Source organism: Actinomadura sp. NBRC 104425 (assembly GCF_030269545.1).
GTDB classification, from domain to species: Bacteria; Actinomycetota; Actinomycetes; order Streptosporangiales; family Streptosporangiaceae; genus Spirillospora; species Spirillospora keratinilytica.
On record NZ_BSTN01000026.1, the window covers coordinates 1 to 57671 of the forward strand.

Consider the following 57671-nt stretch of genomic DNA (forward strand, 5'->3'; position numbering starts at 1 on the left):
ACCAACGCCCAGAAGGCTGCCGCCGAGGCAGAGCTGCGCAGGGCCGAGGCGCCCCAGCACCGCGTCCTGACCCCTGAGCAGATCGAGAAACTGATCAGCGCGTTGGGCGGGCTCGTCTCGGCCCTCAGCGCGGCCACACCGGAGGAGCGCCGGGAGGTCTACCGCCGCCTCGGCATCCGGCTCACGTACCACCCCGGAAAACACGAGATCCGGGTGGAGGCGAACCTCGACCCGGATCGGATCGCCGCGCCCCATGATCACTACCATGGGGTAACGGTTGGTGTCCGAGGGGGGACTTGAACCCCCATGCCCCGTGAAGGGCACTAGCACCTCAAGCTAGCGCGTCTGCCTATTCCGCCACCCGGACATGCGCGCGGTGCATCGCCGCGGCGCGTTCACGATACCAAAGGTCCCGACTCGCGGCGAAGTCGATCGCGCGGCACCATGGTCGGGTAACGGGACCCCAGGTGCGAAGGTGATCATTGTGGCTGTCCAGCCGACCGCGGAGGACGAGGTCGTCCGGCTCTGCCAGGAGCTGATCCGGATCGACACGAGCAATCCCGGGGACCACTCGGGGCCCGGAGAGCGGGCGGCGGCGGAGTACGTCGCGGAGTTGCTGGCCGAGGTGGGGCTGAAGCCGCGGCTGCTGGAGTCGCATCCGAAACGGACCAGTGTCGTCGTGCGGGTCGAGGGCGAGGAGCCCGGGCGGGACGCGCTGCTGCTGCACGGGCATCTCGACGTCGTGCCCGCGCAGAAGGACGACTGGACGCGCAACCCGTTCGGCGGGGAGATCGCGGACGGGTGCGTGTGGGGCCGCGGTGCCGTCGACATGAAGGACATGGACGCGATGATCCTGGCGGTCGTCCGGCAGCGGCTCCGGGAGGGGCGCCGGCCGAAGCGGGATCTGGTGCTGGCGTTCACCGCCGACGAGGAGGCGGGCGGCAAGTGGGGTGCCCAGTGGCTGGTCAAGGAGCATCCCGAGCTGTTCGAGGGGTGCACCGAGGCGGTCGGTGAGGTCGGCGGGTTCAGCCTGACCGTGCCGGGCGACCGGCGGATGTACCTGATCGAGACGGCCGAGAAGGGCATCGCCTGGATGCGGCTGACCGCCAAGGGGACGGCCGGGCACGGGTCGATGGTGCATCCCGACAACGCGGTGACGGCGCTGGCGCAAGCGGTCGGGCGGCTCGGGGCGCACGAGTTCCCGATCCGGCTGACCGACACCGTGCGGGCGTTCCTGGAGCGGGCGTGCCTGGCCTACGGGGTGGAGTTCGACCCGCAGCGGCCGGAGCGGAGCCTGGAGAAGATCGGCCCGCTGGCCCGGATGATCGGGGCGACGCTGCGCAACACGCTGAACCCGACGCGGCTGGACGCCGGCTACAAGACGAATGTGATTCCGCAGAAGGCGACGGCCGAGGTGGACGGGCGGTTTCTGCCCGGGTACGAGGACGAGTTCTTCACCACCGTGGACGAATTGCTCGGACCGGACGTCGAGCGCGATTTCGTGTACCACGACCAGGCGTTGGAGACGGTCTACGAGGGCGCCCTGGTGGCGGCCATGGAGAACGCCCTGACCTCGGAGGATCCCGGGGCGCTGCCCGTCCCGTACTGCCTGAGCGGCGGCACGGACGCCAAGGCGTTCGCCCGACTGGGCATGCGCTGCTTCGGATTCGCGCCGCTGCGCCTTCCCCCGGATCTGGACTTTTCCGGAATGTTCCACGGGGTGGACGAAAGGGTGCCGGTGGACGGGCTGCGCTTCGGCGTGCGCGTCCTTGACCATTTCCTTGATCACGCCTGAGATTTCTTGGCGGATGCTCCGAATTCCGGCGCGGGCGCGTTGCGTGGTGCTAGTGTCACTGGCCGTGAGCTGACGTGCTCGTGACCCCGGTTTGAGGAGGACCGCAGTGGCGTACGGCCCGGTGTGGCATCGGACGGTCGCCGTCCGGCTGCGCCGTGTCGTCCTCAGCCGGGGGATGCGCCGTCTGCTCATCGTGACGGGGTTGGTGGTCGCCGGGTGGCTGCTCGGCGGCCTGGCCCCGCACGCGGCGCACGCCGACACCGCCCCGGTGCTTTCCGGCGGTGAGGCACCGCGGCTGCGCGGCGTCGTCCGCGACATGGCCGCGGCGGTGTCCGAGCACGTCGGAAAGGTCGGCGCGGTCGCCAGGCCCCGGCCGCCGGCCGCCGACGAGCCGCCCGTCGAGATCCCGCCGGTCGGTGAGGCGACGTCCTCGCCAGAGGCCGACAAGACGGTCGGTGCCGAGCCGTCCCGTCGTCCGGTGTCCGCGCCGGAGCGGGCGAGGGAAGGACGCGCAGGAACGGCTGCTCGTTCGGCCGCGCCGAAAACGAAGCGGAAGGCTGACGCCGTGCGCGGCATCAGGGGCATGCCGCGGGACGGCGCGGCGCGGCCGGGCACCGAGATCCGGCGCGCCGTGATTCCTGCCGACCCGGCGCCGTCGGCTCCCCTTCCCGACTACGAAGGCGGGATGCTGTCCGGCACCGCCGTACCGGTACCGTCCGGCGGCGGGGCACTCGGCGGTCACCTCGGCCGCTGGTCCTGGCCGGCGCCGCCGTCGCATTGGGCGCCGTTGCGCGCGCCCCGCTCGATCCCCGTTGCCGTCCGCACGGCCGTGGACGAGTCGTTCTTCTCACCTGACTGAGTCAGTTCTCAGGCTCCGGTCCGCGTTCGGCCGTCTCGTGCCCCCGTGAGGCGACGAGGCCCGGGCCGGACGGACGGGCCGGGACGTGCCCCCCGGTTCATGACGCGGTGCGCGCACAAGCGCGCTGCCCGCGACCGGTAGGCGGAGGCACGTCAACCCCACCGAGATCCGACACTTCGGCGTCCGCGACGTCGTCCGGCGGGCCATACCCGGGAGGCCGCGACGCCGGACGGACGTCACGCGCAACCGGTGCGACGTCGGCGGATCTCGCCTCATCCATCAACCCGAGTCATCTCCCTGAACGGAGCATCATGCGAACGCTGTCCAAAGGCACCGCCGCCCGGGCCGTGCTGCTCACCGCGGGCTTCGTCGCGCTCGGCGCCGGGCCCGTGCTGCCCACCGCCGCCCTCGCCGACACCACCAGCGGCGCGTCCAGCGTCCTCGGCGGCAACCAGGTCAACGCCCCCGTCTCGGCGCCGATCGACGTGAGCGGCAACGCCGCCGCCGTGGCGGGCACCTCGGCCGCCTCGTCCAAGGGCGGCGCGCGCACCAGCGGCGGCACCGGCGGCACCGGCTCCCGACAGGCGACGTCCGGCAAGTCCAGTGTCGGCGGCGGCAACCAGGTGAACACCCCGATCTCCGTGCCGGTCAACGTCTGCGGCAACGCTGTGGCGATCCTCGGGAGCGCGCAGGCTTCCTGCAAGGGGGGTGCCACGGCCGCGGGCGGTACCTCCGGTTCGCGCCAGAAGACCTCCGGTAAGTCCAGCGTCCTGGGTGGAAACCAGGTGAACGCGCCCGTCTCGGCGCCGATCGACGTCTGCGGCAACGCGGTCGCCGTCCTGGGCGTGGCCCAGGCGGGCTGCAAGGGCGGCGCCACGGCGGCCAACGGGGGCGGCAGCACCGGGCAGAACACCTCCGGTGCGGGCGGCGTCGGGTCCGGCAACCAGGTCAACGCCCCGATCAGCGTCCCCGTCGACGTCTGCGGCAACGCGGTCGGGAACGCGCTGGCCGGCTGCAAGGGCGGCGCGTCGGTCCGCGACGGCGGTTCCGGGTACGGCGGGCAGGCGACGTCCGGCGCGGGGGCGGTGCTGTCGGGCAACCAGGCCAACGCGCCCGTGGCCGCCCCGGTGAGCATCTGCGGCAACGCCGCAGCGATCGTCGGGCACACGGGCGCGTTCTGCAGCGGCGGTGCGCACGCGCGCAACGGCGGCGGTGCCGGGCAGAACACCTCGGGCGCGGGCGGCGTCGGCGCCGGGAACCAGGCCAACGCGCCGGTCAGCATCCCGGCCAACGCGTGCGGCAACGCCGCCGCGCTCTTGGGGGTCGCGGCCGCTGCCTGCGACGGCACCGCCGCCGTCACCAACCCGCACGGCTCGGGCGGGAACACCTCCGGGAACGGCCCCGCCGGGGACGGCAACCAGGTCAACACGCCCGCGAAGGTCCCCGCCGAGGTGTGCGGCAACGCGGCCGCCGTCCTCGGCCACTCCGAACCGGTCTGCCAGGACGACCCGTACGGGTACGGCCCCCGCGGCGGCGACCGCCTGCCCGTCCAGGTGCCCGGCAACCTCCTCGACGGGTCGCCGGTCGCCGCCGGGAAGAAGGCGCTGACCACCGCCCCTGTCCGCACCCTGCCGGCCCCGGTCGGCACCGGTTTGCACACGGACAGCGGTTCGGCGGTTCCGGTGACACCGTCCACCCTGCCCCCGCTCTCCCTCCTCACGCCGGGGTACGGGACGGCCGGGTACGGGCCCACGGCGGCGCTGCCGGTGGACGTGCCCAAGCTGCCGACCGCCAAGCTCCCGATCGGGAAGGTGCCCGCCGCCAAGCTCCCGGCCGGGAAGGTGCCCGCCGCCAAGCTCCCGGCCGGGAAGGTGCCCGCCGCCAAGCTCCCGATCGGGAAGGTGCCCGCCGGTGAGCTGCCGGTTGGGAAGCTGCCCACCGGGAAGCTGCCGGCCGTACAGCGGCCGGACGCGCGGGTGGCGCCGGGCGGGGGCGTCCCGGCGCCGGTGTCGCTCGGGCCGGACACCCTGCCCGCGATCAGCAAGGGGATCGGCGGGCTGCCCGTCGACCCGAAGCGGGCGCCGCTCATCCACCGGCACGCCCCGTCCGGCACGAAGAAGCCGTCCAAGCCGGCGCGCCTGGCGGACCAGCCGAAGCTGCCCGAGGTGGGCTCGCTGGTGCCGGGACTGAAGCTGCCGCAGGCGGCCCCGGTGTCCCTGCCCGCCACATCGGTGGCGCCCGCGCAGTACCGGCTGCAGCCGCACGCTGACGAGCACACCGGACCGCAGGTTCCCGGGGCGGGCGCCGTCAAGCTGCCCAAGCCGCCGGCGACCGGTGTCATCGGCGCGCCCAAGGTGACCGACGTGGCCGGCAAGGTCGGCCGCGACGCGGCGGCCGCCGAGGGCGCGGTGCTCAAGACCGCGGCGATCAAGCCGGTGTCCGCCGAGACGGCCCTGTCGGACGGCTCCGCCAAGGGCTGGTGGACTGTCGGCGCGGTGGCCGCGCTCGCGGCGATGTCCGGCGTGCTGTCGCTGACCCGCCGCTTCCGCTCGCACCGCGGCTGACCGAGCCGCCAAGCCGACCGGGCCGGGGCGACCGCCGTCCACCCCACGGACCGGCGGACCACCCGGCCCGGTCCCCTTCGCGCCCACCCCCGCCCCTAGTAAGCCATGTCCGGTGGATCTCGGCATCCGGCTCTTGAGTGCGGGGTGGGGGCCGGGTCGTCCGCTGCGTGCTTGAGAGTCTGCGGTTTCGCCGCTGTCATGTGCGACCGGGCCGGTGCGGCGGGCGCCCTACCGACGGAGCAACGTGGTCGGGGTTGCCCTGGTCACCGCACTGCTGCGGGCCCATCATGATCCACCGGACACACTCAATGATCATGATGTGGTCGACCTGCCACGACATGCGAAGAGGGTGTCCGAGATCGCGTTGTGGACACTGACTCGGACACCCTCGTGATCGCACGGTACGTCAAGATCGAGGACGACGCGGCCGGGATCGTTCGGCTGCCCGGACGACCCCCCAATCTCAGCCACGCCGAACTGATCTGCCTGGCGGTGATGCAGGCCATGCTCGCATTCACCTCCCAGGCCCGCCGGCTGCGGCACGTCCGCGCCCACCTGGGCCACCTGTTCCCCTTCGTCCCGCAGCAACCCGGCTGCAACAAGCGGCTGCGGGCCGCTCTGCCGCAGATCAAACGCCTCATCCGCACCCTGGCGGCCGACACCGACTTCTGGCACGACACCGTCTGGATCGCCGACTCCACACCGGTGGAATGCGGCCGGTCCCGCTTCACCATCCAGCTCTCGCAGATGGCCGGCTGGGCCGACCACGGGTACTGCCGCTCGCACTCGCGGTGGTTTTGGGGGCTGCGGCTGTATCTGCTCTGCACCCCGGCTGGGATGCCGATCACCTGGGCACTTGCCAGTCCCCGAACTGGACGAGCGGGAGGTGGTGGCCGCGATGCTCGAGGCCGAGCCGGACCTGGCGGCCGACCGGCCGGGCCTGCTGCTCGCGGCCGAGCTGCAGGCCTTGTCGGCGGTCACCCGATCAGGGCGGCACCGCGGGCGGCCCGGTCCGGTCCGCGGCACGGCGACCTCCGTCAGGACGTGGGGGAAGGCGGTGTAGTCGTTGACGTTGCCGGGCGTGAGCACGACCGCCGGCGGCAGGCCCCGCAGCATCGACTGGACCGTCAGTGTCGACGATCGTGCGGGCGCACCGGCACGCCGCAGGGGCCCGCAAAAGGGGAGCCGGGCGAGACGAACCCGGCATCCGGCAGGCGCTCGGGCGGTCACGGGGCGGCCTGACCACCGGAATCCGTCTGGCGGTGGACGGACCCACCGAGTCGTCGTGGACCTGCACACGGGTCAAGATCGCGTCGAGGATGCCGTCGGCGGCCCACCGCCGGTACCGCTCGTACACTGTTTTCCAGTGCCGTACCGGTCGGGCAGGTCCCGCCACGGCGCACGGGTGGCCGACTTCCACAGGATCCTGTTCAGTACCGTGCGGTGATCGGCCCGCCGGCCGCCCCGGGCCGGTTGGGCGGGCAGAAGCGGCTCGAGCCGCCGCCGGGCCGCATCGGTCGACTCATGCCGTCGCACCACGACGCACCGTCAACCCACACCCCGAGATCGTCCTCGGCCAGCCACCAAGGTGGCCCGCTCGTCATCGTGTGCCGGGCGACCACTGGTCCCCGGGGCGGTACAAGTAGAGCGGTGGCCCGCACCAGTGTGGCACCGTGCGTTTCGTCGGCGGCGTCGAATGCGTCGGCATCGGCCCCGTCGCGCGGCGATGAACCCCCAAGGCCGCGGGCGTTCCGCATGGTGCGGTCCGGCCGAAGACCCTGATCGCCGGGTGCCGTGGGGTGCGGGACCGGTCGGCGGCTACAGGCTGGGGGTGGTGGAAGTGTGGCCGAAAGGCTAGGTCGGGCGGTTTTGGAGGGGTGAAAAGGTCAAGGAGAGGTCAAAAGGAGGCGTGTGGAAGGGGGTGCTGCGGGGTGATATGCAGGCGTGTGTCCGTCTCGGAGGTGCGTCGATGCCCCCCGCGGCCGAATGTGGTTACCGGACGTTAAGGTGCTCGCACGTCGTGCTACCCTCCGGCGGGACAGGGGGCGGAGGACGTCAGAACGTACGGGTCTGACGGATGATCTTGCGACGTAGTTGGATTCGGCGGCTTCCGTCTGGGTAGAGGCGCAAACGGTCGAGTTCCCAGCCGCCGTACTCCGCGTGCTCGGTCATGATCTGCCGGGCGACGTCACGTGTGGTGCCGCGCGGCAGCTGCAGAACGAGGTAGGTGTACTCCACCATTGCCACCATTATGACCCGGTGAACGGCGGGAGAACAGACGCCGCCGCGAACCGTCGCGAAGGGCGTGTGTCCCGGCTTGCGCCCCGACGTGTCATCCTGTCGGAGGTTTGCCACGGCGGGGACCCACGGGCATGAACCTCGGGTCGTGCAACGTTGTAGGTACCCGGGTTAACGAGACCAGACAGCGAGGTTGGAGCGACTGTGCCAGCCAAGAACGGCACTGCGAAGCGTGGTCAGGGCGGGGGGAACGGTACCCGTCTGGTGATCGTCGAGTCGCCGGCGAAGGCGAAGACGATCGCCGGGTACCTGGGCCGTGGCTACGTCGTGGAGTCCAGTATCGGCCACATCCGGGATCTTCCCGGAAGCGCCTCCGAGGTGCCGCCGGAGTACAAGGACAAGCCGTGGGCCAAGCTCGGTGTGGACGTCGAGAGCGACTTCCGCCCGCTGTACGTGGTCAACTCCGACAAGAAGCAGCAGGTCGCCAAGCTCAAGAAGCTGTTGAAGGAGGCCGACGAGCTCTTCCTGGCCACCGACGAGGACCGCGAGGGCGAGGCCATCGCCTGGCACCTGCAGGAGGTCCTCAAGCCCAAGGTGCCGGTGCACCGGATGGTCTTCAACGAGATCACCGCCGAGGCGATCCGCCGCGCCGCCGCCAACCCGCGCAGCCTCGACCTGCGGCTGGTGGACGCGCAGGAGACCCGGCGCATCCTGGACCGGCTGTACGGCTACGAGGTCAGCCCCGTGCTGTGGGTGAAGGTCAAGCAGGGCCTGTCGGCCGGGCGGGTGCAGTCCGTGGCGACCCGGCTGGTGGTCGAGCGGGAGCGGGAGCGCATCGCGTTCGTCCCCGCCCACTACTGGGACATCACCGGCGAGTTCGACACCGGCCGGGACGACGAGCCGCGCCGCTTCAAGGCCGGGATCATCTCCGTGGACGGCAAGCGCGTGGCGCAGGGCCGCGACTTCGCCGCCGACGGCACCCTGAAGACCAAGGGCGTGCTGCACCTGGGCGAGGAGGCGGCGCGCGGCCTGGCCGAGCGGCTGGCGGGCCGCCCCTACCAGGTCACGTCGGTCGAGCAGAAGCCGTACACGCGCAAGCCGTACCCGCCGTTCCGCACCACCACGCTGCAGCAGGAGGCCAGCCGCAAGCTGGGGTTCTCCGCCAAGTACACGATGTCGGTGGCGCAGAAGCTGTACGAGAACGGCTACATCACCTACATGCGGACCGACTCGATCACCCTGTCGGAGACCGCGATCACGGCGGCTCGGCGGCAGGCGGCCACGCTGTTCGGCAGCCAGTACGTGCCCGACAAGCCGCGCGTCTACAGCAGCAAGGTCAAGAACGCCCAGGAGGCGCACGAGGCGATCCGGCCGGCGGGGGACGTGTTCCGCACCCCGGCCGAGACGGGCCTGACCGGCGACCAGTTCCGGCTGTACGAGCTGATCTGGAAGCGCACGATCGCGTCCCAGATGAAGGACGCGCAGGGCCAGTCCGTGTCGGTGCGGGTCACGGGCGTGTCCTCGGCGGGCGAGACGGCCGAGTTCGGCGCGACCGGCAAGACGATCACGTTCCACGGGTTCCTGAAGGCGTATGTGGAGAGCGCCGACGACCCGTCCACCGACCGCGACGACCAGGAGCGGCGGCTGCCGACGCTGGAGCGGGGCGACGAGCTGTCGGCGCGGTCGGTCACCGCCGAGGGGCACTCGACGCGTCCGCCCGCCCGCTACACCGAGGCCAGCCTGGTCAAGGAGCTGGAGGACCGGGAGATCGGGCGGCCGTCCACCTACGCCTCGATCATCGGAACGATCCTGGACCGCGGCTACGTGTTCAAAAAGGGCACGGCGCTGGTGCCGTCGTTCCTGGCGTTCGCCGTGGTCAACCTGCTGGAGCGGCACTTCGGCAACCTGGTCGACTACGACTTCACCGCGCACATGGAGGACGGCCTCGACGAGATCGCCCGCGGCGAGGCCGAGCGGGTGCGCTGGCTGAGCCGCTTCTACAAGGGCGAGAACGGCGACGAGGGCCTCAAGGCGCTGGTCGAGCACATCGACGACATCGACGCCAAGGGCATCAGCTCGTTCCCGATCAAGGGCAGCGACATCGTGGTGCGGGTCGGCCGGTACGGGCCGTACCTGGACCGCGACGGCGAGCGCGTCAACATCCCCGAGGACATGGCGCCCGACGAGCTGACCGCCGAGAAGGCCGAAGAGCTGTTCGCCCAGCCCAGCAGCGACCGCGAGCTGGGGGTGGACCCGGAGACGGGGCACACGATCGTCGCCAAGAGCGGGCGGTACGGGCCGTACGTCACCGAGGTGCTGCCGGAGGAGCCGGCCCCGGCCGAGGGCGAGAAGAAGAAGCGCGCCAAGAAGTCCGACGCGCCCAAACCGCGCACCGCGTCGCTGTTCCGGTCCATGAGCCTGGACACGATCACGCTGGAGGACGCGCTGCGGCTGCTGTCGCTGCCGCGCGTGGTGGGCGAGCTGGACGGCGAGACGGTCACCGCACAGAACGGCCGGTACGGCCCGTACCTGCGCAAGGGCTCCGAGAGCCGGTCGCTCGGCTCGGAGGAGGAGCTGTTCACCGTCACGCTGGAGCAGGCCAAGGAGCTGTTCGCCCAGCCCAAGCAGCGCGGCAGGGGCCGGGCCGCGGCGTCCGCCGAGCCGCTGCGCGAGCTGGGCGAGGACCCGGGCAGCGGCAAGAAGGTCGTGGTGAAGAAGGGCCGGTACGGCCCGTACGTCACCGACGGCGAGACCAACGCGAGCCTGCGGCAGGGCGACGACCCGCAGTCGATCACGATCCAGCGGGCGGCGGAGCTGCTGGCCGAGCGCCGCGAGAAGGTCGCCGCGTCCGGCGGGGCGAAGAAGAAGACGGGCGCCAAGAAGGCGGCGAAGACGACCACCCGGCGCCGCGCGTCCGCCAAGTCCGGCTCCTGAGCGTGGCGGGGCGGGCGCGCACCGTGGTGTCCGCCGGTGGTCGGGGGAGGGGTGCGGAAGGCGCCTTCGAAACGCTGCCGAGTCGCTGCCGAGAGGTTCCCCCACCGTGATTGCGGCGCCGATACGCTGACCAACATGACCAGAACGGGCGCCCTCCCGCCGCATGCCGCCGAGCCCACCGGTGTGTGGTCGAGCAAGCCGTTCCGCCGGTTGTGGCTCGCTGTGTCGTTGTCCGGCCTCGGCCTGTGGCTGAGCGTTCCGGCGCTGGCCGCGTCGGCCGCCGCTGCGGCGGGCGGCGGGCCCGCCGCCCAGGCCCGGTCGGCCGGGCTGGTCCTGGCCGTGATGGCGCTGCCCGCGGTGCTCCTCGCGCCGCTGGCGGGGACGGTCGCGGCGCGGCTGGATGCGCGGGTGCTGCTCACGGCGGCGGACGCGCTGCGGTTCGCGCTGGTGCTGTCGGTGCCGCTGGTGGGGGCCGCGCCGTGGACGGTGGTCGCGGCGTTCCTGGTGGCGCTGCTGGCGCTGCCGTGGACGGCGGTGCCGGACGCGGCCGTCCCCGCGCTGGTCGGCGCCGACCGGCAGGGGGTCGACCGGCAGGGTGAAGAACTGCAGGGGCAGGCGCGCCGGGCCGTGCAGCGCGCCGCCTTCGGTGCGGCGCCGGTCGCGGCCGTGCTGTTCGCCGTGCTGGCGCTGATCGCCCGCGCCGCCGACCTGGCCGACCTTCCGCTGTACGCGAGCGCCGTGGTGTTCCTGGGCGCGGCGGCGTCCGTCGCCCTGCTGCGCGACCTGCGCGGAGGCGGGGCGCCGGGCACCGCGCCGTGGCCGCTGCTGCTGGTGGTGCGCGGTGTCGCCGCGCCGCGCGGGCTGTTCTTGGCGGCCGCGGCGGCCGTGCTGACGACCGCCGCGATCGTCGCGGTCGCCGCCGGGCACGCCCGCGAGATGGGCGGTGGCGCCGCCGGGTTCGGCTCGGTCCTCATCGGCCTGACGGTCGGGCTGGCGGCCGGGATCTTCCTGGGGCCGCGCGTGCTGGGCCCGTTCAGCCGCGCCCGGCTGCTGGGCCTGGCGGTGGTGGCCGCCGCGCTGCTGCTGATCGTGATCGCGCTGGTGCGGGACCTGGTCGTCGTGGTGTTCGTGACGTCGTTCATGAGCGTCGCCGCCGGGATGGCGTGGTCCACCGCCGCCGGCCTGGCCGGGGAGCCGGCCGACGAGCAGGCCGCCGCGCCGGCCCGGCTGCGGGCCGTGGCGCTGGTCACCGGGCTGGTGGCGGTCGCGGTGCTCCCGCCGCTGGCCGCGGCGCTGGGCGACAACGCGATCGGGTCGTACGAGCTGGCCGGGACGGGCGCGGCGCTGCTGATCGCCGCCGTCCCCGCCCTGCTGGCCGGGCTGCTGGCCTACCGGCGGCTGGACGACCGGCGCGGCATCCCGCTGCTGCCGGACCTGCTGGCCGCCTTGCGCGGCGAGGTCTACACGCCGCGCAGCCGCGCCGCCGAGCAGGCGGCCGCGCCGCGCAACCGGGGCGTGTTCATCGCCTTCGAGGGCGGCGAGGGCGCGGGCAAGACCACCCAGGCCCGGCTGGCGGCGATCTGGCTGCGCGACCACGGCTACGACGTGGTCACCACGCACGAGCCGGGCGCCACCAAGATCGGCATGCGGCTGCGGGCGATGCTGCTGGACAAGCAGAACACCGGGCTGTCGGCGCGGGCCGAGACGCTGCTGTACGCGGCCGACCGCGCCGACCACGTCGCCAACGTGATCCGGCCGGCGCTGGAGCGCGGCGCGATCGTGGTCAGCGACCGGTACGTCGACTCGTCTCTGGCCTACCAGGGGTACGGGCGCCGTCAGCCGGTCGACGAGATCGCCCGGGTCAACGCGTGGGCGACCGAGGGACTGGTGCCGGACCTGACCGTCCTGCTGGAGGTGCCGCCGGACACGGGCCTGGGGCGGCTGGCGTCCCCGGCCGACCGCATGGAGTCCGAGCCGCGCGAGTTCCACGAGCGGGTGCGCGAGGGGTTCCGTGCGCTCGCCGAGGCCCACCCCGACCGCTACCTGGTGGTGGACGCGAGCCTGCCGCAGAACGAGATCAGCCGCCTGGTGCAGGACCGCATCCGGGAGATCCTCCCCGACCCCGTTCCGGCGGGCACCGAGGACATCACCAGCACCTTCCCCGCGATCACCGACGTCTGACCGCCCGCGGGGCCGTAGCCTTGACGGGCGAGGACCGCGCCTTCTCGGCGCCCCGGAGGTGGGCGGGTTAGCAGGGTTGGGCGAGTCGGAGGGGCGCGGCGGTGCCTGGACTGACGAGCGAGGGACGAGCGAGGAGGGAAGGCGGCGCCTCCTTGGCGCCCCGGAGGCGAGCGGGCAAGCAGGGTTGAGCGAGCTGGAGGGGCGCGGCGATGCCTGGACTGACGGCCGAGGAGGGAAAGGGTGCCTCCTTGGGCGTCCCGAGGTGAGCGGGGGAGCAGGGCGTGAGCGTGTGGGATGACCTGGTGGGGCAGGACCCGGTCGTCGCGCAGCTGCGGTCGGCCGTCGAGGCGTCGGCGGCGGGCGACGCGGGCGGCGGCACGGGCAAGATGGCGCACGCCTGGCTGTTCACCGGGCCGCCGGGGGCGGGCCGTTCCACCGCGGCGCGGGCGTTCGCCGCGGCCCTGCAATGCTCGCAGACGCCGCGCGGCTGCGGGCACTGCGCGTCCTGCCACCAGGTGCTGCAGGGCACGCACGCCGACGTGGAGGTGGTGCGTCCGTCCGGGCTGTCGTACGGCGTGCGCGAGACGCGCGAGCTGGTGCTGCGCGCCTCGTCCTCGCCCAGCGGGGGACGCTGGCAGATCGTGCTGTTCGAGGACGCCGACCGGGCCACCGAGGCGGCCGCCAACGCCCTGCTGAAGGCGATCGAGGAGCCGCCGCCGCGGACGGTGTGGCTGCTGTGCGCGCCGTCCCCGGAGGACCTGGTGATGACGATCCGGTCGCGGTGCCGCCTGGTCACCCTGCGCACCCCGCCGGTCGCGGCCGTCGCCGAGATGCTGGTGCGGCGGGACGGCATCGACCCGGCGACGGCGGAGGCGGCGGCGCGGGCGGCCCAGGGGCACATCGAGCGGGCTCGGCGGCTGGCCACCGACGAGCAGGCCCGGCGGCGCCGGGAGCAGGTGCTGGCCGTGCCGCGCCGGCTGACGTCGGTGGGGCCCGCGGTGGCGGCGGCCGAGGCGCTGGTCAAGGCGGCCGAGGAGGAGGCGAAGGCCACCACCGAGCAGCTGAACGAGAGCGAGACGGCGGCGCTGCGGCAGGCGCTGGGCGAGAACGCCAAGGGGCGCATGCCGCGCGGCACCGCGGGGGTGCTCAAGGAGCTGGAGGACCGGCAGAAGTCCCGCGCCACCCGGGTCAAGCGCGACGCGCTCGACCGGGCGCTGCTGGATCTGGCGTACTACTACCGCGACGTGCTGGTCCTGCAGCTGGGCGCGGGCAGCGAGCTGGTCAACGCCGACATCGCCGCGGAGCTGCGCACGGCCGCGGCGGAGAGCAGGCCCGAGGACACCATCCGCCGACTGGACGCGATCATGGAGTGCCGGGGGCGGCTGGACGCCAACGTCAATCCGCAACTGGCCGTCGAGGCGCTGACCCTGGCCCTGCGCACCGGCTGACCGCCCGTTCCGGACGCGCTCGCGGGTCTCATGGACACGGCCGGGATAACAAGACATGTCCCGTTTCGTTACACAGTCGTACCGGACTCTCAATAGGCACACGCGTAGCTTCTCCTGGCCATCAACTGCCTACCGGGGCCAACAACCCCATACGCCAGGAGGTTGCCTTGCGGCGCGTCGCGATCACCGCCGCCTGCGCCGTCGTCGCATCGACGGCGCTCGCGCTGCCAGCGTCGGCGGTACCGGCCCAACCCGGGGCCCAGGGAAAGGCGTCGGAGTACGTCGTCCTCTACAAGGAGGGGGTCTCCCTCAGCAAGGCCCGCGCCGCCGTGCAGGCGGCCGGAGGCACGATCGTCAGTGAGAACGCCGACGTCGGCGTGGCCACCGTCCGCACGACCGACGCCGGTTTCGCCGCCGCGGCCGCCCGGCAAGGCGCGCTGGAGGGCACCGCATCCAACCGCGTGATCGGCCACGCCCCCAAGGTCGCGAAGGCCGCCAAGCGGTTCGCCGTGGAACAGGAGGGGCGCGGCCAGACCACCGGCAGGACCGCCGTCAAGCCCGCCAAGAAGGGCGAGCCGCTGGCCGACCTGCAGTGGGACATGAAGCAGATCCGCGCCACGGCCGACGGCTCCTATAAGACCGAGCCGGGGGACCGGGGCGTGCTCGTCGGCGTCATCGACACCGGCATCGACGGGAGCCACCCCGACATCAAGGCCAACTTCAACCGGGCGCTCAGCCGCAACTTCACCGTCGACATCCCCACCGACGCCAACGGCGTGGAGGTCGACGGGCCGTGCGAGGACGAGCCGGACAAGTCCTGCAACGACCCGGTCGACGTGGACGAGAACGAGCACGGCACGCACGTGGCGTCCACCATCGCCTCGCCGCGCAACGGCCTGGGCATGGCGGGCGTCGCGCCGAACGTGCAGCTGGTCAACCTGCGCGCGGGGCAGGACTCGGGCTACTTCTTCCTGCAGCCGACGGTCGACGCGCTGACCTACGCCGGCAAGAACGGCATCGACGTGGTCAACATGAGCTACTACATCGACCCGTGGCTGTTCAACTGCGCGTCGAACCCGGCCGACTCGCCCGAGGACCAGGCCGAGCAGCGCACCATCATCAAGGCGGTCAACCGGGCGCTGAACTTCGCGCACCGGCACGGCGTCACGTTGATCGCCGCCGCGGGCAACGAGGCGATCGACTACACCAAGACCAATGTCGACACCTCCAGCCCGGACTTCGCGTCCGAGCCCGGCGAGCAGCCCCACGAGCGGACGATCCCGCCGAGCTGCCTGTCGCTGCCGGGTGAGGGCGACCACGTCATCCCCGTCTCCTCGACCGGGATCAGCAAGCGCAAGGCGTACTACTCCAGCTTCGGCAACGGCTACGTCCAGGTGGCCGCGCCGGGCGGCGACAAGTACGACACGGCCGACGGCAAGCTCGACGACAAGGCGGGCATCTGGGCCGCCTACCCCGAGTCCATCGCGCGTGAGCGCGGCGAGCTCAACGCCGACGGCACGCCCAACACCCCGCGGGTGATCCGCGACTGCAAGGGCGGCACCTGCGCCTACTACCAGTCGATCCAGGGCACCTCGATGGCCTCGCCGCACGTGGCCGGGGTCGCCGCGCTGATCGTCAGCAAGTACGGCAAGCGGGACCGCGTCCACGGCGGCCTGACCCTGGCCCCGGACGTCGTGCGGTCCGTGCTGACGGGCACCGCGGCGAAGACCGCCTGCCCGGCGGGCGGGTCGTACACCTACACCCGGTACGTGCAGCAGGCCGACGGCTCCTACCAGAAGGTCGTCGCCACGCACACGTGCGAGGGCAGCAAGGGCCGCAACGGCTTCTACGGGTACGGCATCGTCGACGCTCAGCGCGCCGTCACGCGCTGACGCGGGCCAAGTGAACGCGGCCCCCGGCGGGCATTCCGCCGGGGGCCGCGCTGCCGGACGCTAGCTGCAATAGGCCAGCCAGGGGCTGCTGTCGATGTGGCGCTTGGCGCCCTGGTAGTAGATGTCCCCGGCCGCGTGCACGCATCGTCCCGCCGCCCGCACCGTGACGGGGCCGGCGTAGGAGGCGTAGACGCCGTCGTCGGCCTTCGGGGACCCGGCGGCGGGGGTGCACGTGGTGCCGCGCCGTTCACGGCACGCCGCGAGCCATACCGCCGTGCGCAGCCGCACGTTGCGGGTCGGGCCGACGTGGTTCATGCGCGCGCAGGCGGTCTTCCTGGTGCGGTCCCGGTAGAGCACCAGCTCGCCGATCTTGGTGTTGGCGAGGCGCAGCGGCCACCGGTGGATGAGGCGGCCGGTGCAGTTCGCGGCGATCCGGGCGGCCGGTGCGGCCGCGGCGGGCGCGGGCGCCGCGGCCGTCGTGCTCGTCGAGGTGGACGCCGTGGACGGCTGGGCGAGCCCCAGTCCCAGCGCCGTGACGATCGTCAGGCCGAGCGCCATCTTGGTCTTCTGCATGGTTACCTCCCGTGAGAGACCCTGCACGTCACCATAGGTCACTGTCCAGATGCGCAGGGTAATATTCGCGGGGTCGGGGGGCGTGGCGAGCGTGTGGAGGGGGAGGTGGGGCGGGTCGGGCAGGATGGTTGGCATGTCCTACCGCGTCACGTTCGTCTGCACGGGGAACATCTGCCGTTCGCCCATGGCCGAGTGGGTGTTCCGGCACCACGTCGAGGAGGAGGGCCTCGACGTCGAGGTCGACAGTTCGGGCACCGGCCCGTGGCATGTGGGAGAGGACGCCGACCCCCGCACGGTGCGCGCGCTGCGGCGGGCCGGGTACCGGTCGGCGCACGTCGCGCGGCAGTTCGAGCCGGAGTGGTTCGACAGGTACGACCTGATCCTCGCGCTGGACGAGGGGCATCTGCGGGAGCTGTGGGCCATGGCCCCCGACGACGCGGCGCGCGGGCGGGTCAGGCTGCTGCGCGAGTTCGATCCCGACGCCGGGGACGACCTGGACGTGCCCGACCCCTACTACGGCGGGCAGGACGACTTCGAGCGCGTGCTGAAGCTCGTCGAGGCCGCGATGCCCGGGCTGCTGGACCACGTGCGCGCCGAAATGTCCCTCGCCCGGGAGGCGTGACCGTGGCGGCGCCCCGCGAGCATGTCTCCGGCCTGCTCGGCGCGCGCGTCGAGCACGTCACCGACCTCGGCGCGAGCCACTCGTGGACGCTGCACCGCATGTCGCTGGCCGACGGCCGCGAGGTGTTCGTCAAGGCCGCGGCCGCGGACGGCGGGTTCTTCGCGGCCGAGGCGGCGGGGCTGCGCTGGCTGGCCGAGGCGGGCCCGCACGCGCCCGTCCCCAAGGTGCTGGCGGCCGACGGGGGCACGCTCGTCCTGCCGTGGCTGCCGGCCGAGCCGCCCACGCCGCGCGCCGCCGAGCGTTTCGGACGCGACCTGGCCGCCCTGCACACCGCGTCCGCGCCCAAGGCCTACGGGGCGCCCTGGGACGGCTACATCGCCGACCTGCCGCTGGACAACACCCTCGACGGCGGCGGCTGGCCGCGCTGGTACGCCGAGCGGCGCCTGGCGCCGTTCCTGCGCCGGGCCCGGCCGCATCTGTCGGCGTCCGACGTGCGGCTCGTGGAACGGGTCATCGACCGGATCGAGGAGCTGGCCGGGCCGCCGGAGCCGCCGAGCCGCATCCACGGCGACCTGTGGTCCGGCAACGTGCTGTGGACGGGCGGCCGCGCCATGCTGATCGACCCGGCCGCGCACGGCGGCCACCGCGAGACCGACCTGGCCATGCTCGCGCTGTTCGGCGCCCCGCACCTGGAGCGCGTCCTGGCGGCCTACGACGAGGCGGCGCCGCTCGCCGACGGGTGGCGGCGGCGGGTCGCCCTGCACCAGTTGCACCCGCTGCTCGTCCACGTCGCCCTGTTCGGCGCCTCCTACCGGGCGTCGATGGTCGAAGCCGCCCACGTCGCGTTGGCCGCGGCGTCCTGAACCGGTCGGCCTCGCGGGTGATCGCCCCGCCGGAAAGGCTTACGCTGCTGGGCGGTGCGGGCTGCGCGGCGGGACGCGGGGGGCCCGGCCGGAACGTGCCCGGCGGCACGGCCGGCAAGCCGGACTCGTTAGCGTCTGCCGAGTAACTCCGCAATCATGGGCTTCCGTATGCGGCGAATGAGATAGAAACGACGGGTCCGTTAATCCCCGGGAACGCGGAGAGGTGGCTGGGCTCCCCGATGGACGGCAAGCACAAGCAGGCGGGTGCCGGACCCCGGGTGCGCGGCGTCTGGCGGAGCATGGTGCCGGTCGGCGTCGCCACGATGATCGCCTTCGGCATCGCGGGCTTCGTCGACCTGGTGCATGCGCGCCAGAACGCCGACGACGACGAGCGCGCCGCCAAGCCGGCCGCCGAGAGCCAGAGCACCGAACCGCGCCGCTTCGTGGGGGTGCAGCGCGACGGCGCCGCGCTGGTGGTGCGGGACCTGCGCACCGGAGGTGATATCGGGGTGCCCGTGGCGGCGCCGCCCGGACGGCGGTTCCAGCGGATCGCGCCGAGCGGCCCCGGGAAGTACGTCGTCGCCTCCTACGCCTCGCACAGGATCACCTTCCAGCGGCTCGACCTGGACAAGGAAGGCCGTCCCAAGGGGCTCGCGGACATCCCGCGCGCGGTCGTGCCCGGCGTGTCGGCCGCGTGGTCGCAGATGGCGGTGCACCCGGACGGCGACCGCATCGCCTACGTCACCTACCAGGGCATGACGCCCCAGGTGCAGGTCGTGTCCGCCAAGACCGGGCAGCGCAAGATGTGGCGGACGTCCTCGCCCGCGCGCGTTTCGAGCCTGTCGTGGGCGGGCGACACCCTGAACTTCCTGTACACCCCGGTGCGCCCGGGCGCCGCGAAGACCGCCGCGCAGATGCGCGCGCTGGACACCACGGGCCGATCCGGGGACCTGCGTGCCAGCACGCCGGTGCTGAAGCTGCCCTCCGGTACGGGGGCCGCGCTGAGCAGCCGCGACGGGCGCACGGTCGTGGCGGGCCTCACCGCCCGAGGGCAGCTGTCGCTGCAGACGTACACGGTCCAGACCAGGCAGCCCGGCAAGGTGCTGTGGGAGCAGAGCGGGGCGACGTCCCGCCTCGTGCGGATCGTCCGCGACCACACCGGCAAGCACCTGCTGGCGTTCGGCGCCGACGGACGGCTCTACGCCGACGGCGCGCCGCCCCTGCGGGAGGCGGACCTCATCGACGTCGCCTGGTGACGCGGTGATGGTGCGGTGATGACGCGGTGATGCGGTCGTCCGGAACGCGTCCGGTGCGCTGACGCGGGCGGCGAGGCGGCCGCACGGTCGCCCCGCCAACCCATCCATACCGGTGAAAGCCCGGACCACGTAGTGTTGGTCCCACGGAACCGGGCGAACGGAGCAGACCGTGGGCATGGTGATGGCTGTCAGCTTCACCCGTTACGGACGGCTCTATTACCTCGACCCCGGCCCGCACTCCCCCAAGGTCGGCGACAAGGTGCTCGTCCCGACCGACGCGGGCCCCGAGGTCGCCGAGTGCGTGTGGGCGCCGCAGTGGGTGTCGGAGGACATCGAGGGGCTGCCGGTGTGCGCCGGTCTCGCCACCGACGAGCACCTGGCCCGCGACGAGGCCAACCGCCGCCGCCGCGCCGAGGGGCGCTCGATCGCCAAGCGGCTGATCCGCAAGCACGGGCTGCCCATGAAGGTCATCGGCGTCGACTACCTGGACGCCGACAACATCTTCAAGATCTACTTTTCGGCGCCGCACCGGGTGGACTTCCGCGCCCTGGTGCGCGACCTGGCCCGCAACATCCGCGCCCGGGTGGAGCTGCGGCAGGTTGGGCCCCGCGACGAGGCCCGGCTGCAGGGCGGCATCGGGCCGTGCGGCCGCGACCTGTGCTGCGCCACGTTCCTCAAGGACTTCGAGCCGGTGTCGGTCCGCATGGCCAAGGACCAGGACCTGCCCGTCAACCCGCTGCGCATCGCAGGGGCGTGCGGGCGCCTGATGTGCTGCCTGAAGTACGAGCACCCGCTGTACGTGCAGGCGCACCAGCGGATGCCCAGGCTCGGCGAACGCGTCGACACGCCCGAGGGCCCCGGCCAGGTGGTGGGGCGCAACGTGCCGTCCGACACCGTGACCGTCCGCCTCAACGGCGGCGGCCGCTGCTCGTGCCCGTCCGCCTCCGTCTGCTCCCCGCGCCGCCAGCACGACGCCGCCTACGGCACCCCGCCCGGCGGCGCGTCCGCGGACTGACGGCGCCGAGCGGATCCTTCAGAACCTGGTCTTCGGCCGCTCCTGCCGGACGCCGTCGACGAACACGTCCACCTTCTCGTCGTAGAAGCAGACAAGCCCGGCGATCTTCTGGCTCTCCGGCAGCGGGTGGCGGTACGACCAGGCCAGATCCATGTGCACCCGGTCGCCGACGCGTACCGACCAGTACTCGGCCTCCCCCTTGTACGGGCAGCCGGTGACGGTGTCGGACGGTTCGAGCAGGTCCATGCGCACGTGCGTCTTCGGCAGGTAGTAGCGGACGGGCAGCCCGGTCTCGAACAGCAGGCGCGGGCTGCTCGACTCGGCCACGGTCACCCCGTCCACCTCGATCCGCACGTGCCGCGAGCTGGCCAGCACGTCGACCCGGTGGTACGGGTCGCGCGGGTGGACGAAGACCTGCTCGTCCTCCTCGAACCAGGCGTCCATCGCGTTCCAGTCGAGCCGTACCAGGTCGCGCAGCTCCTCGATGGGCGACTGCTCGTAACGCAGCGCCGCCCCCGGGGCCTGCGCCCCGTCGGCCTTCACGGTGAACGCCGTCGCGTCCCCCCTGCTCGGCGAGTGCCTGCCGGAACCGTCGGGCACCAGCTCCGCCCGCACGTCCTCCAAGGGGATGTAGTAGGTCGGGTAGTGGGGGCCCTCCCAGACGAGCGTCGGCCGCACCGTGTCGGCGACGACCTGCCCCCCGAGGTAGGCCCTGACGCGCTTGGCCGACCGCTCGACGCGGATGCGGCTCCTGTTGCTGCTCATGTATCGCGGCAACAGGAGCCGTCCCACCGCTATTTCCGGGCGTGCGGCTTTTCAGGGACAACCTTTGCCTGAGGGGCGTCTTTCCTACGCGGAAGGACCGCGACCGGCACCAGCGCCACGGCCACGATGGCCGGCGCCCACCACAGAGTGTGCGTGAACGCGTCGGTGAGCAGCGCGGGCGCGTCCGGCAGGCGGGACGCCTGCGCGGCGACCTCCTCCAGCGTCCCGCTCGCCCCGGGGATCTCGTCCTGCAGGGACCTCTGCAGGATCACCGTCAGCGCGGCCGTGCCGAACGCGCTGCCGACGCGGATCAAAATGTTCGCGGCCGTCGTCGCCGCCGGGACGGACGTCCGCGGCAGCCCCTGGTAGGCGGCCGCCATCAGCGGCGGCGTGATGGCGCCGTGCCCCACGCCGGCCACCAGCACCGCGGCCATGATCAGCGGCTCGCCCGTGCCCGGCTCGACCGTGGTCAGGCCCAGCATCCCGCACAGCGCCACCAGCATCCCGCCCACCGCCGGCCACCGGGCGCCGTACCGGTCGGCCAGCCGTCCCGCGACCGGCATCGTGATCATCGCGCCCAGCCCGAGCGGGGCCAGCAGCAGGCCGGCCCGCACCGGCGTCTCCTGCCGCGCCACCTGCGCGAGCAGCGGGATCAGCACCATCAGCCCGAACGCCGCGCCGCTGTAGAGGAACAGACCGCCGGTCGCCGCGGTGAACGCGCGGGAACGCAGCGGCCGCAGGTCGACCAGCGCGCCGTCGCCCTTGCGCAGGGCGTGCACGGCGAACGCGGCGACCAGCACGGCGCCGCCTCCGGCGAAGGCCGACGACCTGGCCGGCCCCGCCCCGTCACCGGCCTCCGACAGCCCGTACACCAGCAGCGCCAGGCCGGGCGACAGCAGCGCCAGGCCCAGTGCGTCCAGCCGGGCGCCCGCGTCGCGTTCGGTGTCGCGGGGCAGCATCCGCAGCGCCGCCACCAGCGCCACCGCGCAGAACGGGATGTTGATGTAGAACATCCAGCGCCACGACAGGTGGTCGACGATGAGCCCGCCCACCACCGGCCCCAGCACGGGCGCGAGCATCGCGGGCACCGACATGATCGCCATCACCCGTCCCACGCGGTCCGGCCCCGCCTCCCGGGCGAGCATCATCTGGCCGACCGGCATCAGCATCCCGCCGCCGAAGCCCTGCACCACCCGGAAGGCGACCAGCGCGGGCACCGACCAGGCCAGCCCGGACAGCAGCGACCCGCCGATGAACAGCGCCAGTGACACCAGCCACATGGTGCGCTGGCCGAACCGGCGCACCGACCACCCGGTCAGCGGGATCGCCATGGACAGCGCCAGCGTGTACCCGGTGAGCACCCACTGGACGGCCGACAGCGAGGCGTCGAGGTCGGTGCCCAGGGTGGTGACGGCGACGTTGACGATCGTGGTGTCCAGCACCGTCATGATCACCCCGAGCGTCACGACGACCGCCGGCCGCCGCAGCCGGGCGTCAATGGTGGACATGCGCACATCCCCTCTCTCCGTACAGCGTATCGGCGGAGACGATACATCGTACGGCTTCTTCCGTACGCCGTATCGGTCTGCCGGTACGGCGTACCGGTAGGATCGGGGCGTGCCCGGAACCGCCAGAGACCGCAGTTCGCCCTCCGAACCCGTCTGGGCGCGGCAGCGCGGCGGGCGCCGTCCCCGGCTGACCCGGGAGGCGATCGTGGCCGCCGCGATCGAGATCGCCGACGCCGAGGGCCTGGAGGCGGTGTCCATCCGCCGCGTCGCCACCGCGCTCGGCGTGCGCCCGATGAGCCTCTACACGCACATCGAGCGCAAGGAGGACCTGTTCGACCTCATGGCCGACGAGGTCAACCGGGAACTGATCATCGAGGGCGAGTTGCCGTCCCACTGGCGCGAGGCGATCACGATGATCGCCCGGCGCGAGCACGAGGTCATCCTGCGCCACTCCTGGGTGATCGACCTGGTGGCCCGCCATCCCCGCGTCGGGCCCAACGGGCTGCGCCACGGCGAGCAGAACCTGTGCGCCCTGTCCGGCCTGGACGTCGACCTCGCCACCGCCGCCCGCATCGTCACGGCCGTCGACCACTACATGACCGGCTACGTCATCCGCGAACGGCTGCTGCGCGACCAGCGGGCCGACCACCTCGCCGAGCCCTACATCCAGCAGATGATCAACGAGGGGGACTTCCCGCACCTGCGCCGCGCCATGCGCGAGGGCGTCCCCCAGCAGGAGTCCTTCGAGGAGGGGCTGCGCTGGCTGCTGGACGGCATCGAACGCTCCCTCGGCCGCAGCTGACTCTGCCGCCGTCCGGTGCGCCTTGCCCGGATTCGGCGGCTTCCGCCGCGGCCGCGCCGGGCCGGATACCGCCCCGGCCGGTGCCGCCTGGGCCAAGCCCGCCGTCCGACCACGTAGCGTGGGTGGCGCACGCCGGGCCGCGACGACGAGATGAGGGACCCAGTGAGGCTCATCGCCACCGCCATCGTGCTCAGTCTGGCCATGGTCGCCGGATGCGACGCCCAACAGCAGACCTCCCGGCAGCGCCCGGCCGCCGGCGCCGCCGCGGGCATGGACGTCTACTACCAGCAGCGGCTCAAGTGGTCCGACTGCGGGGACGGCTTCCAGTGCGCAACCGCCGAGGTCCCCCTCGACTACGCCAGACCCGGCGGCGAACGGCTGCGGCTCTCCCTCACCCGGCTGCCCGCCGAGGACCGCTCCCGCCGCATCGGATCGCTGTTCACCAACCCCGGCGGCCCCGGCGGCTCGGGCATCCGGTTCGTCCGCCAGGCCGCCCGCAGCTTCGGCGCCGACGTGCGCAAACGCTTCGACATCATCGGCTTCGACCCGCGCGGCGTCGGCTCCAGCTCCGCGCTCCGCTGCCTGACGGGTCCGCAACTGGACGCCTTCTACGCCGCCGACACCACCCCCGACGATCAGAAGGAAGTGGACGCCCTCGCAGCCGAGGGCCGCAAGTACGCCGCCACCTGCCGCGCCAAGGCCGCCAAGCTCCTGCCGTACGTCGGCACCGCCAACGCCGCCCGCGACATGGACGTCCTGCGCGCCGCGGTGGGCGACGACAAGCTCACCTACTACGGCGCCTCCTACGGCACCTACCTCGGAGCGTCCTACGCCGACCAGTTCCCCGGAAAGGTCCGCGCCCTCGCCCTGGACGGCGCCGTCGACCCCAAGCTCTCGTCCACCGAAACCCTCATCGAGCAGGCCAAGGGTTTCGAAACCGCCCTGCGCGCGTTCGCCGCCGACTGCGCCGAGCGCCCCGGCTGCCCCCTCGGCACCGACCCCGACGCCGCTGTGGACCGGCTCACCGACCTGCAGAAGCGAGCCGACGCCAAACCCCTGACCAATACCCGCGACTCCCGTCCGGTCACCGAGTCCTGGGCGGCCATGGGCGTGGCGACCGCGCTGTACGCCAAGGAATACTGGCCCATCCTGCGCCAGGCCCTCGCCCAGGCCATCGAGAAGAACGACGGCACGCTGCTGATCGCGCTGGCCGACCAGATGGTCGAACGCGAGCGGAACGGCACCTACAGCAACCAGACCGACGCCAACATGGCCGTCAACTGCGTCGACAAGCCCAACCCGCCCGACCTCGCCGCCTACCGCAAGGCGGTGGACGAGGCCGAGAAGGTCGCCCCCCGCTTCGGCGAGTTCGTCGTCTGGGGCGGCCTGCCCTGCGTCTACTGGCCCGCCCAGACCAAGCAGCAGCCCCAGCCGCTGACCGCCAAGGGCGCCGCCCCCATCCTGGTCATCGGCACCCTTCGCGACCCCGCCACCCCCTACTCCTGGGCGAAGAACCTCGCGAGCGAGCTGACCTCCGGCGTCCTGCTGACCCTCGACGGCGACGGGCACACCGCCTACCTCCAGGGCAACTCCTGCATAACCGCCGCGACCGACCGCTACCTCCTCACCGCACAGCCTCCCAAGGACGGCACGCTCTGCCGCTGAAAAACCGATGCACGCATCGCCCCCAGAAACCGGTAGACTCCGGTACGGCACGCCGCCTTAGCTCAGTCGGCAGAGCGGCTCACTCGTAATGAGCAGGTCGTCGGTTCGATTCCGACAGGCGGCTCCCAGGTCAGGGGCCCCTTCCGAGCATGGAAGGGGCCCCTTGTGCTAACGCCCTCGCTAACAGGAGCGGATCACGTCGCGTTCTTCAGCGCGTCCGCGAAGATCTCCGCCGTCTGCTCCTCGACGGCCCCACGATGTGCGGTAGACCCGCGGCGTGATCGCCGGGTCGGCATGCCCCAGCCGAGCCGCGACGATGTGGACGGGGACGCCCGCCAGGAGAAGCGTGGTGGCACCCGGGCTCGCGACGCCCCGCCACGCGGTGGAGCCGGCTGCGGTCCTCGCCCACTACGCCCCCGACGACATCCCTCCGCAGCGTCCTCTGCGGCGGCAATGAAGAGGCCGACGAGGCGTTGGGGGGTGCCGGCCTTGCACGCATGGTGGGCCGAACCGACCGGACGGTGAGGATGCACCGCCTCACCCAAGCAGCCGTCCTAGCCCTACGGCACCAACCCGATAACGACACAGCACGCCGGACCGCACTCGCCTGGCTCTAGAACGCCATGCCCTCAGGTGACCCCATCACCGAGGTGAACGCCTGGCCCCTCTGGCGTTTTCTGGCCCCACATGTCGAAGCAGTCAGCCGCCACTACCGGACCGGCCAACGGCCCCGACAACTCGGAGCCACCTCCCAACAAGACCGCCATCTTCCTGATCTCGCAGGGCGAGTACCAGCGCGCCCACACCATGCTCACCACCGCAGTTGCCATCATCGAGGCGGCGTCGGGCCCCGACCACCCGGACGCCGCCATCATCCTGGGAAACCTGGCCGCCTCCTACCGTGCTCTAGGCCGAGCCGCCGAAGCGCTCGACGCGATCAAGCGGGCTGAACAGATCGCATCGGTTGCTCTCGGGACGGGGCACCCCACGATGCGGGCACTTCAGCAATACGCCGCCCACCTGAAAGCTCTGTTCGGAGACCCTGACTGAGAGACGGAACGCAAGCACAGTTGCAGTTCTCGTTGCATTTGGGCACGGCCCACGGAGCCCGCCTGATCCGCTGCACCGCGTCCTCCATCATCGGTGTGCCGACGTGCATGAGTCGCTGCATCCCAAAGGGGGGCCGGCTCACGTTGGGGGACAGGCGTGTTCGGTGGCCTGTGGCGGGTGGACCGGATACGCGTGTGAGGGCGCCGCCTCCGGGGTGCGGCCCAGCCAGTGCGTTGACGTCCTCCCCGCCCTGAAGGGTGGGGATTCCTGCCGTGCCGCTCATGCGGCACCTCGGTGGGTTCCTGCTTCCTCGCGCTGTGCCGGGGCATGCCCCGGTCTTACCTGCGCTCCACAGGCGTTTAGCCTCTCCGCCCGCCCGGCGGCGAGGATGTTGCGTGCGGCGTTGACGTCCCGGTCGTGCCGGGTGCCGCAGGCCGCGCACGTCCACGAGCGGACGCGCAGCGGCTTGGGGCCGTCGAGCACGCCGCAGGCAGAGCACACTTGGGAGGTGGGCTCGAACCGGCCGATCTTGATGAGCGTCCGGCCGTACCGGTTGGCCTTGTACTCCAGCATGCTCACCAACGCCGACCAGCCCGCGTCTTGAACCGACTTCGCCAGCCGGGTGCGGGCCAGGCCCTTCACGCACAGGTCCTCCACCATCACCGCTTGGTTCTCGCGGATGATGCTCGTGGAGAGCTTGTGCGCAAAGTCCCGTCGCGCGTCCGCGACACGAGCGTGCGCCTTCGCAACGCGGGCGCGGGCCTTGGCCCGGTTCGCGCTGCCCTTCTGCTTGCGTGACAGGGCCTGCTGCGCCTTGCGCAACCGTCGTTCGGCGCGGCGCAGGAACCGCGGGTTGGCGATCTTCCGGCCGTCCGACAGCACCGCGAAATGCGTCAGCCCCAGGTCGATACCGACCTGGGCGGCCGTTTCCGGCAGCGGCTGGCTGGGGGCCTGGACGACGAAGGAGGCGAAGTACCGGCCCGCCGCGTCCTTGACCACCGTCACACTGGACGGCTCGGACGGCAGACGGCGGGACCACTTCACCTTCAGGTCGCCGATCTTCGGCAGGCGCAGTTCGCCGCCCGGCGTGACCTGGAACCGGGCGTTGCGGGTGAAGCGGATCGCCTGCCGGTTGTCCTTGCGGGACTTGAACCGAGGCGCAGCGACCGTCGGTCCTTTCCGTTTGCCGGTGATCGAGGCGAAGAAGTTCCGGTAGGCGGTGTTCAGGTCGGCCAGCGCCTGCTGGAGCACAACAGCGGACACCTCGCCCAGCCAGGCGCGTTCGGGGGTCTTCTTCGCCTCCGTGATGACCCGCTTGGACAGATCCCCGTCGGAGATGTACGGCAGCCCGGCCGTGCGGGCCTCCTCGCGTGTGCGCAGTCCGTCGTTGTACACCACCCGGGCGCACCCGAACGCCTTGGCCAACGCCTGACGCTGGCCCGGAGTCGGGTAAAGGCGGAAGTTGTACCGGAGCTGCACGACGATCACCCTACCATTGGTTCATGGCCGAGTACGGAGACATAAGAACCGGTAGGCACTGTGTTTTCGCCCTGCACGCCCACTTGGTTTTCGTTACCAAGTTCCGGCATCCGGTGTTCACCGGCACTCACCTGGAGCGCATGGAGCAGATCATGCGGGACGTGTGCGCAGACTTCGAGTGCGAGCTGGCCGAGTTCAACGGCGAGAGCAACCACGTCCACCTGCTGGTGTACTTCCCGCCGAAGGTCGCCCTGTCCCGGCTGGTCAACTCGCTGAAAGGGGTATCCTCCCGGCGGCTGCGGCAGGAGTTCCCCGAGCTGGCCCGCCACTACTACCGGGCGAACAAGCTGTGGTCGGGCTCCTACTTCGCCGGGAGCGTGGGCGGCGCTCCGATCAGCGTCCTGCGCCAGTACATCGAGCAGCAGAACCGCCCCGTCTGACCAGCCAAGACGCCGATCCGCCTGGCGGATCGGCTTTCCCTGCCCCGCTACGCGGGAGGGTCCGCTTCACCCCCGGCCTGAAGGCCGGAGCACTGCGGACAAGCCCGGTAGCGGGTGCTGCTTCGGGGAGTGGGGCTGCTGCTTTCGGGCTCGGTTGGTGCGGTGTGCGTCTGGTATGGACGGTGCGCTACCGCGCCCAAGCGGACGGTGACCGCTTCAGCAGGACAGGCTGGTGCGGGGCGGCGGGCAGGCTGCCGTGTGCGTGGCGGACGGGGCCGGCGCTTCGCATGCGCCGTGCCTCCCGGAAGATCCCCCGGGTTTCAGTACGTCGGAGGGGCGCTCAGGGCGTTGTGCTCCTTGCCGGTGTTGCCGCACATGCGACAGGGCTCGTCCACACGCGCCCACGAAAGCTCACCTTCGGCCGTCTGATGCGGGCGCTCCGGACGCCACCACCCCGACCCGTGGCAGAACCGGCATGCTCGGTCGTCGCTGTCGCACCACTCGCATGGCACGTTCCCACAACGTGCGCGCTTGGTTTTCATCGGCACTTTCCAGTGCCCCGGCAGACGTGGCAGTTCTCCACGCTCGTGCGCCATGTGATCGAACCGTCGTTCTCTTTCTGCGGCCGCTCGTAGGTGACTTCGCCCGATCCGGCACAGTGGCCGCACACCGGGAGATCGTCCTTGTTCTCCACTGAGACCCGTCCCTGGAAGACCGACCGCGACATTGCCGCCACCAGCATTCCGTACGGACGGAGTCGCAGTCCATGATTCCCGTTGAGGTGCCGCACCCGTGCGAAATGACACGCCGTTGATCAGAACACCGGTCCGTCTCGTCTCTCACAGCGGGTAGACCGGTCCGCAGAATGCCGGTGGCCGGCCGCCGTTGCTGCCGGGCCGTTCGCGGTGGCGTCTGGTCGGCTGGTGTGCGGGATGGTCGCGCTGATGCCGCGCAGGGCAGATGGACCCGGTTTGCGCGACAGGAGTGGCCTTGTCGGCGCCTACCCGGACCGGTCGGGTACGAGGTCGTCCCGGCACTGTCAGGGCAGCGCGATGTCCTTTCGACACAGCCCGCAACTGCCGGGTCACCGCGGTGACCGGCGGACACGCTGGTGCCCCTCACCTTTGGAGGGCCCCACTCGTCCGTGCGATTGACACGGCCGCTTCATCGTGAGACATACTGTCTCGTGAACGAGTCATAGTGTCTACCGCACGGGAGTCCTCTCGTGGCCGTCCTTCTTCACCGGCTCGGTCGGTTCGCGTTTCGTCGTCGTCGGCTGGTCGTCGTGCTGTGGTTGCTCCTTCTGGGGGTGACCGGTGTCGGAGCTGCGACGGTGTCCGGGACCACCACCAACACCTTCTCGATCCCCGGCACGGAGGCGCAGCGGGCGATGGATCGGCTTGCCGAGCGCTTCCCCGAGGCGGCTGTGGACGGCGCCACCGCCCGCATCGTGTTCGCCGCGCCCGGTGGTCGGACACTGAACGGTGCCGCTGAGCGGGCCGCCATCGAGCGTGTGGTTCGCGATCTGCGGAGTGTCCCCCGGGTGGCGGACGTCGCCGCGCACACGGTGAACCCCAGCGGCACCATCGCCTTCACCCAGGTCACCTACAAGGTCGCGGCACCCGACCTCACCGGCGCCGACCGTCAGGCGCTGAAGCGGGCGGTGGAGCCCGCCCGGGCCGCCGGGCTGACGGTGGAGATGGGCGGTGAGGCTGCCGAAGAGTCTGCGGAGCAGAGCCTGACCGAGGCGATCGGCCTGGTCGTGGCCGGGATCGTCCTGGTCGTCACGTTCGGGTCGATGGTCGCCGCCGGGCTGCCGCTGCTGACGGCGGTCCTCGGTATCGCCATCAGCGTGACCGGGGTGACGGCGGCCACCGGGTTCGTCGACCTCAACGCCTCCACCCCGACCCTCGCGCTCATGCTCGGGCTGGCGGTGGCCATTGACTACTCGCTGTTCATCGTCTCCCGCTACCGCCACGAACGCGCGTCCGGCCACGACGGCCCGGAGGCCGCCGGACGGGCGCTCGGCACCGCCGGATCGGCCGTCGTGTTCGCCGGGCTCACCGTCGTCATCGCGCTGGCCGCGCTGGCGGTGGTGGGCATCCCGGTCCTCACCCAGATGGGACTGGCCGCCGCGGTCACCGTGGTCGTGGCCGTGCTCATCGCGCTGACCCTGATCCCAGCACTGCTGGGCTTCGCCGGACAGCGGGTGCTGCCGAGGCGCCGTCCGGACACCGGCGGCATGGGGACGCGCTGGGCGCGCGGTGTCACCCGGCATCCGGTGCTCGCTCTGGCCGCCGGGGCGGCCGGTCTCCTCGTCGTCGCGGTGCCGGCGCTCGATCTGCGGCTCGGCCTGCCCGACGACGGAACCGCGCCCGCCGACACCACCCAGCGCAAGGCCTACGACCTGCTCGCCGACGGGTTCGGGGAGGGCTTCAACGGCCCGCTGATCCTGGTGGTGGACGTCGCCACCAGCGGAGACCGGGCCGGGGCGGTGCGCCAGGTGTCCGGGGCGGTGTCCCGGCTCGGTCACACCGCCACCGTCACCCGGCCCACCTTCAACCGGGCTGGAGACACCGCGCTGCTCACGGTCATCCCGGACGGGGGACGAGCAGCCGGGCGACCGAGGAGCTCGTCTCGCAGATCCGCGCTCAGGCGGTCCGGATCCGGGCCGAGACCGGTGCGGACATCGCCGTGACCGGTCAGACGGCGCTCAATATCGACATGTCCGCCAAGCTCGGGGATGCGTTCACGCCCTATCTCGGCATCGTCGTCGGCCTGGCGTTCCTGCTGCTCACACTGGTCTTCCGGTCGATTCTGGTGCCGTTGACGGGTGCGCTGGGGTTCCTGCTCAGCGTCGCGGCGACGTTCGGCGCGGTGGTCGCGGTGTTCCAGTGGGGGTGGCTGGGGGACGAGTTCGGTGCCCACGGCCCGATCCTCAGCGCTATACCGATCTTCCTGGTCGGTGTCGTGTTCGGGCTGGCCATGGACTACCAGGTGTTCCTCGTCAGCAGAGTCCGCGAAGGGCACGCGCATGGTGAGGACCCGTCCACGGCCGTCCGCACGGGCGTCGGGCACGGAGCGCGGGTGATCTCGGCTGCCGCGATCATCATGGTGGCCGTCTTCTCCGGCTTCATGCTCTCCCCGGACCCAATGGTCGAGTCGATCGGCTTCGCCCTGGCCGCCGCGACCCTGTTCGACGCCTTCGTCGTCCGGATGACGGTCATGCCGGCCGTCCTGCACCTGCTCGGCCGCACCGCCTGGTGGCTGCCCGCGGGGCTCGACCGGATCCTGCCCGACATCGACGTCGAAGGCGCCCGGCTCACCGCCGGCCGCACGGACGACCAGCGGCAACCTCACACCACCCCCGTTTGAGGCGCGTCCGCCGTGCGCGACCTCCGCAAGTTCCGTATCTGCCCGGACGGAGTGCCATGAAGAAGACCCTGTCTGACACGCAGCACGACATGACCGGCAAGACCGTGGTGATCACCGGCGCCAGCTCCGGCATCGGCGCCGCCGCGGCCCGCCGGTTGGCCGCGCAGGGAGCCAACGTGCTTCCCGGCGGACGCTCACCCGAGCGCACCGCGGCGATCGCCGCCGAGATCGGAGCCGAGCCGCTCATCGCCGACTTCGCCGATCTGACGCAGGTCCGGCGGCTCGCCGGCGAACTGCTGGACCGGTGCGAGCGGATCGACGTCCTGGCCAACAACGCCGGCGGGCTGGTCTCCCAGCGCCAGGACACCCGGGACGGCCACGAACTCACCTTCCAGGCCAATCATCTGGCGCCGTTCCTGCTCACGATGCTGCTCCTGCCGCGCCTTCGGGAAGGCGGCCGGGCGACGCCGGCCCGCGTGGTGACGACCTCCAGCCTGGGCAACCGGTTCGGGCGTCTCAAGCTCGACGACCTGGAGTGGCGGCGGCGCCGCTACGGCGGCGGGTGGATCTGCTACCCAGTTCGTCGGCAGTGCTCCGGCTTTCAGGCCGGGGGTGAAGCGGACCCTCTGGCGTAGCGGGGCAGGGAAAGCTGGATCGCTCCGGGCGGTCCAGTGTCTGCCTGGTTCAGACCGGGCGGTTGTGCTGCTCGATGTACTGGCGCAGGACGCTGATCGGCGCTCCGCCCACGCTCCCGGCGAAGTAGGAGCCCGACCACAGCTTGTTCGCCCGGTAGTAGTGGCGGGTCGGCTCGGGGAACTCCTGTCGCAGCCGCCGGGAGGACACCCCCTTTCAGCGAGTTGACGAGCCGGGACAGGGCGACCTTCGGCGGGAAGTGCACCAGCAGGTGCACGTGGTTGGCCTCGCCGTTGAACTCGGCCAGTTCGCACTCGAAGTCCGCGCAGACGTTGCGCATGCCATGCGCTTCAGATGCGTTCCGGTGAACACCGGATGCCGGAACTTGGTCACGAAAACCAAAAGGGGCGTGCAGAGCGAAAATACAGTGTCTACCAGCTCTGATATCTCCCAGTTCAGCCATAAACCAAGGGTAAGCATCGGTAAAATTGTGGCGTGCAGCTCCGGTACAACTACCGCCTCTACCCGACACCAGGCCAGCGTCAAGCCCTGGCCAAGGCGTTCGGGTGCGCGCGGGTGGTGTACAACGACGCCCTGCGCGCACGGCAGCAAGCCCTCGCGGCCGGGCTGCCGTACATCTCCGATGCCGAGCTGTCCACGAGGGTCATCACCGAGGCGAAGAAGATCCCGCAGCGCGCCTGGCTGGGCGAGGTGTCGGCGGTGGTGCTGCAGCAGGCGCTGGCCGATCTGAACACCGCCTACCGGAACTTTTTCGCCTCCGTCACCGGCAAGCGGAAAGGACCGAAGGTCGCTCCGCCTCGGTTCAAGTCCCGCAAGGACAACCGGCAGGCGATCCGGTTCACCCGCAACGCCCGGTTCCAGGTCACGGCGGGCGGCGAACTGCGCCTGCCGAAGATCGGCGACCTGAAGGTGAAGTGGTCCCGGGATCTGCCCGCCGAACCGTCCAGCGTGACGGTGGTCAAGGACGCGGCCGGGCGGTACTTCGCCTCCTTCGTCGTCCAAACCCCCAGCCAGCCGCTACCGGAAACGACCGCCGAGGCCGGTATCGACCTGGGGCTGACGCATTTCGCGGTGCTGTCGGACGGCCGGAAGATCGCCAACCCGCGGTTCCTGCGCCGCGCCGAACGACGGTTGCGCAAGGCGCAGCAGGCCCTGTCACGCAAGCAGAAGGGCAGCGCGAACCGGGCCAAGGCCCGCGCCCGCGTTGCGAAGGCGCACGCTCGTGTCGCGGACGCGCGACGGGACTTTGCGCACAAGCTCTCCACGAGCATCATCCGCGAGAACCAAGCGGTGTATGTGGAGGATTTTGCGGTGTCCGGTCTCGGGCGTACCCGGCTCGCCAAGAGCGTGCACGACGCGGGCTGGTCTGCGTTTGTGGCGATGCTGGAGTACAAGGCCGCCCGGTACGGCCGGACGCTGGTCACGATCGGCCGTTTCGAGCCCACCTCGCAGGTCTGCTCGACCTGCGGTGTGCTCGACGGCCCCAAACCCCTGCACGTCCGCTCGTGGACGTGCACGGCCTGCAGCGCCGTGCACGACCGGGACGTCAACGCCGCACGCAACATCCTCGCCGCCGGGCGGGCGGAGAGGCCAAAACGCCTGTGGAGACCGGGTAAGACCACCGCTTGCAGTGGCGCAGGTCGCTGAAGCAGGAACCCACCGAGGTGCCGCATGAGCGGCACGGCAGGAATCCCCGCCCTTCAGGCGGGGAGGACGTCAATCCACCACCAAGCTGATGAACATCATGTCACCCGCGAACTGGTCCGCCGCTACCCGGAAGTCGCGGCCTACTCGTTCCACCCCGCCGCGGACGTCCGCGGCCCGCGCGGACCGGAAACGACCTATCCCCGGTTCGCCCAGGACTCCCGGGTGAGTCCCCTGTTCGACATGCCGCTGCTGCGCCGGTTCCGGCTCACCTCAGAGGACGGCGCGAAACCACTGGTCTGGCTCGCGTCCGCCCCCGAGGTACCGGCCCCGAACGGTACCTACTTCCATGGATTCCATCCCGGGAAGACCAACCCTCAAGCCGACGATCCCGTCCTGGCCGAACGGCTCTGGGACGTCTCCGCCGAGTTCGTCGAGGAGTTCGTCCGCGACGCCGACGTCGGTCGGTGACCCCGCCCACCCGCCGATACGCTATGCGCCGATGGCGAGGAACCCTGCAATGCGCGACCACGTCGCGGCCGGCCTGCTCGAGGTCGCCGCGAGGGTGCTCGCCGAGCGCGGCGAACAGGCCAGCATGATCGACATCGCCGCGGCCGCCGGTGTGGCGCGGGCAACGCTCTACCGGTACTTCCCCAACCGCGACGCGCTGCTGCGGGCGCTGACGGATGCGGCGCTGGGCGAGCTCGCCGAGCGCATCGCCGACGCCCGGCTGGACGCCGTCCCGGTGCCCGAGGCCGTGGCCAGGCTGACCCGCGCCATGGTCGGCGCCGCCGCCAAATACCGCGGTCTGGTGATCTTCAACAAGCCACCGGACATGGCGCGGGAGGCCGATCACGCCTTGACCGCACCCATCGGCGAGCTGTTCGAACGCGGCGCCGCCGAGGGAACGTTCCGCCCGGATCTGTCGACCAGGACGCTGATCGAGGTTTACGCGGGCCTGCTGGAAGGCTCGGTCATCCGCGTCCTGCGGGGTCGCCTCGGTGTCGAAGAGGCCAGTGCGGCCGTCACGAAGATCTTTTTGGAAGGCGCCCTCGCCTGCCCGGAGGCCTGAACCACGAACACCCGCCGCTTTCTCCTGGGCCACGGTGCAGCGGAACGCACGCGTGCACGCGTGCGTTCCGCTGCACCGCCGCAACCGGCCGCCCGCCCATCGGGACCGATGGCCGAGCGGACAGCGGGCTTGTGGTGGCGGGTGGGTGCGGCTCGGTGGCGCTCGGGGCGGCTGGGGCCGCACTCCAGGGCATGGCGGCCCCGGTGGTCGGCCGGGTCGAAGGCGGAAGGTGACCTCCATGTGCATGCCGCGCCGCCGTTCCAGTTCGGCTGGATACAGCGGGTTGGCCTGGGGGCTGAGGGCCGACGGGCAACACGGTCCGGCCGTAGCGGCTGGGGGCGGTGTTGGGTGGGTGGGGCCGGTCGGTCAGGGGGTGCGTTTCCAGAAGGGGCGCTTTGAGCGGGGTTTCTGGCCGGTGATGTCGGTCAGGACCGTGATGGTCCGGTTCCAGAGTTGCTGGAGGCCGGGGGCGTCGAGCGGGGTGCGGACGGCGTGCAGGTCGTTGATCAGTGCCGACAGGGCGCTGACGTCGGTGCCGCCGGATTCGAGGCGTGGAACGGCTGCCTCCAGAAAGGCCAGCAGTTCGGCCAGTAGGGCCTGGTCGGCGTGGGGGGCCGAGGTCAGCCGCCGCAGGTAGTCGGCGAGCCGTTCCCGTGTCTCGTCAAGTTCGGGTGTGTCGGTGCGGGCGGCGCGTCGGCGTGGGACGGGGTTGGGAGCGGACCTCGCGCGCCTCGGTCGTGCCTTGGCCGGCATGTAGGCGCTGCTCGGCGCGACGGGAGGCGGGCCCGCGTATGCGGGTGGGGGCCCTGCGGGTGCCGGTGGGGCCCCTGCGGGTGCGGGTCCGGCAGGTGGGGCGCCGGCGGGTGGGAGGGGGCCTCCGGGGCCGGGGATCGCGGCGCTGTAGGCGGCCATCGGGGCGGCGGGGGCGGACCAGCCTGCCGGGAGTTCGACCGGCTGCACCACGTGGTGGGGGGCTCCCCCTTCGGCCACGACTCGGCTGTCCACCGCGACGAACGCGGTGAAGCGGCACAGGACACCGAAGCGAAGGGAAGTGTCAACGATCTGGCGTTCGAAGTCGGCGGAGCCGGAGACGAGGTAGCGGTCTTCGAGGTCCCGCAGGTGGGCGCGGGCCCAGAGGGAGACGACGGCGCCGTCGGATGAGACGACGCCGGTGGAGCGCAGCCGCCATGCTGCGCCCTCGGGCGTCACGCCGTGCACGGTCAGGCTTCCTCGGGGCGGGCCTTGGAACCGGCCCGAGATCACCAGCGGTACGCCCGGGTACAGGGCGCCGAGGCGGCTCGGGGTCACGGTGTCGGGGACGAGGCGCAAACCCTCGGGGACCAGACGCAGATCTGTCACCAGCGGGGCGCCGACGCGGTGATGGATGTGTTCCATCGCCTCGTCCAGCCGGCGCTCCGACTCGACCAGCTCGCAATGCCCCTGGCCGACATGCGCGAGCCGGTGCAGGAAGCCCGCGTTGACGGCCTGGTCGATGCCGACGGTGTGCACCCGGATGCCGTGCAGCCGGGGCCCCAGGTGGGCGAGGATCTGGTCTTCGTTGCCGACCTGGCCGTCGGTGATCAGAATCAGCACCCGGTCGTCGGATCCAGAGTCGCGCAGCAGGTCGCACGCGTTCGTGAGCGGGCCGATCATCTCGGTGCCGCCGCGCGCCTCGAGTGTGGCGAGGAACTCGACCGCCCGGAACCGGTTGCGGTCGGTGCCCGGCAGCAGACCCCGGCCCAGGTGCGGGGGACGTTCCACTACGTTGTCGAACGCCAGCACGGCGAAGTTGTCGGTGCTGCGGAGGGTGTCGACGATCCGGGCGGCCGCGCGCCTGGCCGCGACCATCTTCCAACCGTGCATGCTGCCGGACCGGTCCAGAACGAGCACGACGTCGCGCGGCCGGGGACGGTGCCGTCCGGTCGGCAGGACGGTCAGCGTGAACGTGCCCTCGTCGGTCTCTTCGTCCGGAACCAGCGTCAGCGAGGCGGTCTCCTGCGGTGCGTAGGAGAGGCGCAGGAGGAAATCGCGGTCGAGCCGTTCGCCGGGGCGGAGCCGGATGGTGGTGCGCTCGCCTTCGCTCTCCTCGGCGACCACGTGCAGGGCGGACCGGATCTCGGTGAGCGGCAGGTCGGCCGGATCCACGTCCACGCTGATCGACAGGCGGACCGGGTTGGGGAAGCCGGGCAGCAGCACCGGAGGGCTGATCCGGGACGCGTCGGGGACCGCGTCGGTGTCGGATGCCACACCGTCTCCGACCGGGGGCTCGTCCAGCGGCGTGCCGGGGATGTAGCGGGGGGCGACGACGAGCGGGAAGCGGAAGGTCGCCTGGCCGTCCTCGTAGGGGAGCGGCTGGTTCAAGGCCAGCCGGATGGTGACGCGCTCGCCGGGCAGGATGTTGCCCACCCGCATGGTGAACACGTCGGGGCGGTCCTCCTCGGCGATGGCGGCCCGCCGGCCCGCGGCGATGGCGGCGTCGTAGTCGCGGCGCGCCTGCTCCCGTTCCTTGAGCACTCCCTCGACGACCCGGTCGGCGGCCTCCATGCGCAGCGCGGTGACCGCGGCGCGGTCCGGCAGCGGGAAGACGTAGGTGGCCTCCAACGGCACGTCGAACGGGTTGCGGAACCCCTGCGTCAGCTCGATTCCCGCGGCCAGCCCGGTGATCGAGGCCTTGATGTCGACGGAGTCGAGCGGCAGGTTCCCCCGTTCGGTGGCCAGCGCGCCGAGCCCGCCCTCGGGATCCGGTGGCGCCGAGGAGTCGGGCAGGGGACTGATGTGCACGGTCACTGAGGCCTCCCGGAGGGGTCGATGTGCGTGTCCAAGGGGGCGAGCAGCCCGCGGCGCCGCAACTCGTCGAGCAGCGGACGGGAGGCGTCCGCGATCGCGGCGAGGTCGTCCTGGCTGAGCGTCGGGGCGTCGAGCAACACGGTGAGGCCGGGGGCCAGGCGCACGCCCTGGACGAGCGAGGCGTGTTCGTGCCCGACCGGGCCTGCGGCGGTGTCGTCCAGCGGTGCCGCGTTACCGCTCGGCACCGTTGCGGCCGTGGCGGTGCGGTCTTGGTGTGAGTCGTGCCCTGTGGCGGGCGAGGAGGGCACGTCGAGGGATGAGGCGGTGGGCCGGGCAGCCCCTGGTGCCCCTGCGGGCGCGGCACCCCTCTGCGGTCGGGCGATGCCTGGGGACGGGGCGCCCTTCCGCTTGACAGGCGAGTCGGCGCGGTCGCTCCCGGTTGCCGCGGATGCGGCGACGTGGCCGCGGCGGCTGGTCGTGGCCGCGGGCGCCGGGCTCGGTGGGGAGGGCGGGGCGCCCGTATCCGGGGCGTGGCGGATGTCGGCTCTCCAGGCCACGTCCGCGGGAGTGCCGGGGGCGGCCGGGCGGGTGGCCCAGAAGCGGCTTGGCGGCGGGGTTTCCTTCGTCGTCTCGGTGTCGGTCGGCGCCTCGGGGAGTTGGGCGATCGCGCGCAGGGTGTCGTCGGTGGCGCCCGCCAGTTCGAGTTGGATCTCGGCGATCGTGCGGCCGGCCGCCTGGCGCCGCTTGACGGCCACGATCTGCAGCAGGTGCCGCTGGCCGTACAGGGCGGTGCGGCCGCGGCGTCCGAGTGGCGGGTCGACCAGTCCGATCGTGGTGTACCAGCGGATCAGCCGTTCGTTGGGCAGGTCGCGCACCCGGCCGCTGACCTGCAGCGGATCGCCCGCCGACAGGGCGGCGGCGGCCCGCTCGGCCAGTTCGTTGATCGTCCAGGTGCCTGCCATGGTCCGATGATGACACTGTCATCGTGACACTGTCAACATCGTCTCGGTTCGGATCATGGGCGGTTCGGGCGGCCGTGTTGTCGGCGGTCCGCGTGCGGTCCGCCAGGCTCAGAATTGTTGCCGTATGACGGTATTTCGATGATTTTTGGTTGAGTGTCGGCTGTGTCGTTCAGGAAAAGTATGTAGGGCGCTTCGTGCTGTTCGCGAGTAATTGACTATGGGGGCTCTTGATCTCCCTATGTCGTTATTACTTTGCGCGCTTGCGGAGTTGCGCTTCGCTACACCTGGCAGGTGGTGGGGGGTGGGGTGGAGGCGGTCAATGCTGGCATTGCGCACTAGTAGTGGCGATCTGGTGGAAATTGGTCGGGGTGCCTGGGTTCGGCTATTCCGATCTTGTGGAATCGGGGGTGGAGGGGGTGCGCAACACTTACCTTGCAGGGTATGGACGACCGTCTATTGGTCGAGGCCCTGCGTGTACGGGACCCGGCCGCACTGGCGGCGGTGTACGACGCCTACGCCGGACGCCTTTACGAATACTGCTGGGCCCGCCTGCGCGACCGGGACGCCGCGCAGGCGGCGTTGCAGGACTCGTTCATCGTGGCCGAGGCGCACATCGGGCGGCTGCGCGACGCCGACCGGTTCTGCGCCTGGCTCTACGCCATCGCCCGGTTGGAGTGCGCGCGCCGTATGCCCGGCCGCGACCAGCCGCCCGACCTGCCCGTTGCCAGCCATGACCAGGACGACGTCGACCAGCGTGTGATGGCGTGGCAGGCCGTCCAGGCACTGGAGCCGCTCAGCCGGGAGTTGCTCGACCTGCGGGTGCGGCACCAATTGCCGGTGTCCGCCTTGGCGGCGGTGGTCGGGCTCTCCAACAAGGAGGTAGAGGGCCGTCTCCAACGCGCCCACGCCGAATTGGAGGCGGCTGTGGCCGCTGAGATCCTCGCCCACAAGGGCCCGTATGGCTGCGCCGAACGCGGGGCGTTGCTGCGGCAGCGACGTGGACCCTTCACGGGGAATCTCAACGAGCGGCTTTTGCGGCACGCCCGCGAATGCGACGCGTGCCAGGCCCTGGGGCCTCGCACGGTGTCGGCGGTGAAGGTGTTCGGCCTGCTGCCAAGGGTGCGCCCGCCTGCGTCCCTACGGGCACGGGTGATGGCCTGCTTCCACGACCCCGAGCTGGTGGGGTACCGGTTGTTCGTCGCGACGCGCGTCGGCGCGTTCGGCCCGGCGGGCTTTCCCAAGCAGTCGCGCCATTTCGCCTCTTCGCCGCGGAGAGCACGGTGGTGGCGCCGTGCCGCGGGGCGCATTCCGTATGTGGGGCGGCGGCCGGCGGTGGGGCGTGCAGCGGCGGCCGCGGCGCTGGTCGCGGTGCTGCTGGGAGGCGGCGGGTTCGTCTTCTACCGGCTGACCGCAGCACAGGACGATACGGGGACGGCGGCGTCCGGGGGCTCCCCGCGTCCGTCGGTGCCGTCCGCGTCGCCGTTGCCCACGATCGGCAGGCCGTCGCCGGGGGCGGATGTCGGAAGCGCACCCGTGTCGGCGACCTTCCCGCTTGGCGCGCGCGTCTCCGCCGCCCCGCCCACCGCACTGGTGAACATGCCGGGGGTGCGCTTGGTGGACTACGAGGACCCCCGCAGCCGACCCGCCGGCCTGACGGTGGCGCCTCTCTACCTCGACCTGGCAGGGGCCGCGCGCGGCACACTGCACCTGACCGCTGAGGGCGGTCCGGTGGACTGGCGTGCGAAGCCATGGGGACCCATACGGCTCGGCCGGACCTCCGGACGCATCGCCGCTGGGCGCACCATCACGCTCGACGTGGTCGTCACCAGGTCCGGCGGCTCCGCAGGGGAAGGCGGCGTCGTCTTCGCACCCGGCGGAGTGGGGGTGCGCGTCACATGGCGTCCGCCGGCCCCGCCCGACCCGACGAACCCTCCGGGGCCCGGCGGCGCCGATCCCACGGTGTCGGTGCCGCAGCCGTCTCCTTCTGCGCCGCCCTCTTCGGATCGGACTCCGCCGGCCTCTCCCCTCTCGGAGACGAGCACGCCGTCTTCTCCCTCGTCCCGTGAGCCTGACTCGCCGCCGCCTTCCGAAGGAACACCGCTACCGCAGGGCTCCGGCACCTGATCAGGTAGGAAGGTGCCGCGCCGCGTTCGGCCGGGATTCGTGTCCGGTGGGGCGACGCGGGGCAAAAGGTCATGGCGTGTGCACAGTGATCGCTTAGAGTAGTGATCTCTGTGGCCTGAGTGACCGACCCGCACCCAGGGGGTTGCGTCCTCGCGTCGATGATCACGGTGGGGGGGACCGTGTTTCTGCGAACGCGTGCAGGGCGGCGGCCGTCAGCGCGCCGGTGGAGTGCGGCCAAGCGCCTGATGTCCCTGGGCGGCGTCACCGTCCTCGCGGTGACGGGTGCACCGCCCGTTCTCGGGGTCGAGGCTGCTTCGGCGGCGGCCGCGACCACGCCCGGGGCGGCGATGGCCGATCCGGTGCCGGACGCCCGCGACGTGGAGGGGGCCAGGCGCCGCGCGGAAGAACGCGCCGACGAGGTGGCCCGGACCAAGGTGCGGTATGCGCAGGCCGCAGGGAAGCTCGACCGGCTCTCCGCCGCAGCCGCGCTCGCCGTGGAGCGCTACAACAGAGAGCAGGTCGAACTGTCCAGGGCGGTCGCGGCCCACCGGGACGCCCTGGCGCGCCTGGCCGAGTCCGAACGCAGGTACGCGCAGGCGCGTTCCGACCTGGCCGCGTTCGCCGCCAAGGCGTACCAGGCCAACACCGGGTACAACGCCTGGCCGTCGGTCGTCGCCGGGGGCGGCGGGCCGCAGGGCTTCATGGACCGCGCCGGCCTCCTGGAAATGCTCGCGCGCCGCCGTGCGGGGCTCCTCCAGGCGTTGGAGGCCGCCCGCAACGTCGCCGGAGTGTTCCGTGCCCAGGCCCGGTCGGCGCTGGCCGAGCAGAACGCGGCGACCCAGCGGGCGATGCAGGCCCGCCGTGCGGCCGAACAGGCCGTGGAGCGGCAGCAGGAGGCAGTCCGGGAGATCGGCGCGGAGAAACGGCGCCTGGAACGCGAACTCGGCATCGCCCGGGAACGCGCCGACGAACTGGCTCGCCGCCGTCGCCAGGCGCTGGCGGCCGCCGACGCCGCGGGGGCCGGCCTGCACGGGAGCCGCGCACGGGCGTCGGTCGTGGTCCGGGCCGCGCTTCGCTGGCTGGGCACGCCGTACTCGTGGGGCGGCGGCACCGTCCACGGGCCCAGCTACGGCATCGCGCACGGCTCCCGCATCCACGGATTCGACTGCTCGGGGCTGGCGATGTACGCGTGGGCCCAGGCGGGCGTGCAGCTCGACCACTGGACCGGCACGCAGTGGACCTCGGGGCCGCACATCCCCTTGAACCGCCTTCGCCCCGGTGACCTGGTGTTCTACGCGTACAACACCGCCGACCCGGACACCATCCACCACGTCGGGGTGTACATCGGCAAGGGCCGCATGGTGGAGGCCCCCTATACGGGGGGCAGGGTGCGCATCTCCAGCATCTGGCGTCCGGGGCTCATCGGCGCCACCCGTCCAGGCGGGTGAGCCGCAGCGCCCCGCGAGCCCCCGGCGACGGCGGCGGGGGCGGGGCGACGGCGTGGTCACGGCCGGAAGGCGGCGGGAGCGGATCGGCGCCGTCCGGCCTGCCCCGCCCAGCCGGCAACGGCTCGGGTCAGCGACCGGGCACGGCGGTCAGTGGCCGCCCTTGTGGGCGCCCTGGGCGGCGGCGCGCTTGAGGGAGCGTTCGATCTCGGCCTCGGCCTCGACGCGGCCCACCCAGCTGGCGCCCTCGACGGACTTGCCGGGCTCCAGGTCCTTGTAGACCTCGAAGAAGTGCTGGATCTCCAGGCGGTCGAACTCCGGCACGTGGTGGATGTCGCGCAGGTGCTCCATGCGCGGATCGGTGGCCGGGACGCACAGGACCTTGTCGTCGCCCCCCGCCTCGTCCGTCATGCGGAACATCCCGACGGCGCGGCAGCGGATCAGACAGCCGGGGAACGTCGGCTCCTGCAGCAGCACCAGGGCGTCCAGCGGGTCGCCGTCCTCGCCCAGGGTGTCCTCGATGAACCCGTAGTCGGCCGGATACTGCGTCGAGGTGAACAGCATCCGGTCCAGGCGGATACGACCGGTCTCGTGGTCCACCTCGTACTTGTTCCGCTGACCCTTCGGGATCTCAATGGTGACGTCGAAGTCCACGATGTCCTCCGCTCCCTGCGCCGTCGCAGTCAATAGTCTTTCGGGAGCCCGGGCGGGCGAGGGCGGCCCGCACGGGATGGTGTTCCCTTATACAAGGATGTCGCACGTTGGTGGGTGCTGAGGGGGAGAGGGGGGCGGTCACGTGCCGAAACGCACGCGCGCCCTGGTCATGGTCACACTTTCCCTCCTACACGTCTCGACGGCGGGCGCGGGCATGGCAGTGGCCAAACTCACACCCGACCGGCGCTTGTCCCCCCAGTCACCCGGCGTTGCCGAACGCGAGCCGGTGCGCACGTCCGCCACCGTCCGACCGGCCGGGGCCGCCGCAGGCGCGGCGGACGCCACCGTGCTGGGACGACGGCTCGCCGGGCTGCTCGACGGCTCGCCGACCCCCACCAACGCGGTCGTGATCGACGCCCGTACCGGCCGGCAGCTGTTCGACCAGAACGGCGACCGACCCGCCACGCCCGCGTCCACCACCAAGCTGGCCACGTCCGTCGCGGCGCTGGCCGCGCTCGGACCCGAGCACCGGATCACCACCAAGGTCGTACGAGGCGGCGGCGGGGTCGTGCTGGTCGGCGGCGGGGATCCTACATTGACCGCGCTTTCCGCGCCCGCCGGGCGGGGGCGGCCGGCATTCGCTTCGCTGGCCGATCTCGCACGTCAGACGGCCGCGGCCCTCAAGGCGTCCGGTACGCGTCGTGTGCGCGTGGACTACGACGCGACCGCCTACCAGGGCCCGCGCACCGCCGCGGGCTGGAAGCCCAATTACCTGCCGGACGGCGAGATCGCCCCCGTGAGCGCGCTCACTGTGGACGAGGGCAGGGCCGCGCCCGGCACGCAGACCAAGACCCGTGTGGGCGACCCGCCCGCCGCAGCCGCCGCCGCGTTCGCCCGGCTGCTCGCCCGTTACGGCGTCGCCGCCACCCGGGGGCGCCCCAGCAGGGCGCCCGAGGACGCCGACCAGCTCGGCGCCGTGCAGTCCCCGCCGTTGTCGGCGCTGGTGGAGCATCTGATGACCGACAGCGACAACGACGTCGCCGAGGCGGTGGCCCGTCAGGTGGCGATGAACAGGGGCTATCCACCCTCCTTCGCCGGGGGCGCCCAGGCCGTCGTGGAGGTTCTCGGCGAACTCGGCGTGTCCGCCGGGGTGGAGGTCAACGACGGAAGCGGGCTGTCCACGGAGAACCGGATCACGCCGATCGCGCTGGCGCGGCTGGTCGCCCTCGCCGCATCGGACGACCATCCCCAGCTGCGTGCGGCGATCACCGGCATGCCGGTGGCGGGGTTCTCCGGAACCCTGTCCCCTCCCCGCTACATGACGCCCTCCAGTGCGGCGGGCGCGGGCCTGGTCCGGGCCAAGACGGGGACGCTCGCGGGCGTCAGCACCCTGGCCGGATACGCCTACGACGCCGACGGGCGCCTGCTGGCGTTCGCGTTCATGGCGGGGGACGGGACGGGCGAGGTCGATCCCTCCCGTTTGGACGCCCTCGCCGCCGTCGTCGCCTCCTGCGCCTGCACCTGACCCGTGTCGGGGGCACGCCCGCGCGCGCTTGGGGCCGTCACCGGTGCACGCCCGCCCGCATGCACCCGCGCTTGGAGGCGGCCGGGGGGTGGAGTACGCGGTTCTCCGAGGGTATGGATGTGGTCGTACGGGAGATAACGGAATCGGTTGTTCGTTGAACGATCTGCAGGGGCGCTCAGGCGCCGGGGTCGAAACGTACGGTGGAGTACATGAGCGCCTCAATGATCGATTGGAACCTCGCGGTGCAGACCGGCACGCGGCTCGTCCGGCCGGGGCCGCAGGTCGGGCAGGCCGAGGCGCGCGAGGTGGTCGCGGAACTGCGCGAGCTGTCCCGCGTTGCGCACGGGCACGTCGGCGAGTTCACCGGCATGCGGGCGGAGGCCGCGCCCGCCCCGGCGACGATCGTGGACCGGCCCGGCTGGATCCGAGCGAACGTGGACGGCTTCCGGGTGGTGCTCGAACCCCTCATGGAGCAGATGGCCGAGCGCCGCGGGACGGGGCTGCTCGGCAGCGGGAGCGCGGGCGTCGTGGTGCAGGCCGTGGGCTCCCGCGTGACCGGCATGCAGGTCGGCGCGATACTCGCGTACATGGCGAGCCGGGTGCTGGGCCAGTACGAGCTGTTCCTGCCTCCGGACCCGTCCGGCCGTGCGCCCAGCGGAAGGCTCACCCTCGTCGCCCCCAACATCGTCCAGGTGGAGCAGGAGCTCGGCGTGGACACGCGGGACTTCCGCCTCTGGGTGTGCCTGCACGAGGAGACGCACCGCGCCCAGTTCACCGGGGTTTCGTGGCTGCGCGAGTACGTCCAGGACCAGATGACCAAGTTCCTGCTCGCCTCCGACCTCGACCCCGGGGCGCTGCTGGAGCGGCTGAGGGACGCGGCCGACGCGATCGCCGACGCCGTGCGCGGCGGTGACTCCAGCCTGATCGACGCGATCCAGAGCCCCGAGCAGCGGGAGATCCTCGACCGGCTCACCGCCGTGATGACGCTGGTCGAGGGGCACGGCGACTACGTCATGGACGCGGTCGGCCCCGAGGTGGTGCCGTCCGTGCAGCAGATCCGCGCCAAGTTCCAGCGGCGCCGCGAGGGCGGCACCCGCATGGACAAGACCCTCCGGCGGCTGCTCGGCATCGACCTGAAGATGCGGCAGTACGCCGAAGGGGCGAGGTTCGTCCACCGGGTGGTGGCCGAGGTGGGCATGGACGGCTTCAACCGGGTGTGGGAATCGGCCGAGACGCTGCCCACCCACGAGGAGATCAAGGAGCCGGCACTGTGGATGGACCGGGTGCTGGGCCCCAGAGCCATCGAGGCGACGACTCCCGATGCGCAGACCCCCGAGGCCGACAGGGCGTGAGCGCGGCCATCTCGTACGGCCCCGGGCGCTCCACCTGCGGGCGGTAGGGGCGATGGGGCCTGACCCGGCCGTTGCGGCGGTCCGTGTGGCGGTGCGGCGCGCCCTCGATGCGCTGCCGCCCCACCGCATGGTGCTCGTCGCCTGCAGCGGCGGCGCCGACTCGCTCGCGCTGGCGGCGGCGCTGGCGTTCGAGGCCCCCCGGGCGGGACGTCCGGCGGGGGGCGTCACAATTGACCACGGCCTGCAGGAGGGCTCGGCCGTGCGCGCGGAGAAGGTCGTCAGGGCGATGGCGGACCTCGGGCTCGACCCGGCGGGGGCGGTGACCGTCACGGTGGGGAACCGCGGGGGGCCCGAGAACGCCGCCAGGGACGCCCGGTACTCCGCGCTCGACGAGACCGCCGCCAACCTGGCGGCGGCCGCCGTGCTGTTGGGGCACACCAGGGACGACCAGGCCGAGACCGTCCTCATGGGGCTCGCCCGAGGCTCAGGAGCCCGTTCGCTCGCGGGCATGCCCGCCTCGTTCGTCCGCACCCGTGAGGCGCGGGAGATCCGCTACGTGCGGCCGCTTCTGGACATCGACAGGGCCACCACGCGAAGGGCGTGCCTGGCCATGGGCTTGGAACCCTGGGACGACCCCCACAACGACGATCCCGCCTACACGCGCGTGCGCGTGCGCCACGAGGCGTTGCCCGCCCTGGAGAAGGCGCTCGGCCCCGGAATCACCGAGGCGCTGGCTCGTACCGCGCGCATGCTGCGCGACGACGCCGATGCCCTGGACGGCATCGCCGACCGCGCCTACGCCGAGTGCGAAACCGCCGCGCCGGAACCGTACTCCGTGGCGCTGACCCTGGACGTTCTGGCGGGGCTCGCCAAGGCCGTGCGCACGCGGGTGCTGAGGAAGGCGGCGATAGCCGCGGGCAGTCCACCCGGTACGCTCGCGGCCGTTCACGTGGAACACGTGGACCGGCTGGTCACCGCCTGGCATGGACAGCGGCACGTCGATCTGCCCGGGGGCGTGCGCGCGTACCGGCGAGAGGGAAGGCTGCTGTTCGGCCCGGGCCCGGCCCGAATGACTATGCGTTTCCCGGAGGGTGGGTAGTGGACGAGAAGGACCTGGGCGCCGACCTGGCGAAGGTGCTCATTCCCGAGGACCAGCTCCAGGCCAAGGTGCGGGAACTGGCGGCGCAGGTGGACGCCGACTACGCCGGCAAGGACCTGCTGCTGGTCGGCGTGCTCAAGGGCGCCGTGATGATCATGGCGGACCTTGCCCGGGCGCTGCACACACCTGTCTCCATGGACTGGATGGCGGTGTCCTCGTACGGCTCGGGCACCAAATCGTCGGGCGTCGTGCGTATCCTGAAGGACCTGGACGCGGACATCATGAACCGGCACGTCCTGATCGTCGAGGACATCATCGACTCGGGCCTGACGCTGTCGTGGCTGGTCAGCAATCTGCGCTCGCGCGGCCCGGCCTCACTGGAGATCTGCGCGCTGCTGCGCAAGCCGGAAGCGGTCAGGACCGAGGTGGACGTCCGCTACATCGGCTTCGACATTCCGAACGAGTTCGTCGTCGGGTATGGCCTGGACTATGCCGAGAAGTATCGGAACCTTCCCTTTGTGGGGACGCTGGCGCCCCACGTCTACGGAGGTGAGAGCGCCTGAGGGAGCCCGGCACCGGCGTCGGTGAAGCGCCCGCGCGGCGCCGCGGAGCCCCCGCGGACGGCCGCCGGGGAACATCACACCGGCGCGGATCGTTGCATTGGAAGCTGACGGGTATACCGGAAGGATCAGGGATCCGCGCAGGCTGCGCCTCCCGCTCCGCCCGGTGTACGGTCGATGTCCGGGCCTGCACCGGGGAAGCCGCCCGGCGGGGCCGGTCGCCTCGGCGGGCCGGGGGCTCCGGCGAGGGTCCGCCGCACGCATGGAGCCGGATCACAGTGGCGTCCGTCCTGCGGGACGGGCGAGGATCGCAATAGGAGGGACGGGCCCCGGAGGGGTTACCGGATAAATGGACGTGAAACGCTACTTTCGCGGGCCGCTGCTGTGGATCCTGCTGTTGGGCCTCTTGGTCGCCATGGTCATGTGGGGGATGAATCCCGGCCGCTCGTACGAGAAGACCGACACCTCCAAGGTGGTCCAGGAGATCGCCGCCGGCCAGGTCCGCTCCGCCAAGATCATTGACAAGGACCAGCGGATCGAGGTCACCCTCAACAACGGAAAGCACCAGCAGGCCAGCTGGGTGGACGGCCAGGGACTGAGGCTGCAGGAGCAGCTGCAGCAGCAGGCCCAGGCCGGCAAGCTGCCCGGGGGGTACAACGTCGAGGTCCCCAAGCAGAGCTTCTTCCTCAACCTGCTGTTCAGCCTGCTGCCCATCGTGGTCATCGTGCTGATCTTCCTGTTCATCATGAACCAGATGCAGGGCGGCGGCTCGCGGGTGATGAACTTCGGCAAGTCCAAGGCCAAGCTGATCACCAAGGACACGCCGAAGACCACGTTCGCGGACGTGGCCGGGGCCGACGAGGCCCTGGAGGAGCTTGAGGAGATCAAGGACTTCCTGCAGAACCCGGCCAAGTTCCAGTCGATCGGCGCCAAGATCCCCAAGGGCGTGCTGCTGTACGGCCCGCCCGGCACCGGCAAGACCCTGCTGGCGCGCGCCGTGGCCGGCGAGGCCGGCGTGCCCTTCTACTCGATCTCCGGTTCCGACTTCGTCGAGATGTTCGTCGGCGTCGGCGCCTCCCGGGTGCGCGACCTGTTCGAGCAGGCCAAGGCCAACGCCCCGTCGATCATCTTCATCGACGAGATCGACGCCGTCGGCCGGCACCGCGGCGCGGGCCTGGGCGGCGGCCACGACGAGCGCGAGCAGACCCTCAACCAGCTGCTGGTCGAGATGGACGGCTTCGACGTCAAGGGCGGCGTCATCCTGATCGCCGCCACCAACCGGCCCGACATCCTCGACCCGGCGCTGCTGCGTCCCGGCCGCTTCGACCGCCAGGTCACCGTGGACCGTCCCGACCTGGAGGGCCGCAAGGGCATCCTGCGGGTGCACGGCCGCGGCAAGCCGTTCGCGCCCGACGTCGACCTGGACGTCATCGCCCGGCGCACCCCCGGCTTCACCGGCGCCGACCTGGCCAACGTGATCAACGAGGCGGCGCTGCTGACCGCGCGGTTCGACCGCAAGCTGATCGACATGGAGACCCTGGAGGAGGCCATCGACCGGGTCATGGCCGGCCCGGAGCGCAAGACCAGGGTCATGTCGGAGAAGGAAAAGAAGATCATCGCCTACCACGAGGGCGGGCACGCGCTGGTGGCGCACGCGCTGCCGAACGCCGACCCCGTGCACAAGGTGACGATCCTGCCGCGCGGCCGGGCCCTCGGCTACACCATGACCCTCCCGATGGAGGACAAGTTCCTGACCACCCGGTCGGAGATGACCGACCAGCTGGCCATGCTGCTGGGCGGCCGCACCGCCGAGGAGCTGGTGTTCCACGAGCCGACCACCGGCGCGGCCAACGACATCGAGAAGGCCACCGCGATCGCCCGCAACATGGTGACCGAGTACGGCATGAGCGAGCGTCTGGGCGCCCGCAAGTTCGGCACCGGCGCGGGCGAGGTGTTCCTCGGCCGCGACGTCGGCCACGAGCGCGACTACTCCGAGGACATCGCCTCGGCGATCGACGACGAGGTGCGCCGCTACATCGAGGCCGCGCACGACACCGCCTGGGAGATCCTGGTCGAGTACCGCGACGTCCTCGACGAGTTGGTGCTGCAGCTCATGGAGAAGGAGACCCTCTCCAAGGAGCAGGTGCTGGAAATCTTCGCGCCGATCCGCAAGCGGCCGCACCAGAACTCCTACACCGGCTACGGCAAGCGGCTGCCCTCCGACCGGCCCCCGGTCCTGACGCCCAAGGAGCTGGCCCTGCTCGGCCCGCAGGACGTCGCTGACCTCACCAAGAACAACGGCCAGGGGTCGGGCCAGACGGAGCCCACTCCCGACCACCCGTCCTCCGGCGAGAGCTGATCGATTTGTCCGAACGGTACGACGACGACACTTTTCGGGACCCGGCGGCCGGCCTGGCCGCCGGGTCCACCGGCTTTTCCGGTGACCCCGCCGGCAGCCGCGAGCACGCCGCCGAGGCCGGTGCCGAGCCCGGCGGTGTGAGCGGTGTCCCGGCCTCCGGCGACCCTGCCGAATCCGGCCTGGTGGTGCCGGGCGGCGGCCAACGCGTCTTCGACCACGCGCGCATCGAACGCGCCGTCCGCGAGATCCTCATCGCCATCGGCGAGGACCCCGACCGCGACGGCCTGCGCGAGACCCCCGCCCGCGTCGCCCGCGCCTACGCCGAGCAGTTCGCCGGCCTCCGGCAGAACCCCGAAGACGCCCTGAACAAGGTCTTCGAGGCCGACCACGACGAGATGGTGCTGGTCAAGGACATCGAGGTGTACTCGATGTGCGAGCACCACCTCACGCCTTTCCACGGGCTGGCGCACGTCGGCTACACGCCCAACGAGAAGGGGCAGATCACCGGCCTGTCGAAGCTGGCGCGGCTGGTGGACGTGTTCGCCCGGCGGCCGCAGGTGCAGGAACGGCTGACCAGCCAGATCGCCGACGCGCTCATGCGGATCCTGGAGCCGCGCGGGGTGATCGTGGTGATCGAGGCCGAGCACCTGTGCATGACCATGCGGGGTGTGCGCAAGCCGGGCGCCAAGACGGTGACCTCGGCCGTGCGCGGCGCGTTCCGCGACCGTCCCGAGACCCGCGCCGAGGCCATGGGACTGATCCTCGGCGGCTGACCCGGCGCCATCGACGGGCCTTCGCCGTGGCGGTGGAGTCTTGTTCGCCGGTGGCCCGTTGAGACACGGGTTGAGGCTGTTGGGGTTGATTCCTCATGGCTGATTCGATGCTGTCGACGGGTGCTTGCCGCGGTGGTGGGCTGCCGGTCTCGGGATGCCCGCTGGGGCTGTGGGGTTGGTTCTCCGCGGTTGATCCGGCGCTGTTGGCGGGGCCTTCATCGCGGTGATCGGACCCTGGTTGCGGGTGGGTGTCCTGGGGCGGTGTCGGCCAGGGGCGGGGGATCGGGGTGGTGCGATCAAGGCATAGGGTTGGAGCATGAGCGCCGCCGCCGTCCCCGGGCTGCCCACGCCAGGGCGCTGCCTCGTCATGGGCGTGGTCAACGTGACGCCCGACTCCTTCTCCGACGGCGGCGCCTGGTTCGACGCCGACAAGGCCATCCGGCACGGGTTGGACCTCGTCGCCGAGGGCGCCGACCTGATCGACGTGGGCGGCGAGTCGACCCGTCCCGGGGCGCAGCGGGTGTCGCGCGAGGAGGAGCTGCGCCGGGTCGTCCCCGTGATCGAGGCGCTGACGGCCGAGGGGGTCCCGGTCAGCGTCGACACCATGCGCGCCGAGGTGGCCGAGGCCGCGGTGGCGGCCGGTGCCCGGCTGGTCAACGACGTCAGCGGCGGCCTCGCCGACCCGGACATGCCGCGCGCGGTGGCGGCCGCGGGCGTGCCGTACGTGGTGATGCACTGGCGCGGGCACAGCCACGACATGCAGACGCGGGCCGTGTACGGCGACGTGGTCCGGGAGGTCCGCGACGAGCTGCTGAGCCGGGTGGACGCGGTGCTGGACGAGGGCGTCGACCCGTCCATGATCGTGCTGGATCCGGGGCTGGGGTTCGCCAAGCACGCCGAGCACAACTGGTCGCTGCTGGCCCATCTGGACGTCCTGCACGACACCGGCTACCCGGTGCTGGTGGGCGCCTCCCGCAAACGCTTCCTGGGACGGCTCCTGGCCGGCCCGGACGGAACGCCGCGTCCGTTCGCCGACTGCGACGACGCCACCGTGGCGGTGTCCTCCCTGGTCGCGGCGGCGGGCGCCTGGTGCGTACGGGTCCACCGCGTGCGCCCCAACGCCGATGCCGTCCGGGTGGCGGCCGCGCTGCGCACCGGCGCGGGCGAGACCGCGCCGCCTCTCCCGCCCTCGGCACGCACCACCCGGACCCCGCAGCCCGGCGACGACGGGGGGTTGTCGGGCGGCGGCGATGGTGTGCAGGGTGGCAGGCGATGAGCCGTGCTGTGGACCGTGACCAGCTGGTCGAGGCCAACGCCGAGTTCTACGCGGCATTCGAGGCGGGCGACCTGGACCGGATGTCGGCGGTGTGGGCGGACGGGCCGTACGCGTCCGGTGTGATGTGCGTGCATCCGGGGTGGACCCGGCTGCGCGGACGGGACGAGGTGCTGCGGTCATGGGCGCTGATCATGGCGAACACCGAGTACATCCAGTTCGTCCTGACCGATGTCGAGGCCGACGTTTACGGCGAGCAGGCCGTGGTGACGTGCAAGGAGAACGTCCTGACCGCCGAGCAGGGCGGCGAGAGCGGGGCCCTGGCCGCGGGAAGCATCATCGCGACGAACGTGTTCGTCCGCGTCGGCGGGGGTTGGCGGCTGCTGGTCCACCACGGGTCCCCGATTCTGAACGCAGAGGAGCAATGAGCTGGATCGGATAGAGCTGCGCGGACTGCGCGCCCGAGGGCGGCACGGCGTGCTGCCCGCCGAGCGCGAGCTGGGCCAGGAGTTCGTGGTGGACGTCGCGCTGGGTCTGGACACGCGCCCGGCGGCGGCCGAGGATGACCTGTCCCGTACCGTCGACTACGGATCTCTCGCCGACCGGCTGGTCGCTGTCGTGGAGGGCGAGCCCGTGGCCCTCATCGAGACGCTGGCCGACCGGCTGGCGGAGGTCTGCCTGCAGGAACGGGCGGTGTCCGAGGTGGAGGTCACCGTCCACAAGCCGCACGCCCCGGTGCCGCACCCCTTCACGGACGTGGCCGTGAGGATCAGGAGGAGTCGTCCATGACAGCGTCCGAGCGTATGCCCGACCGCACCGCGACCGGAGGCCACATGCTGGTCGCCCATCGCGTCGTGTTCTCGCTGGGCAGCAATCTCGGCGACCGGCTGGACAACATTCAGGAGGCCGTCGACGCGCTGTTCGACGCGCCCGGCCTGGACTTCGTAGCGCTCTCCCCGGTTTACGAGACCGCCCCGTACGCCCCGCCCGGCGAGACCCTCCCCGAGCAGGGCGACTACCTGAACGTCGTGCTGGTGGCCGACACCCGGCTGCCACCGGAGAACCTGCTGGAGCGGGTCCTCAACATCGAGAACTCGATGCAGCGCACCCGCGAGGTCCGCTGGGGGCCGCGCACGCTGGACATCGACATCGTGATGTTCGGCAACATCACCTCCGACGACCCCGACCTGACGCTGCCGCACCCGCGCGCGCACGAGCGGGCGTTCGTACTGGTGCCGTGGGCGGACATCGAACCGGATGTGCTGCTGCCCGGGCACGGACGCGTCGGTGATCTGGCCGCGGCCAAACGGGCCGAGGCCGACGCCGCCGTGCGGCGCCGTGACGATCTGAGCCTGCAGCCGCCTGCATGAGACCTTCCCGCCCGACGTTCCTGCTCGCCCTGGTGGTCGTCATCGGACTGATCACCTGGGCAGTGCTGGAGACCGCGTACGTGTCGCTTCCACCGCTGCCGTGGACGGCGGTGCCGACCCTGCTGCTGCTTGCGTTGGGCGAGGCGTCCACGGGCGTGAACATCCTGCGCCGCATCCGCCGGCGGCCGGGGACCAAGCCGGTGGAGCCGCTGGTGGTCGCCCGGATGGCGGTTCTGGGCAAGGCCAGCGCGCACGCCGCGGCCGTGCTGGCGGGCGTGTTCGCCGGGTTCGCGGCCGCGCTGTCGGGGTCGCTGGACAAGCCGACTCCGCGCGCGGACTTCTTCGTCAGCGCCGCCACCTTCGTGGCCGCCGCGGTCCTGGTGGGCGCGGCGTACTTCCTGGAGTACGCCTGCCGCGTCCCCAAGGGCCCGGACGAGGAGCAGCAGGACCGGGGCGCCGCCCGGGCCTGAGCCTGAGCCGGCCGGGGCCCAGGCGGGCCCCGGCCGCGTCGGGCGGCGGGAGGGGGCCCTGCGCCGCCTATTTGTCGATGTCGCCGACGACGAAGAACATCGAGCCCAGGATGGCGATCATGTCGGCGACCAGGTTGCCGGGCAGCAGTTCCGACAGCACCTGGACGTTGTTGTACGAGGCGGACCGCAGCTTCAGCCGCCACGGGGTCTTCTCGCCGCGCGAGACGAGGTAGTACCCGTTGATGCCGAGGGGGTTCTCCGTCCAGGCGTAGGTGTGGCCCTCGGGGACCTTCAGCACCTTCGGCAGGCGCTGGTTGATCGGGCCGGGCGGCAGTTCGGCCAGGCGGTCCAGGCAGGCGTCGGCCAGGTCCAGCGAGGCGTACACCTGGTCGAGCAGGCACTCGAACCGGGCCAGGCAGTCGCCCTCGGTGCGGGTGACGACGCGCACGTCCAGGTCGCCGTAGGCCAGGTACGGCTCGTCGCGGCGCAGGTCGAAGTCGACGCCGCTGGCGCGGGCGATGGGGCCGGACACCCCGTACTGCAGGATCTGCTCGCGGGTCAGGACGCCGACGCCGCGGGTGCGGGCCCGGAAGATCTCGTTGTCCAGGATCAGGTCGGCGATGTCGGACATGCCCGCCCGCACGTCGGCGATGGCGCGCCGGGTGCGGGCCGTCCAGCCGGCGGGCAGCTCCTCCTTCAGCCCGCCCACCCGGTTGAACATGTAGTGCATGCGGCCGCCGGAGACCTCCTCCATGACCCGCTGGAGCTGCTCGCGCTCGCGGAAGGCGTAGAAGATCGGCGTCATCGCGCCGACCTCCAGCGGGTAGGAGCCCAGGAACATCAGGTGGTTGAGCACCCGGTTCAGCTCGGCCAGCAGGGTGCGCGCCCACACCGCGCGCGGCGGCGCCTCCATGCCGAGCATCCGCTCGACGGCCAGCACCACGCCCAGCTCGTTGGCGAACGCCGACAGCCAGTCGTGCCGGTTGGCCAGTACGATGATCTGCCGGAAGTCGCGGACCTCGAACAGCTTCTCCGCGCCCCGGTGCATGTAGCCGATGATCGGCTCGGCGGCGGTGATGCGCTCGCCGTCGAGCGTCAGCCGCAGCCGCAGCACGCCGTGCGTGGACGGGTGCTGCGGGCCGATGTTGAGGATCATGTCCTCGGTGGCCAGCTCCTTGGCCCCCGCGCCGATCCCGACGATGCGTTCCGTGGTCATCCGCTTCGCCACCGTTCACCTGCGGGTGCGATGCTCATCTGCACATCGTGCCACGCTTCGGGCTCGCGGTATTCCGGCGGTTTCCGGTTGACTAGGACGCAATGAATCCCAGCCATGAGCACTACCCGCCCCCGCAGGCGGCGCCGGGGCGGCCTTCGGGCTCCCCCCAGCCGGGCGTCACGCCCGCTGTGAACGCACCCGTGAACGCGGCTCCGGTGCAGGGCGCGGGCACGGCGTACGGTGCGGCCCCCAACGCAAGCGCACCGAGCCCAGGGGCGCCGACCCCGGGGGCACCCTCACCCGGTGCGCCCGCGGGCCCGCCGCAGTATCCGGCGGGGCAGGCGTTCGAGCCCGGGGGCGGGCTGGCGTGGGCGGGGATCTCCAAGCGGTACACCTGGCACCGGCGGATCGCGGCGACGCTGTGGGCGGTGCCGATCGCGGCGCTCGGGGCGTTCCTGGTGTCGCGCGGCGGCGGGGCGCTGGGGGCGGCCCTGTGGGGAGCGGCCGCGCTGATCTCGCTGATGCTGGCGTGGATCGTGGCCGAGCTGGCGTACCGGTCCTGGGGGTACGCCGAACGCGGCGACGACCTGCTCGTCATGCACGGCGTGTTCGTCAAGCGCCTGGTGGTGGTGCCGTACGGGCGGATGCAGTTCGTGGACGTGACGGCGGGGCTGCTGGAGCAGTGGATGGGCATCGCCACCGTCCGCATGCACACCGCGGCCGCCGCGACGGACGCGGTGATCCCCGGTCTGCCGGCCGCCGAGGCGGCCTCCCTGCGCGACCGTCTGGCGCAGAAGGGCGAGGAACGGAGCATGGGCCTTTGACCGGCCCCGCCCGGCCTCCGGCGCCGTACGGAGGGCCGTACCGCGCCCCGGGTGCTTACGGGCCTCCCGCGCCTCCGGGGCCGTACCAGATGCCGCCGGGGTACCCGGCCGGACGTCCGTATCCGCCGGCGCCCGGCCCGCACGGGCCGTTCTACGGGCAGGCTCCGCCGCCGGTGCGGTTCTCGGAGGGCGTGCACCGGCTGCACTGGGCGACCGGGCCGCTGCGGACGTTCGTCATTCTCGCCGTCTACTTCGTGCTGCTGGGCCTGCCGTTGCTGCTGGCCCGGGACGACGACGGCGTCGTCCTCGCCATCACCCCCGAGTCGGTGGCGCGGTTCCTCGTCGTCACCATTCCCATGACGGGCATCGCCGTGGGCGTGGGGCTGTGGACGTGGCTGGCCCTGAGGTTCCGCGTAGACGGCGACGACCTGGTGGTGGAGACGGGGCTGCTGCGCAAACGCACGCGGCGCATCCCGCTGTCGCGCGTCCAGGCCATCGACGTGGTGAGGCCCCTGGTGACGCGGCTGTTCGCCTTGGCCGAAGTACGCGTGGAGTTGGCCGGGGGCGAGCAGAGCGAAATCGCCCTGCGTTACCTGGGGCGCAACACCGCGCAGCAGCTGCGCGCCGAACTGCTGGCGCGCGCGGCGGGTCTTCCCGGCCACACGCCCGAAGCGCCGGAACGGCCGTTGTGGCGGGTCTCCGGCGGGGCGCTGTTCGGGTCGCTGGTGTTGCGGCTGCCCGTCCTGGGCACGGCCCTGCTGCTGCTCCTGTCGCTGGTGTTGCTTGTGCTGTACGCGGAGCTGGGCATGCTGGCCGTGGCCATTCCGGCGCTGCTCGGCCTGGTGCGCGCCGTGGTCGCGCCCCTGGTGATGTACAGCGCCTTCACCGTGGCGACGTCCCCGGACGGGATACGGCTGCGGTACGGCCTTCTGGAGACCCGCATGCAGACCGTCCCTCCGGGGCGGGTGCAGGCCATCAGCATCGTGGAGCCGTCCCTTTGGCGGTCCTTCGGGTGGGCGCGGCTCGACGTGACCGTGGCCGGGTACGCGGGGGAGCGCCAAGCGCTGTCGTCCGTGCTGCTGCCCGTGGCGCCCCGGCAGGTGGCGGTGCACCTGGTGGCGCAGGTGTTCCCGGGGGCGAACGTGGACGCCGTTCAGTTGCTGCCCGCCTCGTCCAAGGGCCTCGCGGGCGGAACGGCCGGCGCCGGCACCGACGACCACGTGTTCGTGACCCGGCACGGCTTCCTCTGCCGCCGCACGGACGTGATCGCTCACGCGCGGGCGCAGAGCGTGCGGCTGACGGTGAATCCGCTGCAGCGCCTGCTGGGGCTGGCCACCGTCCACATCGACGCGCCGCCGGGCCCGGTGCGGGTCGCGGCGGCCGACCGCGACCTCGGCGAGGCCCGCGCCATCGTCGAGTCGACGGCACGGCGCGCCCAGGCCGCGCGGGCCGTCGACGGAGACCCCGGCCGCTGGGCCGCCCGCTGACCCGGTGCCGGGCCCGCGCAGGTGCTGAGGAGCCGGCTTGTGCTCGGCGTACAGCCCGGCCTCGATGCGCTTGGCCGGCTCCACCCTGCCCGGCGCCGGGCGCAGTCGGCCGAGCAGCGCGCCCGGGGCGCCGCGCGGGTGGCGGTGGCGTCCCCTGCGACAGTGGGGTTTATGCAGATTGAGGCTTAGAGTCCGGTGTATGAGCCTCCGGGGTATGAGCGAAGCCTCCGCGGCGGAGCGGGAGTACGATCCGTGGTCGCCCGAGTTCGTGGCGGACCCGTATCCGGTGTACGCGCGGCTGCGCGCCGAGCGGCCCGTCTTCTACCACGAGCCCACGGACCAGTGGGTGGTCACCCGGCACGCGGACGTGGACGCGCTGCTGCGCGACCGGCGTCTCGGCCGGTCCTACCTGCACGTCGCCACGCACGAGGAGTTCGGCCGCGAGCCCGAGCCGGAGTTCCTCAAGCCGTTCTGGGACCTGATCCGCGCCGGGATGCTGGACGTGGAGCCGCCCGTGCACACCAGGCTCCGGCGGCTGGTGTCCAAGGCGTTCACCGCGCGGATGGTGGAGGGGCTGCGGCCCATGATCCGCGGGCTGGCCGAGGAGCTGGCCGGGGCGCTGGCCGCCGAGGGCGGCGGCGACCTGCTGGCCGAGGTCGCCGAGCCGCTGCCGGTCACCGTGATCGCCGAGATGCTG

General features: G+C 71.9%; 48 protein-coding genes, 2 tRNA genes and 3 pseudogenes (1 of these 53 running past the window's edge). 41 read left to right on the forward strand and 12 right to left on the reverse strand.

Going from position 1 to position 57671, the window contains the following annotated elements:
• On the forward strand, positions 1-300 hold a 300-nt coding region (locus QSK22_RS27315; RefSeq protein WP_285497274.1), incomplete at its 5' end, for a hypothetical protein.
• Here the strand turns inward: QSK22_RS27315 and QSK22_RS27320 are convergent.
• A tRNA-Leu gene (locus QSK22_RS27320) sits at positions 279-367 on the reverse strand. The genes QSK22_RS27315 and QSK22_RS27320 overlap by 22 nt on opposite strands.
• Before the next feature lie 108 nt (positions 368-475).
• Between QSK22_RS27320 and QSK22_RS27325 the strand changes: the two genes are divergently transcribed.
• The 5 genes and pseudogenes from QSK22_RS27325 to QSK22_RS27350 all read left to right on the forward strand — a co-directional run.
• A complete protein-coding gene (locus tag QSK22_RS27325) occupies positions 476-1795 on the forward strand; it encodes a M20/M25/M40 family metallo-hydrolase (protein ID WP_285497275.1) in 1320 nt (439 codons plus the stop codon).
• Between the two features lie 106 nt (positions 1796-1901).
• Complete coding sequence (locus QSK22_RS27330) at positions 1902-2654, forward strand: hypothetical protein (RefSeq protein ID WP_285497276.1); 753 nt, start codon at positions 1902-1904, stop codon at positions 2652-2654.
• Between the two features lie 311 nt (positions 2655-2965).
• Positions 2966-5218, forward strand: a complete 2253-nt coding sequence (locus QSK22_RS27335) for a chaplin family protein (protein ID WP_285497277.1) — start codon at positions 2966-2968, stop codon at positions 5216-5218.
• A 366-nt stretch (positions 5219-5584) separates the two neighbouring features.
• Positions 5585-6176 (forward strand): annotated as a pseudogene (locus QSK22_RS34090) (transposase family protein); the annotation flags it as partial.
• 175 nt (positions 6177-6351) lie between these two features.
• Positions 6352-6486: pseudogene (locus QSK22_RS27350) on the forward strand (IS5/IS1182 family transposase); the annotation flags it as partial.
• A 34-nt stretch (positions 6487-6520) separates the two neighbouring features.
• Here the strand turns inward: QSK22_RS27350 and QSK22_RS27355 are convergent.
• Entirely contained in the window at positions 6521-6757 is a 237-nt protein-coding gene (locus QSK22_RS27355) for a transposase (protein ID WP_502872376.1), read from the reverse strand.
• Between the two features lie 516 nt (positions 6758-7273).
• Positions 7274-7459 carry a DUF5703 family protein gene (locus QSK22_RS27360; RefSeq protein ID WP_285497280.1) on the reverse strand — a complete coding sequence of 62 codons (186 nt, stop codon included), beginning with the start codon at positions 7457-7459 and terminating at the stop codon, positions 7274-7276.
• A gap of 201 nt (positions 7460-7660) precedes the next feature.
• Here QSK22_RS27360 and topA point away from each other — a divergent pair, with 201 nt between their 5' ends.
• The 4 genes from topA (at position 7661) to QSK22_RS27380 (ending at position 15911) form a co-directional block, all read left to right on the forward strand.
• Positions 7661-10390 (forward strand): type I DNA topoisomerase, encoded by a 2730-nt coding sequence (topA, locus tag QSK22_RS27365; RefSeq protein WP_502872377.1) that lies wholly within the window; start codon positions 7661-7663, stop codon positions 10388-10390.
• Positions 10391-10525: 135 nt separating this feature from the next.
• The gene (gene tmk, locus QSK22_RS27370; protein ID WP_285497282.1) at positions 10526-12571 is read left to right on the forward strand and encodes a dTMP kinase; all 2046 of its coding nucleotides are present in this window, start codon (positions 10526-10528) and stop codon (positions 12569-12571) included.
• A 281-nt stretch (positions 12572-12852) separates the two neighbouring features.
• Positions 12853-14019: a DNA polymerase III subunit delta' gene (locus tag QSK22_RS27375; RefSeq protein WP_285497283.1), complete on the forward strand. Its 1167-nt coding sequence runs from the start codon at positions 12853-12855 to the stop codon at positions 14017-14019.
• Between the two features lie 167 nt (positions 14020-14186).
• On the forward strand, positions 14187-15911 hold the full coding sequence (locus QSK22_RS27380; protein WP_285497284.1) for a S8 family serine peptidase: 1725 nt from the start codon (positions 14187-14189) through the stop codon (positions 15909-15911).
• A 60-nt stretch (positions 15912-15971) separates the two neighbouring features.
• Here QSK22_RS27380 and QSK22_RS27385 read toward each other — a convergent pair whose 3' ends face one another.
• On the reverse strand, positions 15972-16484 hold the full coding sequence (locus tag QSK22_RS27385) for a hypothetical protein (RefSeq protein WP_285497285.1): 513 nt from the start codon (positions 16482-16484) through the stop codon (positions 15972-15974).
• Between the two features lie 133 nt (positions 16485-16617).
• On the opposite strand from QSK22_RS27385, the gene QSK22_RS27390 reads away from it, so the two are divergent.
• The 4 genes from QSK22_RS27390 to QSK22_RS27405 all read left to right on the forward strand — a co-directional run bounded on the left by QSK22_RS27390 (position 16618) and on the right by QSK22_RS27405 (position 20240).
• Entirely contained in the window at positions 16618-17106 is a 489-nt protein-coding gene (locus tag QSK22_RS27390) for a low molecular weight protein-tyrosine-phosphatase (RefSeq protein ID WP_285497286.1), read from the forward strand.
• Between the two features lie 2 nt (positions 17107-17108).
• On the forward strand, positions 17109-17969 hold the full coding sequence (locus tag QSK22_RS27395; protein WP_285497339.1) for a fructosamine kinase family protein: 861 nt from the start codon (positions 17109-17111) through the stop codon (positions 17967-17969).
• Between the two features lie 239 nt (positions 17970-18208).
• Positions 18209-19225 (forward strand): hypothetical protein, encoded by a 1017-nt coding sequence (locus tag QSK22_RS27400; protein ID WP_285497287.1) that lies wholly within the window; start codon positions 18209-18211, stop codon positions 19223-19225.
• A 175-nt stretch (positions 19226-19400) separates the two neighbouring features.
• Complete coding sequence (locus QSK22_RS27405) at positions 19401-20240, forward strand: PSP1 domain-containing protein (RefSeq protein ID WP_285497288.1); 840 nt, start codon at positions 19401-19403, stop codon at positions 20238-20240.
• A gap of 18 nt (positions 20241-20258) precedes the next feature.
• Here the strand turns inward: QSK22_RS27405 and QSK22_RS27410 are convergent, their stop codons facing one another.
• Together QSK22_RS27410 and QSK22_RS27415 are read right to left on the reverse strand one after the other, a co-directional pair.
• Positions 20259-21005, reverse strand: a complete 747-nt coding sequence (locus QSK22_RS27410) for a DUF427 domain-containing protein (protein WP_285497289.1) — start codon at positions 21003-21005, stop codon at positions 20259-20261.
• A 29-nt stretch (positions 21006-21034) separates the two neighbouring features.
• A complete protein-coding gene (locus QSK22_RS27415) occupies positions 21035-22513 on the reverse strand; it encodes a DHA2 family efflux MFS transporter permease subunit (RefSeq protein WP_285497290.1) in 1479 nt (492 codons plus the stop codon).
• Between the two features lie 109 nt (positions 22514-22622).
• Here QSK22_RS27415 and QSK22_RS27420 point away from each other — a divergent pair, with 109 nt between their 5' ends.
• The 4 genes from QSK22_RS27420 to QSK22_RS27435 all read left to right on the forward strand — a co-directional run bounded on the left by QSK22_RS27420 (position 22623) and on the right by QSK22_RS27435 (position 26030).
• The gene (locus QSK22_RS27420) at positions 22623-23315 is read left to right on the forward strand and encodes a TetR/AcrR family transcriptional regulator C-terminal domain-containing protein (RefSeq protein WP_285497291.1); all 693 of its coding nucleotides are present in this window, start codon (positions 22623-22625) and stop codon (positions 23313-23315) included.
• Positions 23316-23477: 162 nt separating this feature from the next.
• Complete coding sequence (locus QSK22_RS27425) at positions 23478-24980, forward strand: alpha/beta hydrolase (protein ID WP_285497292.1); 1503 nt, start codon at positions 23478-23480, stop codon at positions 24978-24980.
• A gap of 51 nt (positions 24981-25031) precedes the next feature.
• Positions 25032-25104, forward strand: a tRNA-Thr gene (locus tag QSK22_RS27430).
• Between the two features lie 563 nt (positions 25105-25667).
• Complete coding sequence (locus QSK22_RS27435; RefSeq protein WP_285497293.1) at positions 25668-26030, forward strand: tetratricopeptide repeat protein; 363 nt, start codon at positions 25668-25670, stop codon at positions 26028-26030.
• A 279-nt stretch (positions 26031-26309) separates the two neighbouring features.
• On the opposite strand, the gene QSK22_RS27440 is transcribed toward QSK22_RS27435, so the two are convergent.
• On the reverse strand, positions 26310-27509 hold the full coding sequence (locus tag QSK22_RS27440) for an RNA-guided endonuclease InsQ/TnpB family protein (protein WP_285497294.1): 1200 nt from the start codon (positions 27507-27509) through the stop codon (positions 26310-26312).
• A 23-nt stretch (positions 27510-27532) separates the two neighbouring features.
• On the opposite strand from QSK22_RS27440, the gene tnpA (QSK22_RS27445) reads away from it, so the two are divergent.
• From tnpA (QSK22_RS27445) to QSK22_RS27465, 4 genes are all read left to right on the forward strand, one after another.
• Positions 27533-27949: an IS200/IS605 family transposase gene (gene tnpA / locus QSK22_RS27445; protein WP_285497295.1), complete on the forward strand. Its 417-nt coding sequence runs from the start codon at positions 27533-27535 to the stop codon at positions 27947-27949.
• 1333 nt (positions 27950-29282) lie between these two features.
• A complete protein-coding gene (locus QSK22_RS27455) occupies positions 29283-30647 on the forward strand; it encodes an MMPL family transporter (RefSeq protein ID WP_285497296.1) in 1365 nt (454 codons plus the stop codon).
• The gene (locus QSK22_RS27460; protein WP_285497342.1) at positions 30614-31324 is read left to right on the forward strand and encodes an MMPL family transporter; all 711 of its coding nucleotides are present in this window, start codon (positions 30614-30616) and stop codon (positions 31322-31324) included. Before QSK22_RS27455 ends, QSK22_RS27460 begins: the two co-directional genes overlap by 34 nt.
• Positions 31325-31380: 56 nt before the next feature.
• Complete coding sequence (locus tag QSK22_RS27465; protein WP_285497297.1) at positions 31381-31959, forward strand: SDR family NAD(P)-dependent oxidoreductase; 579 nt, start codon at positions 31381-31383, stop codon at positions 31957-31959.
• Between the two features lie 49 nt (positions 31960-32008).
• On the opposite strand, the pseudogene tnpA (QSK22_RS27470) reads toward QSK22_RS27465, so the two are convergent.
• Positions 32009-32420, reverse strand: a pseudogene (gene tnpA / locus QSK22_RS27470) (IS200/IS605 family transposase).
• Positions 32421-32452: 32 nt separating this feature from the next.
• Here tnpA (QSK22_RS27470) and QSK22_RS27475 point away from each other — a divergent pair.
• Genes QSK22_RS27475 through QSK22_RS27485 form a run of 3 tightly spaced genes read left to right on the forward strand, consistent with a single transcriptional unit; the run spans position 32453 to position 34694 of the window.
• Positions 32453-33625, forward strand: a complete 1173-nt coding sequence (locus tag QSK22_RS27475; RefSeq protein WP_502872378.1) for an RNA-guided endonuclease InsQ/TnpB family protein — start codon at positions 32453-32455, stop codon at positions 33623-33625.
• Positions 33626-33649: 24 nt separating this feature from the next.
• Positions 33650-34093, forward strand: a complete 444-nt coding sequence (locus tag QSK22_RS27480; RefSeq protein ID WP_285497299.1) for a Rossmann-fold NAD(P)-binding domain-containing protein — start codon at positions 33650-33652, stop codon at positions 34091-34093.
• A 49-nt stretch (positions 34094-34142) separates the two neighbouring features.
• On the forward strand, positions 34143-34694 hold the full coding sequence (locus tag QSK22_RS27485; protein WP_285497300.1) for a TetR/AcrR family transcriptional regulator: 552 nt from the start codon (positions 34143-34145) through the stop codon (positions 34692-34694).
• A gap of 366 nt (positions 34695-35060) precedes the next feature.
• Here QSK22_RS27485 and QSK22_RS27490 read toward each other — a convergent pair whose 3' ends face one another.
• Entirely contained in the window at positions 35061-37481 is a 2421-nt protein-coding gene (locus QSK22_RS27490) for a VIT domain-containing protein (protein WP_285497301.1), read from the reverse strand.
• A complete protein-coding gene (locus QSK22_RS27495) occupies positions 37478-38443 on the reverse strand; it encodes a helix-turn-helix domain-containing protein (RefSeq protein WP_285497302.1) in 966 nt (321 codons plus the stop codon). The genes QSK22_RS27490 and QSK22_RS27495 overlap by 4 nt, the downstream gene beginning before the upstream one ends.
• A gap of 441 nt (positions 38444-38884) precedes the next feature.
• Here QSK22_RS27495 and QSK22_RS27500 point away from each other — a divergent pair, with 441 nt between their 5' ends.
• A complete protein-coding gene (locus QSK22_RS27500) occupies positions 38885-40567 on the forward strand; it encodes an RNA polymerase sigma factor (protein WP_285497304.1) in 1683 nt (560 codons plus the stop codon).
• A 275-nt stretch (positions 40568-40842) separates the two neighbouring features.
• Positions 40843-42015, forward strand: a complete 1173-nt coding sequence (locus tag QSK22_RS27505; protein WP_285497305.1) for a C40 family peptidase — start codon at positions 40843-40845, stop codon at positions 42013-42015.
• Between the two features lie 147 nt (positions 42016-42162).
• On the opposite strand, the gene QSK22_RS27510 is transcribed toward QSK22_RS27505, so the two are convergent.
• Positions 42163-42666 carry an inorganic diphosphatase gene (locus tag QSK22_RS27510; protein ID WP_285497306.1) on the reverse strand — a complete coding sequence of 168 codons (504 nt, stop codon included), beginning with the start codon at positions 42664-42666 and terminating at the stop codon, positions 42163-42165.
• 214 nt (positions 42667-42880) lie between these two features.
• Between QSK22_RS27510 and dacB the strand changes: the two genes are divergently transcribed.
• From dacB to QSK22_RS27565, 11 genes are all read left to right on the forward strand, one after another.
• Positions 42881-44191, forward strand: a complete 1311-nt coding sequence (dacB, locus tag QSK22_RS27515; RefSeq protein WP_285497307.1) for a D-alanyl-D-alanine carboxypeptidase/D-alanyl-D-alanine endopeptidase — start codon at positions 42881-42883, stop codon at positions 44189-44191.
• A 209-nt stretch (positions 44192-44400) separates the two neighbouring features.
• Complete coding sequence (locus QSK22_RS27520) at positions 44401-45543, forward strand: Rv3626c family coenzyme F420 biosynthesis-associated protein (protein WP_285497308.1); 1143 nt, start codon at positions 44401-44403, stop codon at positions 45541-45543.
• A 52-nt stretch (positions 45544-45595) separates the two neighbouring features.
• Complete coding sequence (tilS, locus tag QSK22_RS27525) at positions 45596-46642, forward strand: tRNA lysidine(34) synthetase TilS (RefSeq protein WP_285497309.1); 1047 nt, start codon at positions 45596-45598, stop codon at positions 46640-46642.
• Positions 46642-47205, forward strand: coding sequence for a hypoxanthine phosphoribosyltransferase (gene hpt, locus QSK22_RS27530; RefSeq protein WP_285497310.1), 564 nt, complete (start codon positions 46642-46644; stop codon positions 47203-47205). Before tilS ends, hpt begins: the two co-directional genes overlap by 1 nt.
• A 346-nt stretch (positions 47206-47551) precedes the next feature.
• Positions 47552-49561, forward strand: a complete 2010-nt coding sequence (gene ftsH / locus QSK22_RS27535) for an ATP-dependent zinc metalloprotease FtsH (RefSeq protein ID WP_285497312.1) — start codon at positions 47552-47554, stop codon at positions 49559-49561.
• Between the two features lie 179 nt (positions 49562-49740).
• Positions 49741-50334, forward strand: a complete 594-nt coding sequence (gene folE, locus QSK22_RS27540) for a GTP cyclohydrolase I FolE (RefSeq protein ID WP_285497343.1) — start codon at positions 49741-49743, stop codon at positions 50332-50334.
• Positions 50335-50650: 316 nt separating this feature from the next.
• Positions 50651-51610: a dihydropteroate synthase gene (folP, locus tag QSK22_RS27545; RefSeq protein ID WP_285497313.1), complete on the forward strand. Its 960-nt coding sequence runs from the start codon at positions 50651-50653 to the stop codon at positions 51608-51610.
• Positions 51607-52035 (forward strand): nuclear transport factor 2 family protein, encoded by a 429-nt coding sequence (locus tag QSK22_RS27550; protein ID WP_285497314.1) that lies wholly within the window; start codon positions 51607-51609, stop codon positions 52033-52035. Before folP ends, QSK22_RS27550 begins: the two co-directional genes overlap by 4 nt.
• 1 nt (position 52036) lies before the next feature.
• Positions 52037-52396, forward strand: coding sequence for a dihydroneopterin aldolase (gene folB / locus QSK22_RS27555; RefSeq protein ID WP_285497344.1), 360 nt, complete (start codon positions 52037-52039; stop codon positions 52394-52396).
• Positions 52393-52977, forward strand: coding sequence for a 2-amino-4-hydroxy-6-hydroxymethyldihydropteridine diphosphokinase (gene folK / locus QSK22_RS27560; protein WP_285497315.1), 585 nt, complete (start codon positions 52393-52395; stop codon positions 52975-52977). The genes folB and folK overlap by 4 nt, the downstream gene beginning before the upstream one ends.
• On the forward strand, positions 52974-53447 hold the full coding sequence (locus tag QSK22_RS27565) for a DUF3180 domain-containing protein (RefSeq protein ID WP_285497316.1): 474 nt from the start codon (positions 52974-52976) through the stop codon (positions 53445-53447). The genes folK and QSK22_RS27565 overlap by 4 nt, the downstream gene beginning before the upstream one ends.
• A 67-nt stretch (positions 53448-53514) precedes the next feature.
• On the opposite strand, the gene QSK22_RS27570 is transcribed toward QSK22_RS27565, so the two are convergent.
• A complete protein-coding gene (locus tag QSK22_RS27570; protein WP_285497317.1) occupies positions 53515-54663 on the reverse strand; it encodes an NADH-quinone oxidoreductase subunit D in 1149 nt (382 codons plus the stop codon).
• Between the two features lie 200 nt (positions 54664-54863).
• On the opposite strand from QSK22_RS27570, the gene QSK22_RS27575 reads away from it, so the two are divergent.
• The 3 genes from QSK22_RS27575 to QSK22_RS27585 form a co-directional block, all read left to right on the forward strand.
• Positions 54864-55487 (forward strand): PH domain-containing protein, encoded by a 624-nt coding sequence (locus tag QSK22_RS27575; RefSeq protein ID WP_285497318.1) that lies wholly within the window; start codon positions 54864-54866, stop codon positions 55485-55487.
• A gap of 173 nt (positions 55488-55660) precedes the next feature.
• Positions 55661-56974 (forward strand): PH domain-containing protein, encoded by a 1314-nt coding sequence (locus tag QSK22_RS27580; RefSeq protein WP_285497319.1) that lies wholly within the window; start codon positions 55661-55663, stop codon positions 56972-56974.
• Between the two features lie 214 nt (positions 56975-57188).
• On the forward strand, positions 57189-57671 hold the 5' portion of the coding sequence (locus QSK22_RS27585) for a cytochrome P450 (protein ID WP_285497320.1). 741 nt of this gene lie beyond the right edge of the window; 483 of the gene's 1224 nt are visible here — the first part of the coding sequence; the start codon lies at positions 57189-57191; its stop codon lies beyond the right edge, outside the window.

What these genes read in the sequence shown, in the direction of transcription:
- QSK22_RS27410 (WP_285497289.1), bottom strand. Translation starts at nt 21,005, where the DNA reads ATGAGCAGCAACAGGAGCCGCATCCGCGTCGAGCGGTCGGCCAAGCGC.
- QSK22_RS27435 (WP_285497293.1), top strand. Translation starts at nt 25,668, where the DNA reads ATGTCGAAGCAGTCAGCCGCCACTACCGGACCGGCCAACGGCCCCGAC.
- QSK22_RS27565 (WP_285497316.1), top strand. Translation starts at nt 52,974, where the DNA reads ATGAGACCTTCCCGCCCGACGTTCCTGCTCGCCCTGGTGGTCGTCATC.
- QSK22_RS27335 (WP_285497277.1), top strand. Translation starts at nt 2,966, where the DNA reads ATGCGAACGCTGTCCAAAGGCACCGCCGCCCGGGCCGTGCTGCTCACC.
- QSK22_RS27360 (WP_285497280.1), bottom strand. Translation starts at nt 7,459, where the DNA reads ATGGTGGAGTACACCTACCTCGTTCTGCAGCTGCCGCGCGGCACCACA.
- QSK22_RS27500 (WP_285497304.1), top strand. Translation starts at nt 38,885, where the DNA reads ATGGACGACCGTCTATTGGTCGAGGCCCTGCGTGTACGGGACCCGGCC.
- QSK22_RS27390 (WP_285497286.1), top strand. Translation starts at nt 16,618, where the DNA reads ATGTCCTACCGCGTCACGTTCGTCTGCACGGGGAACATCTGCCGTTCG.
- QSK22_RS27550 (WP_285497314.1), top strand. Translation starts at nt 51,607, where the DNA reads ATGAGCCGTGCTGTGGACCGTGACCAGCTGGTCGAGGCCAACGCCGAG.
- ftsH (WP_285497312.1), top strand. Translation starts at nt 47,552, where the DNA reads ATGGACGTGAAACGCTACTTTCGCGGGCCGCTGCTGTGGATCCTGCTG.
- folK (WP_285497315.1), top strand. Translation starts at nt 52,393, where the DNA reads ATGACAGCGTCCGAGCGTATGCCCGACCGCACCGCGACCGGAGGCCAC.
- QSK22_RS27400 (WP_285497287.1), top strand. Translation starts at nt 18,209, where the DNA reads ATGGACGGCAAGCACAAGCAGGCGGGTGCCGGACCCCGGGTGCGCGGC.
- folP (WP_285497313.1), top strand. Translation starts at nt 50,651, where the DNA reads ATGAGCGCCGCCGCCGTCCCCGGGCTGCCCACGCCAGGGCGCTGCCTC.
- tnpA (WP_285497295.1), top strand. Translation starts at nt 27,533, where the DNA reads ATGGCCGAGTACGGAGACATAAGAACCGGTAGGCACTGTGTTTTCGCC.
- QSK22_RS27415 (WP_285497290.1), bottom strand. Translation starts at nt 22,513, where the DNA reads ATGTCCACCATTGACGCCCGGCTGCGGCGGCCGGCGGTCGTCGTGACG.
- QSK22_RS27385 (WP_285497285.1), bottom strand. Translation starts at nt 16,484, where the DNA reads ATGCAGAAGACCAAGATGGCGCTCGGCCTGACGATCGTCACGGCGCTG.
- dacB (WP_285497307.1), top strand. Translation starts at nt 42,881, where the DNA reads ATGGCAGTGGCCAAACTCACACCCGACCGGCGCTTGTCCCCCCAGTCA.
- QSK22_RS27465 (WP_285497297.1), top strand. Translation starts at nt 31,381, where the DNA reads ATGAAGAAGACCCTGTCTGACACGCAGCACGACATGACCGGCAAGACC.
- QSK22_RS27570 (WP_285497317.1), bottom strand. Translation starts at nt 54,663, where the DNA reads ATGACCACGGAACGCATCGTCGGGATCGGCGCGGGGGCCAAGGAGCTG.
- QSK22_RS27480 (WP_285497299.1), top strand. Translation starts at nt 33,650, where the DNA reads ATGAGCGGCACGGCAGGAATCCCCGCCCTTCAGGCGGGGAGGACGTCA.
- QSK22_RS27405 (WP_285497288.1), top strand. Translation starts at nt 19,401, where the DNA reads ATGGTGATGGCTGTCAGCTTCACCCGTTACGGACGGCTCTATTACCTC.
- QSK22_RS27485 (WP_285497300.1), top strand. Translation starts at nt 34,143, where the DNA reads ATGCGCGACCACGTCGCGGCCGGCCTGCTCGAGGTCGCCGCGAGGGTG.
- QSK22_RS27520 (WP_285497308.1), top strand. Translation starts at nt 44,401, where the DNA reads ATGAGCGCCTCAATGATCGATTGGAACCTCGCGGTGCAGACCGGCACG.
- tilS (WP_285497309.1), top strand. Translation starts at nt 45,596, where the DNA reads ATGGGGCCTGACCCGGCCGTTGCGGCGGTCCGTGTGGCGGTGCGGCGC.
- QSK22_RS27495 (WP_285497302.1), bottom strand. Translation starts at nt 38,443, where the DNA reads ATGGCAGGCACCTGGACGATCAACGAACTGGCCGAGCGGGCCGCCGCC.
- tmk (WP_285497282.1), top strand. Translation starts at nt 10,526, where the DNA reads ATGACCAGAACGGGCGCCCTCCCGCCGCATGCCGCCGAGCCCACCGGT.